Genomic DNA, 56,183 nt, shown 5'->3' on the forward strand with positions numbered 1-56,183 from the left:
CGAAGGAGGCCGACGCCACGTCGTTGTTCAGCTGGAGGTAACCAGCAGCAACGTTCAACGGACCGTAGTTATACGTTGCGCCGAAGCTGTACGCACGGTTGTTTGCGAACTGCGAGCTGTTCGAGAACGAGTACGTGCCGCCGAACTTGAAACCCGAGTAGTTGATGCTCGAGTACTTGATCGTGTTGTTGAAACGGATCGAGTTGTTCAGGTTGTCGTTGTCGAACGGGTGTGCAGCGATCGTGCCGCCGTATTGCGTGCCGGTGTTCGACAGCGGTGCCAGGTAGTCAACGACGCTGTCGTACTGACGGCCGAGGGTCACAGCGCCGAACTGGTCGCTTGCGAGACCGACGAATGCCTGACGGCCGAACATGCGGCTCGACTGGCCGGACGTGCCGTTAGCGATGTTGAAGCCGTTCTCCAACGTGAAGATCGCCTTCAGGCCGCCGCCGAGGTCTTCGGCACCGCGCAGGCCCCAACGGCTGCCATTGACAGTGCCGCTCTTTTCTTGCCAGGCGCTGTGGCCGCCCTGGTTGTTCGTGTACGTGATGCCGGCGTCGATCAGGCCGTACAGCGTCACGCTGCTTTGCGCGTGCGCAGCCGTTGCAAAAACGCCCGCAAGGGCAGCGACCAAGAGAGTCTTTTTCATCTTTGTAAACTCCGAGAACAGTATGGGTTTCGGGGAACCCAGGCTTGTGGAAACCGCCCACGCGAGTGGTATCGACAGCTGATACTGCGTGGGTATTAGTCCGCCGAAATCGGTTTCCGGACAGGCAAAGTGTAGAGAGGGGGCTTTGAAACGGGTGGTTTCGATTTACGCAATAAAATATTGCGCTATACGAAATTATCCGGCGGATCGTGGTGAGCCTTTACTGGCAAAGGCTTTGGGAACCATCGGTCCTGAGTGGGAGTAGGGTGTCAACCGCGTGGCGTTGTGTGATTGCTACACCAAATGATGCGGAAGAAAGACCGCAAACGAGCGTTGGGTTCGATTATTACAACCCATGTAACAGATGGTTGTGTTCCATATGCTTAGTACACAACGCAGGCAGTGCCTATACTGTGGACGCTGCTTTTCGAAGCAGACTTTTTCGTTGACGAAAAAGATCTCCAAACCTTTGTTGCGCGGCCCAAAGCCGCGCTCTTTTTTGGAGCGCGCGGCTCATCCGCTGCTTTCCAGTCTTCGCTGCTATTTGTACGGGATTCGGTGCAATGACTTACTTGGCGCTCGCTCCGGGCGGCTCCGGCTCGTCTTGTGCAGTCCAGTCTTCCATCACGTAATGGCGTGCGTCCATCGGGGAACACAGGAGGTTGTGCCAGTGGTCGCCGTGCCACGAACCGTAAGTGTCGAGTTCGCCTGGTACGCGAGGCGTAACGTCGTCGGTTTGCACTAGCCATTTCAACCAGCGATGCAGGCTCGTCAGCATGATGCTCTCCTGATACGCGCTAACTGTATTGATACTGGTTTGAATGTTTTGCTTTAACAACCGGGAAAAACACTTACGTTTGACACTAATTGTTACGCGCAGGGAATTTTTTCCGCTGAAGAATTATTTGAAGATGGGCCGGGTAAAAATGACGCAAATCCGCGCAGGTGTTCTTTGATGCGTATTTTTTGCATCAATATTGATGCGCGCTGGCTTTATTCGGGGATCGGAAGATCGTTTATAAAAAATTCGCTTGACTGCTGATTGCTCTTCAATTTATAACGGCAAGGCTGATTTTCCTGCTGTGCTCAATATCCTGGCGGCGCGCTGCGATTGCGGTGGGGTAGGGGTCGGTTGGCTTACGGCGTGAGGATTAATTCCTGCGTCATCAAAATTTCGAGGGAAACTGAAACATGGAAACCGGTATCGTCAAATGGTTCAATGATGCGAAGGGTTTTGGCTTTATCACGTCTGACGCCGGCGGCGACGATCTGTTCGCGCACTTTTCTGAGATTCGCGCCGACGGCTTCAAGTCGCTGAAGGAGAATCAACGCGTCACGTTCGACGTCAAGATTGGCCCGAAGGGCAAGCAGGCGGCAAACATCCAGCCGCTGTAATTGCCTGTGGCGTAAAGTCGCCTCGCGTCTGTAGTATGAAGAAAGCCCTGGTAAATCCAGGGCTTTTATTTTATCGATGTCCTGTTTTGGTGCGTTAAATATCATCGTAATAATCGGATGAGTAGTTTGCTTTTGCGCAATCGGGTAAACGCCGGACCTCAACGCGCGGATCGCCTTGCAAATGAATCCATGCCGCGCCTCGCAGGTAAACCAGGCAATCTGCGCATGAACAGGGCATACTTCGCCTGTTTCCTCTATTCAGTCTTGCCGTTTCACCATGTTCGACACTCATTTGAGCCCCGGCGCGGCGCAGGCCGATGTTCCCATCGTTTTCGTGGACCTCGAGACGACGGGCGGTTCTGCCAGCGAGCACCGGATCACCGAAGTGGGCATCGTCGAGGTGGCGGCAGGCCAGGTGGCTCGGTGGAGCACACTGGTCGATCCCCGGCAGACGATCCCACCATTTATTCAGCAGCTCACCGGCATCACCAACGAGATGGTGCGGGGCGCGCCCACCTTCGACGAAATCGCGCCTGCGCTTTTCCAGCGCCTCGCGGGCAAGCTGTTCATCGCGCACAACGCGGCATTCGATCGAGGTTTTCTGCGCGTGGAGTTCGAACGTGCCGGCTACTCGTTCAACCCCGATGTGCTGTGTACGGTGCGTCTTTCGCGGGCGCTCTTTCCTGGTGAAAAGCGGCATGGTCTCGATGCGCTCGTTGAGCGGCACGCGCTCGTGCCGTCGGACCGACACCGCGCGCTCGCCGATGCGGATCTGATCTGGCAATTCTGGCAACAACTCCCGACGCTCGTGCCCGTGGCGACGCTGGAAACGCAGATCGAGCGGCTGACGCGCCGTCATCGCCTCGCCGGCGACATCACCGACGAGCTGATCGATACCGCTCCGGCCGGCCACGGCGTCTACGTCTTTTATGGCGAAAACGATGCGCCGCTCTACGTGGGGCGCAGCGTGCGTGTGCGTCAGCGCGTCCGTGCGCATTTGTCCGGCGAGCGGCGCTCGTCGCGTGAGCAGCGTCTGGCACAGCAGGTTCGCCGGGTCGAGTGGCGCGCGACGGGCGGCGAGATTGGCGCACTGCTTGTCGAGGCCCAATGGGTCGCCGCGCTTCGGCCCGTCTTCAACCGTTTGCCACGGGTGGCGAAGCACGATCCGCAATCGGCGCCCTGGCCGTTCGAGGGAGCGGTGCTGGTGGAGGAGCGCGATGCGGCGGACGGTTCCGCCGTCTTGCATCTGATCGACCGGTGGTGCTATCTGGGCGCAGCGGCCAGTATTGGCGAGGCGGTCGCGCTCGCGCGCGCAGTGGGCGAGTCGCCGTTCGAAATCTCGACGTGGCGCATTTTGCAGAGTCGCCTCGAACGCGGTTTGCGTGTGCAACCGCTGGCGGCGTGTGGAACGGACGGCACCGCGACGGTTGCCTGACCGGTTCGTTTGTCGGGTGCGCGTGACGGCTATGCCGTTGCGCCCACGCCGCCCGCCGTGCAGACGTGTTCAAGCGCCTGACTCATCGCCTCCGTGCGGGCCGAGTCATAGCGCGTCAATTGCTTCCAGTTCGCGATCGATCGCGCCACGCGCGCCGGGCAGTCGGCCGATGCGCGCATCGGCTGCACGCGCGCAAGCGCACCGACCAGCTGTCCGGTGAGCCGGTCGAGCTGCGGGCGCGTCACGGTCGCGAGATCGGGCGCCTCACCGCTCGGGCCTTGCGACGTGCGCCACGTCTCGAACAAGTTCTTCTGCACCTGCGTACTGGCATCGATCTGATCGCGGAAGAACGTGCGCGCGAAAGCAGGATCGACGCCCGCCGCCGACGCGCGCTTCTGCACATCGTCGAGTAGCGCGGCTTCGCGCGGCGCGTCGGTGATCGGCTTGTGATGCTCCCACTTCCAGTGCGCGACGGGCTCCGCCAAAGACAGACGTTGCGACACGAGCGCAATCAGGTTGGTCAACGCGGTGTCGTCGCCGTCTGCGCGAGCGCTGGAAAGGGGGAGTGCAAACAGCAATGCGGCGGCGCAGCACGCGCTCGTGCGAACGATGACATTCATATTGGAGATAAAGCGGACAGTCCCGGAGCGCAAAAGCTAAGAATAGCCGGAATTGGAGCGGATGCGGCTAATCGCGCGATGGATCAGGGCGCAACGCGAAGATTGTGCGCCCGGTCAGGCGCGTACTGGCGGGTGGCTGCGTGAATCACGCACGGCGGGCGGCGCGAGCCTCGCGCCTCGTCGCCCCGACGACATGTGTGGGATCCCCGTTATTTCTGGTCGTGTGCCTTGCGTTGCTCGTCGAGAAACGCCCGCACGTGTGCGGGCAATTCATCGCCGAGGAACTCGACGGCCACCGGTTCCGGATCCGGGCTGCATACCTGGTCCGGGGCCGGGATTCTGGGCGGTTTGGCGTCCATGATCTTTCTCCTGTATGAGTCGATTATCTGACTCGGCACTTCAATCGCGCTAGCTGTCGTCACCGTAACAGTGCTTTTCGCGCACGCGTGTTGCTTTCACCGCACAACGACCCATTGGAATAAGAGTCCGGGAATATAATTGCCCGGTTCCGTTCCATTCCTGCAAACGCGCGGGAGCATTCCTTCGTCGTTCTGACGATCCCCTCGAGAACCGTCCATACGAGGGGCTCCGCACCGTTCGTCAACCGCTCCAGCCTGTCGCCTCACTGCCGCCTGCCGCGCCTCGACGTAAGGGCCGCGTTATATGCGTGGCGTCGATGCCCCGGTGCCGCGCTTGTCGGCTCAACGGATGATTATTCGTTGGCGTTGACGCTAAAAGCATTAATTCTGTCTTTAAAACCTTCGAAAAATCGTTGGCGCTCGCCAGGTTGATTAATTGGCGACGAAAAAGTCAACCTATACGATTTATTGTGCGGTGCGCAAAAGCGAGCGCGAGCGTGATGGCGAAGCGGATGGTTCGGACCGCTTGCTGATTTCTGTCGCCGTCTGCCGTTTACGTTTCGGCAGACCACGGCGCAGGTGCGTGCCGTGGCTCGGCATGGTTCGCCGGTTGTGTAGCTTGGATGTGTAGTCTGGTTGTGCGGCCTGGATGTGTAGTCTGCTTATGCCGCCAGAAAGCAAAAAGCCCAGTCGCGAGGACTGGGCTTTTGCCTGAAACCTGTTGGTGCCGGAAAGAGGAATCGAACCCCCGACCTTCGCATTACGAATGCGCTGCTCTACCGTCTGAGCTATTCCGGCATCAGAGAAGGAAGATTATAGGAAGAATTTCGCAGATGTGCAAGTATTCCTCCCATCTTTTCTATTCTTTTGCTTCGTGGTGATAGCGCGTCACGCGCTCGACTTCGTTCTTCGAGCCGAGAAACACCGCCACGCGCTCGTGCAGGCCCTTCGGCTTGATGTCGAGAATGCGTCCGTTGCCGTTGGTCGCCGCGCCGCCCGCCTGCTCGACGATGAACGCCATCGGGTTTGCTTCGTACATGAGACGCAGCTTGCCGGGCCGCGACGGATCGCGGCGGTCGGCCGGATACATGAAGATGCCGCCGCGGTTCAGGATACGGTGTACGTCGGCGACCATCGAGGCGATCCAGCGCATATTGAAGTTCTCGCCGCGCGGACCTTCCTTGCCTGCGTTCAGCTCGCCGATGTACTTCTGCACCGGCTCGTACCAGTGGCGCGCGTTCGACGCGTTGATGGCGTACTCGCGCGTTTCTTCGGGGATGCGCATGTTGCTCTGCGTGAGCACCCACGAACCCAGTTCGCGATCGAGCGTGAAGCAGTTCACGCCGTGGCCGGTCGTGAGCACGAATACGGTCTGCGGGCCGTACACGGCGTAGCCCGCGGCGACCTGCTGCACGCCGGGCTGCAGGAACGACTCTTCGCTTGCCTGCTGGCCGTCCGGGCAGCGCAGCACCGAGAAAATCGTGCCGATCGACACATTGACGTCGATGTTCGACGAGCCGTCGAGCGGGTCGAACACCAGCAGGTATTCGCCCTTCGGGTAGTTGGCCGGAATCGGGAAGAACGTTTCCATTTCCTCCGATGCCATCGCGGCAAGGTTGCCGCCCCATTCGTTGGCGTCGAGCAGGATTTCGTTCGACAGGATATCGAGGTTCTTCTGCACTTCGCCCTGGACGTTCTCGCTGTCGGCGGTGCCGAGCGCATCGCCGAGCGCGCCCTTGCTGACGTTGTAGCTGATCGCCTTGCATGCGCGCGCAACGACTTCGATCAACAGGCGCAGATCGGCAGGCAGGTTGTGATTTTCGCGCTGCTGCTCGATCAGGTACTTCGTGAGGGTGGTTCGACGTTGCAAAGCCATGGAGAGTCTCCGGGTACGCTAGGGAATAGCCCGATTCTACCCGCTAGCTCCCACCGGGCCTGACAGTGGCGGACGGAAAAATAAGGTTCAGCGCGGATTTCCGGGAAACGAGGCAACGGCGGGCCGGGGCGGATGCGCGGAGCGTCGACGTTCTGGTTCGCTGTCGGCGTGCACTTACAGCGCGACCTATACTTCAGGAAATGCTTCAGGAAATCGGTCCCTTTATTTTCCATCGTCCTGGGTATCGAGCAGTCATGTCGCCGTAGCCGCCGGTCATCACGATCTCGTGCAATTCGACTGTGCGTGCGGGCCGCGTGAGTCCGTTCGCGTCGATTCCGGCCACGCGGCGTCTTCCGCATCTGGCCAGTGATGAAATCGGACGCGACGGGTGCGGCTGAACGAGGCGGCGGATCTCCCTGGCGTAGACGCACGTATCCCTGCGATGCGCGTCGTCTTGGCGCGGATGAGCGCACTGGCCACGGTGACTGCTCAGTTCGTGGTCGAGCAGGCGGCGATCGGCTGCGTCGATATTTCAGCCCAATCAAGGAGATACGAGCTATGGACAAGGCAATCAGCACGTTAATCGCGGCCGCCGCAGCACTCGCACTGTCGGGCGGCGCTTACGCTCAGGCCAACAACACGCTGGCGACCCCGACCACCGTCTCGCCGGCCGCCGCCCATGCAACGAGCGGCTACGGCACGCCTGGCGCTACCAATACGGATAGCGGCATGGGCGGGTCGCCGAACTCGGTTTCGCAGACGGGCATGAGCAGTAGCTCGACGCCCGGCACGCCCGCTTACGGGGTCAACAACACGCTGGCGACCCCGACCACCGCGTCGCCCGCCGGTAAATAAGCGCGCTCGAGGACGACAACCAGGCGCGAGTCAATCCGGCCTGGTGCGTGTCGTCACGGACGAATATTTTTCCGCCCGTCGCAAGAAAGGCCGCTGTCCCTGGGGGGCAGCGGCCTTTCTCTTTGTTTCCGGCGAAAACAATCCGCTGAAAAAAAATCCGGCGAAAAAATCCCGACAAAAATGCCAACAATATCGGCAATAAAAAAGCTGGCCGTGCAGGCCAGCTTTCGGGGGAGGGCTTCAGCCGCGTCGCCGCGTCAGGCCAGCGCCTTCTCGACGATCTCGCGCACGTCGCGCGACTTCGCTTCTGCCGCGACTTTCTCCAGCGCTGCGCGCATCGGCTCGCGCAGCGCGGGCGTGAAGCGGCGCCACAGTTCGAGATTGCGCGCGAGACGCGCCGCGACCTGCGGGTTGAACGCGTCGAGCGCCAGCACCTGCTCGGCCCAGAACGCGTAGCCCGAGCCATCGGCGGCATGGAATTGCGCCGGGTTCGCCGCGCAGAAGCTGAAGATCAGCGAGCGCGCGCGGTTCGGGTTCTTCAGGTTGAACGCCGGATGCTTCATCAGCGCGCGCACGGTTTCGAGCACCGGATGCTGTGCGCTGCCGCGCTGCGCGGCCTGCAGGGCGAACCATTTGTCGATGACAAGCGGCTCGCGCTCGAAGCGCGCGTAGAAATCTTCCAGTGCGTGCCGTGCGACGTCGCGGCCCGTGCCCGCCGCTGCGTTCAGCAGCGCCTGGAGCGCCGCCGCTCGGTCGGTCATGTTGTTGGCCGCATCGTATTGCGCGGTGGCGAGGCGCACGGCATCGGCCGGTTCGTCCAGTTCCGCCAGATACGACAGCGCGAGATTCTTCAGCGCACGGCGGCTCGCGGCCTCGGGCGTCGGTTCGTAGGCGCCCGGCGTGAGGTGCTTGTCGTAGCTCGCGAGCCAGTCGGTCTTGAGCGCCGCGCCGAGGCGCTTGCGCACGAACAGGCGCGCGGCGTGCACGGCGGCCGGATTCGATTCGGCCATCTGCTCGGCGAGATAGGTTTCCGACGGCAGCATCAGCGCGAGTTCGCGAAACGACGGCGACAGCGTTTCGTCGTTGAGCACGCGGCGGAATGCGTCGACGAGCGCGTCGTCGACTTCGAGCGGCTCCGAGCGAGCCGCGCGCGCCGCGAGTGCGAGCAGCTCGCGTGTTGCGAGGCGCTGTCCCGCTTCCCAGCGGTTGAACGGATCGCTGTCGTGGGCGAGCAGGAACGCCAGTTCAGTGCTGCTGTAGTCGTACTCGACGATCACGGGCGCCGAGAAATTGCGCAGTAACGAAGGCAGCGGCTTCACGGGTACGTCGACGAACGTGAAGGTTTGCTGCGCCTCGGTGAATTCGAGCACGCGCGTCGTGCCGCTCACGGCGCTTTCGTCTTCGAGGCGCAGCGGCAGATCCGCGCCGTCCGGCCCGATCAGGCCGATCGCGAACGGAATCAGCAGCGGTCCCTTCTGCGTTTCGCGCGCCGCGGGCGAACTGTTGGCGTAGTCCTGCGCGAGCGTCACGCTGTAGCGCCGGTGCGCTTCGTCGTAGTGCGTCGTGACCGTCACGCGCGGCGTGCCCGCCTGGCTGTACCAGCGCTCGTATTGCGCGAGGTCGCGGCCGTTGGCGTCGGCCATGGCCGCGCGAAAGTCGTCGCAGGCGACGGCCTGGCCGTCGTGGCGCTGGAAGTACAGGTCCATGCCCTTGCGAAAGCCGTCGCGGCCAAACAGCGTCTGATACATCCGCACGACTTCCGAGCCTTTCTCGTAGACGGTCATCGTGTAGAAGTTGTTGATTTCGACGTAGCTCTCGGGGCGCACCGGATGCGCCATCGGGCCCGCATCCTCCGCGAACTGCACCTGGCGCAGCACGCGCACGTCTTCGATGCGCTTCGTCGCGCGCGCGGCGTCGTTTTCGTCGCCGCCCGACATCGCCGCCGAGAACTCCTGGTCGCGAAACACCGTGAGCCCTTCCTTGAGGCTCAGCTGGAACCAGTCGCGGCAGGTCACGCGGTTGCCGGTCCAGTTGTGGAAGTACTCATGGCCGACCACGGCTTCGATGTTGGCGAAGTCGGTATCGGTGGCCGTTTCGGGATTGGCCAGCACGTACTTCGTGTTGAAGATGTTGAGCCCTTTGTTCTCCATCGCGCCCATGTTGAAGTCGCTGACCGCGACGATCATGAAGCGGTCGAGATCGAGTTCCAGCCCGAAGCGCTTTTCGTCCCAGCGGATCGAGTGGATCAGCGAATCCATCGCGTGGTGCGTCTTGTCGAGGTCTTGCGGTTCTACCCAGACCTGCAGCAATTTTTCCTTGCCCGAGCCGCTTTCGATGCGCTCTTCGAGCGCGACGAGCTTGCCCGCGACCAGTGCGAACAGATAGCTCGGCTTGCGGAACGGGTCTTCCCACTTCGCATAGTGACGGCCATCGGGCAGCGTGCCTTCGGCGATCAGGTTGCCGTTCGAGAGCAGCACCGGATACGCAATCTTGTCGGCGCGCAGCGTGACCGTGTAGGTCGCCATCACGTCGGGGCGGTCGAGAAACCAGGTAATGCGGCGAAAGCCCTCGGCTTCGCACTGCGTGAAGAAGTTGCCGCTCGACACATAGAGACCCGACAGCGTCGTGTTGTCGGCGGGGGCACAGGCGCCCGTGAGCACGAGTTCGAATGCATCGGGCACATTCTCGAGCGTGAGTCCGTGCTCGTGGGCGCGCACGCGCGCGTACGGCTTCCCGTCGATCGCCGCGCTCACGAATTCCAGTTGCTCGCCCATCAGTTCGAGATCGGCGGTGCTCGCGGTGGTGTGTGCGGCGGCGGGATTGCGGCGCACGCGCATCGTGTTCTTGACGATCGTGCGGTCGGGGACGAGGTCGAACTCGAGATCGACGGTGTCGATCAGAAAGGCCGGAGGCGCGTAGTCGGCGCGGCGGATCACGTTGGGCGTGGCGGTATCGGACATGGTCTGGGTTGCGGTTTCGTCGAGTGGTGCGGCGCGCGTGGTCCCGCAGCGGGTTCCGGCCGGCAGGCGCCGCAGATCGCCCCATTGTACAAAGGCACGGACCGGTTGTCCGGTGCGGGGCTGCGGCGCGAACTTCTTCCCGATCGTGCGGGCAAGTCAGTATGATCGCACTGCTGCGCCTGCAGACCCAGCCTGCAAACGCGGCGAGGCTGTTTTGATCTGGCAGGAAACTGGAATGAGTGCAGTCGCGCAGTCGTGTCGAACTCACATCGAACGCGCATCGAACGTGGGGTGAACGCCGGGCAAACTGCGCGGCGGTGGCAGCGGCGACAGCACTCTGGACTTACGGGTACGAGAAAACGATGAAGCACCACCGATGGACGCGCCGCGCACTGATGCTGCTGGCGGCGCTCGCCGTGACGCTGTCCGGCTGCACGACTTACGTGACGAGCCAGGTGACGGCGCTCTCCGCGTGGGACGGCGGCACCGACGCCACGCGCACCTACGCCTTCACGCGCACTGCGAGTCAGAAGCAGACCATTGAGCAGGCGACTTATGAGGTGTTCGTCGCCGATGCCCTGGCCTCGCACGCGTTCCAGCAGGTGGCCGTTCCGCAGGCGCGCTATCTGGTGGCGCTCGCTTATGGCAGCCACATGGATCAGATGATCGTCGAGCAGCCGATGTTCTTCCAGCCGTGGCCGGGACCGTACCGGAGGCGGTTCGGTCCGTGGTCGCCGTGGGGCATGTTCCCGCCTGCGTATGTGGACCAGATGTATCCGGTGTATTCGCACATGCTCGGCATCCGCATCACCGACCGCGCGACGGGCGCGGAGCGCTATAACGTGACGGCGCGCACCGAGGGCGACGAGCCTTCGCTCATGCGCGCGATGCCGTATCTGGTGCGCAGCGCGCTCGCGGATTTTCCGATGGCGAATGGTTCGGTGCGCGATGTCAGGCTGCCGGTCGACAAGCGCGCCGGGATGCCGAACGAAGTGAGCCCGGTGCGTGCGCCGGACCCGGCTTCGGCTGCCGCCGCTACGGCGAAGTAGCGGGCGCACGCGAGCGGCTGCAGCCAGGGGCAAGCCGGTAAAAACTGGCAAAAACCGCGCTTGCCTGGCTTTAAATGCCTACCCCCATCAGCGCGAGCACGCCCAGCACGACGAAGAGAACCGCGGCGATGCCGTGCACGAGTCCGGTCGGCAGCTTGTGGGCAAAGCGGTCGCCGAGCAGGATCGCGGGCACGTTGGCGATCATCATGCCGAGCGTCGTACCGGCCACCACACCGAAGAAATCGTGAAAGCGCGCCGCGAGCGCGACGGTGGCGATCTGCGTCTTGTCGCCCATCTCGGCGAGGAAAAAGGTCACGACAGTCGCGCCGAACACGCCGAGTTGCGTGCGGTTGACGTCGGTGTCGCCTTCGCTGAGCTTGTCGGGCACGAGTATCCACAGACCCATCGCGACGAATGAGGCGGCGAGCGCCCAGCGCATCACCGAAGGGGTGACGAGCGCGCCGAGCCACGCGCCGAGCGCTCCGGCGCCCGCATGGTTGATGAGCGTGGCGGCCAGCACGCCGAGGATGATCGGCACCGGCTTGCGGTAGCGTGCGGCGAGGACGAGCGAAAGCAACTGGGTCTTGTCGCCGATTTCAGCGAGCGCAACGGCGCCTGCGGAGACGAGAAATGCCTGGTTCACGTTTTGATGGATCCTCGGGCCGGATGTGTGCGAGCGACGACCCGCGACGCGCCGGGCCCTGTTAGCGGCGCGCGTGGGTCATCGGTCTCGCCAGGCCAGAGGCTGCACCTGCCATGGCCGTTTCGGCCAAGTCTGTTGACAGGTGCCCCCGCGGATCGTGCGCGGATCGCGTCAAACCTGATTACAGGCTCGTGGCGCGGCACGATGCGGGGCGGCTACTCCCCAATGAGCGGCGGATTATAGCACGCAGTGCGGCGCCAACTCGTCATGAACGGCGCCAAATTGCGCCGAACCGCACCGCTTTGTGCCGCTACGAGTCCGCCAGAGGGTGTTGGCTCGATGACGGCCCGACAAACTACCCCTCATATAAAAAATCAGGGTATTGCGTGTTCGCGCAATACCCTGAGGAACGAAAGACGTTTGAAACGTACGTCTAAATAAAATTATTACGAAAGCCTCTTGACTGCCTCGTCGGTCGTCCACACGGCATTCGCCATGAAGCGGAAGTTCGTTATTGCGGCCTGGTAGCCATCGCCGTCCGGAAGAATGGCCGCAGCCGTCGCGTCGCGGACGACCGCCACCTCGAATCCCTGCTCCAGCAATTCGCGCAGATGCGATTCGACACACAGGTTCGCGGACATGCCCGCCAGAATCACCTGATCGACACGGTGTTTTCTTAGCTGCAGGATGAGATCGTTCTGCTGCGGCCCGTAGACCTTGTGAGGCGAGGCGATGATGGTTTTATTGTCGAGGATGTACGGCTTGTACTCAGGCATGAAATCGGCTCCGGAATTCTCGAAGCCATCCACGGAATAAGGACTCGGCCGTTTGAACATGCCCACTTTATGCATGAGCTTTTCAAGCGCGCCTTCGAATTTCCAGTTGTTATCCCACGGGTAGTAGTAGTGCGGTGAGATCGCCACAACGATATTGGCTTTCTTCGCGGCGGCAAACAACTTGCCGAGATTCTCAACAGTATTCAGTTCCGTGACGCTCTCACCAACTGCGCCCCAGACGACACCGTTCGGGCTCAGAAAGTCGATTTGGGGGTCAATGACAACGAGAGCGGTTCGCGGCAGAACAAGAGCCATGTCCGACGGCGGAAGCATTGATGAGGCAGGGGCGGCGTATTTGTCCATTTCTGACGTTCTCCAGAGACCAGGGTTGGGCGGTTGGCAACTTCATCAAGCGCGACCTTACCACCAGAAAAAAGTATCTGTTCTGAAGCAGTCCTATGAAGCGCAGCGCATAGTTTCCGTCTTGAATCAGGGGGTAAAAACCTCTGGAGAGCGTCTACGCGGCGGGGATAATTTCTGACAAAAAATGCGGGATTGGTATGGATGAACCGTCAGTCAGCGGCCGAGGCTAAACGTTCCTTCGCTTCGTGCGCTCGCCGCGCCGATGCACGCGCTTTCCCGCCGCATAGGTTGCGTACACGGCGCGGTCGTCGCCGAGCATGGCGAACGCGAAGAGCAGTTCTTCGAGCGATTGCGCGCGCGCCGTGCGCCGTGCGAGCAGCGGCGTCGCTTGCGGATCGAGCACGACGAAGTCCGCTTCGCTTTGCGGCGCGAGCGTGCCGATCATGCCGCCGAGATCGAGCGCCTCGGCCGCGCCCGCCGTGGCGAGCCAGAACATGCGCGTCGCGCTCAGGTGATGACCGCCCATGCGCGCGACCTTGTGCGCTTCGTTCATCGTCTGCAGCATCGAGAACGACGTGCCGCCGCCAACGTCCGTCGCGAGCGTCACGAGCATGGCCGATTCGCTGGCGCGATCGAAATCGAACAGGCCGCTGCCGAGGAACAGGTTCGATGTCGGGCAGTGCGCGGCGACCGCGCGCGTTTGCGTCATGCGGCGGCGGTCCTCGTCGTCGAGCCAGATGCAGTGGCCATACACGGCACGCGGCCGCAGCAGCCCGTAGTGATCGTAGACGTCGATGTAGCTGCGGCGGTGGGCAAAGAGCGTGCTCACCCAGTTGACCTCCTCGCGACTCTCGGCGGCGTGGCTCTGGATAAAAATGTCCGGATGCGCCTTCGCGAGCGCCGCGCAGGCTTCGAGCTGCGCCTCGGTCGAGGTGGGCGCGAAGCGCGGCGTGAGCGCGTAAAGCTGGCGGCCGCGCTTGTGCCAGCGGCCGATCAGTTCGGCGCTGTCGTCGTAGCCCGATTGCGGCGTATCGCGCAGGAACGCGGGGCAGTGACGGTCCATGAGCACCTTGCCCGCGATCATGCGCAGGTTCTTCGCCTCGCTCGCACTGAAGAGCGCATCGGCGGACTGCTTGTGCACCGTGCAATAGACGAGCGCCGTGGTCGTGCCGTTCGCCAGCAGTTCCTCGACGAAAAAGCGCGCCGTATCGTGCGCGACGGCTTCGTCTTCGAAGCGGCGCTCGGTGGGGAACGTCCAGGTTTCGAGCCACGGAAGCAGGCCCGGCGCGGGCGACGCAATCATGTCGGTCTGCGGATAGTGGATATGCGTGTCGATGAAGCCCGGCACGATCAGCTTGTCGCGCAGGTCATGGACGCTCGCATCGCCCGAGACGAGCCCGGCGAGCGCCGTCCACGCACCCGCTGCCGCCACATGGCCGTCTTCGACGATCACGACGCCGTCTTCGTGAAAGACCGCGGCGTCGGGCGATTGCGCAGGATCGCCCGTGAACGTCAGAAGCTTCGCCCGGTAAGACGATTGAGTCATGGGAACAGCGTCTCCGATCGATGTGGGTATCGCGTGCGGCTGGGCGTTCGTCGACGCGGGCCGTCCGTGAAGCCACGGCGCGCGTCGGCGTTATCCGGCCGCGGTTGCCTGCGCGCTTGCGTGCCTACGCGCTCGCGCCGTGCCAGTAAGCGTCGAGCTTCGCGATCAGCGCGTCGCGTTCCTGCGGTGTCACGAACGACGCCTCGAAGCCATTGCGCAGGATCGCGTACACCTCGCTCTCATCGAGCTTGAGCGCGTCGATGATGGCCGTGTAGTTCTCGTTCACGTAGCCGCCGAAGTAGGCCGGATCGTCGGAGTTGACGGTTACCGCCACGCCGCGGTCGAGCAGATCCTTCAGTGTGTGCTTCGTCATGTCGTCGAATACGCACAGCTTGATGTTCGACAGCGGGCAGACCGTGAGCGCCACGCGCGAGTCGGCAAGACGCGTGACCAGTGCTGCATCTTCGATGCTGCGCACGCCGTGATCGACGCGGTCCACCTTGAGCAGATCGAGGGCTTCGTAGATGTACGACGGCGGGCCTTCCTCGCCTGCGTGCGCAACGAGTTTCAGGCCCTTGGCACGCGCCCGTTCGAATACGCGCTCGAATTTCGAGGGCGGATGTCCGCGTTCGGACGAATCGAGCCCCACGCCAATGAGGCGCGCGTAGCGGTCGAACAGCGGTAGCGCTGCGTCGAAGGTTGCGAGCGCATCGGCCTCGCTCAGGTGGCGCAGGAAACACAGGATCAGCCTGCTCGTGAGCCCGCGCTTTTCGGCATCGGCCAGCGCGCGGTCGATGCCCGCAACCACCGTTTCGATGGCCACGCCGCGTTCGGTGTGCGTCTGCGGGTCGAAGAAAATCTCGGCATGCACGACGTTGTCCGCGAGCGCGCGCTCGCAGTAGGCCATTGTCATGTCGTAGAAGTCGTTTTCCGTGAGCAGCACGCTCGCACCCGCGTAGTAGATGTCGAGGAAGGACTGCAGATCGGTGAACGCATACGCCTCGCGCAACGACTCGATCGAGTCGTACGCGAGCTTGACGCCGTTGCGCTGCGCAAGCTTGAAGATCAGCTCGGGTTCGAGCGAGCCTTCGATGTGGATGTGCAACTCGGACTTCGGCGCGCGAGCGGCCCTTTCTGTGAGGGAGATTGCCTGGTTTGTGTTTGCCATGATCTGGTCGGTGGGTAAAAAGGTGATGTCACGCGCAATGACTGCCCGCGCGTGCCCCGATAACTTGCAAGAGTTGTGCGGCGGTCGAGATCGCGATAGCTTCGGGCGATTTGTCGGCAATGCCTTCGACGCCGAGCGGACACTTCATCCGCGCGATCTGCAAGGGATCGATGCCGCGCGCCGCGAGCCGGTGCTCGAACTGCTTGCGCTTCGTGTGCGAGCCGATCATGCCGAAGAACGCGTAATCGCCGCGCCGCAGGATGCGTTCGGCGAGCGCGAGATCGCGCGAATGATCGTACGTCATCACGATGAAGCTCGTGTCGGGCGCGGCGGTGTCGACGGCTTCGTCGGGGGCGTCGTTCGCGTCGATCTCGACGTTGGGCGCTCCGAGCGCCGCGAGCGCCTCGGGTGGCGGGAACACGGCGTCGCGCTCGTCCACCCAGCGCACCCGGCACGGCAGCGTGCCGAGCACGCGTACCAGCGCCGCGCCGACATGTCCCGCGCCGAACACGACGACGGGGAAGTCGTTGGGCGCGATGGTTTCGGTGAGAAGCGCGTCGCCCGCGTGCTCGCCCGACTCCCAGAGCAGGCAGTCGGGCGCTTCCACGCCCGGCTCCGGCTGCGAGAGCATCACGGCATCGGCTGCTGCCGCGACGCTGCCGTGGGCTTCCTGGTTCGCGCTCGGGCTGCCGTTGCGCGCGGTGCGGAACGAGACGCTGCGCACGGTCGACTCGCCCGCCGCAACGCGGCGCGCAAGCGACGCGAGCCAGCCGAGGTCGCTCACATCGAGCCGCTCGAACGCGAGCACGACGGCGCCGCCGCAGCACTGGCCGAGGCTCGGTCCGAGCGCGAGGCGTTCGAGCCGCCGCATGTGCTGCGCGCGCATACCGTTGCGCAGCACCTGGCGTGCGATCTCGATGGCTTTCCATTCGAGATGGCCGCCGCCGATGGTGTGGCGCGCGGCGTCGCGCGTCACTATCATCTTCGTGCCGGCGTCGCGCGGTGCCGATCCCTCGACGCGCGCGACCGTCACGAGCACGGCGGCGTCGCCGCGCGCGAGCAGGTGTTGCAGATCGGTGAGCCAGGCGTGCATCTGGCGCTTCTCCCTCGTCGGGCGGCGCGCAAGGCGCGCCGCCGGTTGGTACCGCTTGATACCGCTCGATACCGGTTAATCTTCGTGGCCAGGCGCTGGGCGGCGCGTGCCTGTTTCGCCTCTCGCGCCGCGCCCGTTCGTCGCCCGTTCGTCGCCTCTCCGTTCGAGCGCGCGAGCCGTCAACTGGTTCGCGCTATCCGTCCATCTTCACGTTGCGCGCCGCTGCGGGCACGGCGGCATGGCCGGACGCCGCGTTTCCGGCCGCGGGGGCAAGCGTTGGCGACTGCGCACTCGCCGCTGCGCTGGCGCGCAGCGCATCGAGCGCATCGAGAATCGCCTCGGGCGTCGCGGGCGCACGAAGCGGCGCGGCTTCGCGCGCCTCGGGCACCGCCGCGCCGATCGCGTCGCGAATCGCGAGAAACACCGAGAACGGCAGCAACAGCGGCGGCTCGCCGACGGCCTTCGAGCCGAAGATGGTCGGCTCGGCGTTTTCGTTGCGATAGAGCTGCACGTTGAATACGGCGGGCGTATCGCTGACCGCCGGAATCTTGTACGTGGACGGCGAGTGCGTCATCAGACGGCCATTGCCGTCCCACCAGAGTTCTTCGGTCGTGAGCCAGCCCATGCCCTGGATAAACGCGCCTTCCACCTGGCCCATGTCGATGGCCGGATTGATCGAACGGCCGGCGTCGTGCAGCACGTCGGCGCGCACGAGCTTCCATTCGCCGGTGAGCGTATCGACAACCACTTCCGATACCGCCGCGCCATATGCGAAGTAGTAGAACGGATGGCCGGTCAGCGTGCGGGCGTCCCAGTGGACCTTCGGCGTCGCGTAGAAGCCGTCCGACCAGAGCTGCACGCGCTTCATGTACGCGAGTTCGACGAACTGCGCGAACGTGATCGACACGCCGTTCGCCCGCACCGCGCCGTCCTCGAATGTGACGGCGTCGGGCGTGCCGCCGTATTCGGCGGCGGCGAGCGTGGCGAGGCGGGCGCGGATCGTGAGCGCGGCGTCTTCGGCGGCCTTGCCGTTGAGGTCGCTGCCCGTCGAAGCGGCGGTGGCCGACGTGTTCGCCACTTTCGCGGTATCGGCGGCGCTCACGCGCACGCGTGCGAGCGGCAGGCCGAACGTGCCTGCCACCACCTGCGCGACCTTGGTGTTGAGCCCCTGGCCCATTTCGGTGCCGCCGTGGTTCACGAGCACCGAGCCGTCACGGTAGACGTGCACGAGCGCACCCGCCTGGTTCAGGTGCGGCACGTTGAACGAAATGCCGAACTTGACCGGCGTGATCGCGATGCCGCGCTTGAGCACCGCGCTCGTGCGGTTATACGCGGCGAGCGAGTCGCGTCGTTCGGCGTAGCGGCTCGACGCGAGCAGGTCGCCCGTGAGCGGGGCGAGCACGTTGTCCCCGACGCGCTGTCCATAAGGCGTGATGTCGCGCTCGCCGATGCCGTAGTAGTTCGCGAGCCGCACGTCGAGCGGATCGCGGTTGAGCTGCTTCGCGATGGCGTCGAGCATGACTTCCATCACGAGCGCGCCCTGCGGTCCGCCGAAGCCGCGAAACGCGGTGTTCGACTGCGTGTTCGTCTTGCAGCACAGCGCGACGATCTCGACATCGGAGAGGTAATACGCGTTGTCGAAGTGGCACACCGCGCGGGTGGCCACGGCGCCGGACAGATCGGCGGAATAGCCCGCGCGCAGCGCGATTTCCACGCGCGTGCCGAGCAGGCGGCCCGCATCGTCGAAACCTGCTTCGTAGGTGTACAGCGCGTCGTGGCGCTTGCCGGTGATCATGAAGTCGTCGTCGCGGTCGGCGCGCAGCTTCACGGGGCGGCCCGTCTTGTGCGCCGCGAGCGCCGCGACGCACGCGAACAGCGCCGACTGCGATTCCTTGCCGCCGAAGCCGCCGCCCATGCGGCGGCACTCGCACGCGACGCGGTGCGCGGGCCAGCCGAGCAGGTGCGCGACGACCTGCTGCATTTCGGATGGATGCTGCGTCGAACTGTAGACGAGCATGCCGTCCTGTTCCTCCGGTAGCGCATAGGCGACCTGGCCTTCGAGGTAGAACTGTTCCTGGCCGCCTGCTTCGAAGGTGCCCGCGATGCGATGCGGCGCCGCGACGATGCGCGCGGCAGGCTCGCCGCGCGACAGGCGCAGCGGCGGCAGCACATAGTGCTGCAGCGCTTTCGCCTGCGCGATCGAGAGCACCGCTTCGAGCGGTTCGTAACGCACGACGTCGTCGCTGGCGGCGAGCGCGGCGGCGCGGCGCGCGAGGTCGTGGCTCGTCGCGATCACCGCGAACACCGGCTGCCCGAGGTACTGCACTTCGCCGCTGGCGAGCACCGGGTCGTCGTGCACCACCGGGCCGCAGTTGTTCTCGCCGGGGATGTCGGCGGCGCTGAGCACCGCAACCACGCCCGGCGCTTCACGCACGCGGCGCAGATCGAGCGACACGATGCGCGCATGCGCATGGCGCGAGAGGCCGAGCGCCGCGTGCAGCGTGCCGTGCAGTTCGGGGATGTCGTCGGTGTAGCGCGCTTCGCCGCTCACGTGCAGTTCGGCGGATTCATGCGGCAACGGCGCGCCCGCCGCCGAGCGGGCCGTGTGCGCCGCGTGCGTTGTGTGTGCAACCACCGGATCGGACTGATGGTTCATCGCGTGTCTCCTGCGAGTGCCACGCTGTCATTGCCCGCGTCCTCGTCTTCGAAGGCGAACGCGTTTACCTCGCGCGGCGCAAGCGGAGCGTCGTCGCGCGTTTCCAGCCAGCAGCGCCACAACAGGTTGCGCGCGACCTTCATGCGATACGCGGCGCTCGCGCGCAGATCCGTGAGCGGTGTGTAGTCGGCCGCGAGCGCGTCCATCGCGCGCAGCACGGCCGCTTCGTCCCAGCGTGCGCCGCTCAGCGCGGCTTCGGCGTGCGCGGCGCGCAGCGGCGTGGCGGCCATGCCGCCGAACGCGATGCGTGCGAGCGCGATCACGCCATCGTCGCCGATCTCGAGTGCGAACGCCGCACAGACCGCGGAGATGTCCTGGTCGTAGCGCTTCGAGATCTTGTAGGTGCGAAAGCGCAGCGTGGGCGAGCGGCGCGGCACGCGAATCGCCTCGATGAACTCACCCGTCGCGAGCGCATTCTTTTGATAGCCGGTGTAGAACGCGGCGAGTGGCAGCGTGCGCACGTCATCGGCGCGGCGCAGCACGAGTTGCGTGTCGAGCGCGAGTAGCGCGGGCATCGAATCGCCGATCGGCGAGCCGTTCGCGATGTTGCCGCCGAGCGTCCCCGCATTGCGGATCGGCGGCGATGCGAAGCGCGCCCACAGTTCCGCGAGTTCGGGATAGTCGACGGCCAGCGCGGCGTAGGCCTCTTCGAGCGGCACGGCGGCGCCGATCGTGATTGCGTGCGCGTCGTGCGTGAGCGCGCGCAGTTCGGCGACGTTGCCGGTGTAGATCAAGTCGCCCAGATCGCGAAACTGCTTTGTGCCCCACAGGCCGATGTCGGTGCTGCCGGCGAGCACGCGCGCTTCGGGCCGTGCGGCGCGCAGCGCAGCGAACTCGGCGAGCGTGCGCGGCGCGAAGAAGGTGGCTTCGCCGTACCCGGCACCGCGCGCATCGGGGCCGCGGTATTCGAACGTGGCGGGGCGCTGGAGCTTGTGCAGGGCGTCTTCGATGGCCGTGCGATCGAGCGCGGCGCGGGCGTGGCGCGTGTAGTCGAACATGCTGCGGGCAGCGTCGACGATGGGACGGTAGCCGGTGCAGCGGCACAGGTTGCCCGAAAGCGTCCGGTTGATTTCGTCGCGCGAGGGCACGCCCGCATCGACGCTCTGGCGTTCGTAGAGCGCCCACAGCGACATCGTGAAGCCCGGCGTGCAGAAGCCGCACTGCGAGCCATGACAGTCGACGAGTGCTTGCTGGACCGGATGCAGTGCGCCATCGGGCGTGCGCAGGTCTTCGACGGTGAAGAGGGCGCGGCCGTCGAGCGTGGGCAGGAACTGGATGCAGGCGTTGACGGCTTTGAGGACGAGGCGCCCGTTGGCGTCGAGTTCGCCGACGGCCACCGTGCACGCGCCGCAATCGCCTTCTGCGCAGCCTTCCTTGGTGCCGCAGGCATGCAGATCTTCACGCAGGTATTGCAGTACCGTGCGCGTGACCGGAACGTCGCTGACTTCGTGCACGGCGCCCCGGCGCAAGAATCGGATGGTTTGCTTTGTCATGATGGATCTGGAAGACATTGCGGATCGGGCGCGCGTTACGCAGGGGGGCTTGCCGGAGCCGGCCTCGCGCACGTAGATCGCCATCCTTTTTGCAAGATAGCACTGCTCGGGCGAGGAAAGTATTCCCCGCCGAGGATGGGGGTTATCGGGCGGCCGTCATGACGGCGCGCGGGCGCGATCCCGCCCTTTGTTGGCGGCGGGCGCCATGGGAGGACGGCGCGGCGGTGGCGCCGCGATGGGCGCCACGGGTGCCGGATTTGCCGCATGCGCCACGGGCGCAGCCGGTGCAAGCGGTGCGGCGGGTGCGGCGGGTGCAACGCGTGCGATGGGCCGCCTGGCTGCCTGGCGGTGGATTAGCGGCGGATGCCGGGCCACGACACCTGGCGGCGACGGTTGCGCCACAGGCTCGACAGCACGGTCACGAACATGCAGACGAACGCGATCAGCGACCATGCGGGCATCGACACGCCGAGGATCGGCGGATAGATCGTCTCGCACAGGCCCTGGACCTTGAACACGCCCGGGAGCCACTTCGCGGGCGGCAGGCCGTCGACGACGGGCTGCAGGACGTCGAAGCCGCAGCTCATGTTCGGGACCGCCTGCACCCAGACGAGCCGCGCCGCGGCGATGATGCCGCCCAACGACGACAGCACGATCAGGGCTTCGAGCACGCGCACGCCACGCCAGCTCGACAGGCGCGCGCCGAGGAACGCGAACACCGCGACCAGCAGGAAGAAGTAGCGCAGGATGATGCACAGCGGACAGGGATCTTCGCTCCTGTAGTGCTGCATGTAGAGGGCGCCGCCCAGTAGCGCGAGGGAAATCAGAGCGAGGAGGACCAGGAGGCCGCGCTCGCGGCGCAACAGCGCGTTATCGTCGTTCATGTGTGTCGGATGGCGATTTGAATGGCGCAGCGTGTGCGGGCTGCGACGGCGTGTCCGCGATTCTAGCGCGAAGGATGCGCCGGGCGCGCTCGGCGGACTTGATCGTGTGCAGGGTTTGCGAACAGCGCGGCCCGCGCGAGGCGGGCCGCATCCCCGGGTTTCAGCGCCATTCGGCGCCATTCAGTGCACTTCACAGGGCACTTCAAGCGTGTATCGGCGCAAGTCAGCACACCTCAGCGCAACGGCGCGAGCACGGCTTCGACGCCGCGCCCGATGGCGAGCAGCGCATCGTCGGCGTAAGGCGCACCGACGAGCATGAGCCCGACCGGCGCCGCGCCGTGGTGGTGGCATGGCAGCGAGAGCGCGCACGCATCGAGGAAATTGAACGCGCTCGGGTTGCGCAACACGAGTGCGTTGGTCTGTGCGAATACGTCGTTGTCGGCGGCGAGTGGCGCAAGCGGCGGCGGCACGATCGGCACGGTGGGCGCGATCACGGCGTCGAAGCGCGACCAGAGCGTCGCCTGTGTCTCTTCGAGCACGGCCGCGCGCGCGGCGATCAGGTCGAGGTAGTCGCAGGCGCGGGCCGGCTCGCCCTTCAGGATGCGGACCAGCACGCGCGGATCGTATTCGTCGCGGTGCTGCGCGATCAGCTCGCGATGCCACGCGTAGGCTTCGATCGGCGAGAAGCCGTAGCGGTTGATCTCCGGCAGCCGGTCGAGCGCGGCGAAGCGCACTTCGGAGACGATCGCCCCCGCCGCGTCGAGGTGCCTGAGCGCGGTGTCGATTGCGTCGGCAACTTCCGGCTCGACGCCGTCGTTCACGTAGTTGGTCAGCACGCCGAGCCGCACGCCTTCGAGATGGCGCGCGACCGGCACGTGCGGCGCGAGCCCGGCGAGGATGCGGTCGACGAGCGCGCAGCATGCGACGCTGTTGCCGATCGGACCGAACGAGTCGAGCGTCGGCGAAAGCGGGACGGCGCCGGTTTTCGGGACGCGCGCGGCAGTCGGCTTGAAGCCCGTGAGGCCGCAGAACGCTGCCGGAATGCGGATCGAGCCGCCCGTATCGGTGGCGAGCGCGACGGCGGCCATGCCGTCGGCCACGGAGGCCGCTGCCCCGGACGACGAGCCGCCCGCCACGCGCTCATCACCCGCCTTGCCCGCGCCGCCGCGCCGGTACGGCGAGAGCGGGGTGCCGTAGTGCGGATTCAGCCCGAGCCCCGAGAACGCGAACTCGCTCATGTTGGTCCGTCCGATCAGCACGGCGCCCGCGTGGCGCAGTCGCGCGACGGCGGCGGCGTCGGCCTGCGCGGGCGGCGCGTCGCGCAGCGCGGTGGAGCCCGCCCGCGTGACTTCGCCTTCGATGTCGAACAGATCCTTCACCGAGACAGGAATGCCCGCGAGCGGCGAGAGCACGGTGCCCGAGGCGCGCAGGCGGTCGTGCGCGTCGGCGACGGCGCGTGCGCGCGCGGCGTCGACGTGCGTGAAGACGGTGGAGCCCTGGCCCGCCGGGTCGGCGATGCGCGCAAGCGCGGTTTCGACGAGCGCGCGGCTCGTCGTGCGGCCGGCGTCGAGATCGGCGGCAAGCCGGGCGAGCGGGGCAAACGGGGTGAATTCGGTCGTCATGGCGTCATGAAAATGTGAACTGCCCGGCCCGGCAGCGGTGTGCGGACTGCTGCCGGGGGCTCGTTATTGTAGGGCCGTATTTTCACCGTAGCGTAGTTGGGATTGGCGCGTCCATCGGTTAAGATTTCGTTCTTCGTCAGCAATTTGTAAGGTCTATCCCGCATGCATCAGGAAATCGGCTTCATTCAGGATCTGGCTGTCGTGATGGCGCTGGCCGGCGTCGTCACGGTGCTGTTTCATCGCCTGAAGCAGCCGGTGGTGCTCGGCTATATCGCCGCGGGCGTCATCATCGGACCTTATACGCCGCCATTTCCGCTCATTCATGGCGAGCAGACCATCCAGACGATGGGCGAGCTCGGCGTCGTGTTCCTGATGTTTTCGCTCGGGCTCGAATTCAGCCTGAAGAAGCTCTTCCAGGTCGGCGTGACCGCGATCATCGCGGCAGTCTCCGAAATCGCGCTGATGATGTGGATCGGTTACGAGATCGGCCGCGCGTTCGGCTGGAGCGCCATGGATGCGCTCTTTCTCGGTGCGATTCTCGCCATCTCCTCGACCACGATCATCGTCAAGGCGCTCTCCGACCTCGGCCTCAAGCGCGAGAAGTTCGCGCAGCTCGTGTTCGGCATCCTGATCGTCGAGGACATCCTCGGTATTGCGATGCTCGTGCTGCTCGGCGGCCTCGCGCAGACCGGCGAACTTTCGCCCGGCATCGCGTTCATCACGCTCAGCAAGCTGCTGCTCTTCATGGTGGTGTCGCTGCTCGCGGGCATCATGGTCGTGCCGCGACTGCTCGGCTACGTCGCGCGCGTGGGGAGCGACGAGATGCTGCTCATTTCGGTGCTGGGCTTTTGCTTCGGGTTCTGCCTGCTGGTCGTGAAGCTCGATTATTCGATCGCGCTCGGCGCGTTCCTCATCGGCGCGATCATGGCCGAGTCGCGGCATCTGCATCGCATCGAGCACCTGATCGCGCCGTTGCGCGACGCTTTTTCCGCGATCTTTTTCGTGACGGTCGGGCTCATGCTCAATCCGCACGTGATGGTGGAATACGCGTGGCCGATCGCCGTGATTTCGCTGGCGGTGGTGCTCGGCAAGCTCGTCTCGTGCGGGCTCGGCACGTTCCTCGCGGGCAGCGACGGACGCACGTCGATGCGCGTGGGCATGACCGTCTCGCAGATCGGCGAGTTCTCGTTCATCATCGCGTCGCTGGGCCTCACGCTCAAGGTGACGAGCGGCTTCCTCTACCCGATTGCCGTCGCGGTCTCGGCCATCACGACGCTCACAACGCCGTACCTGATCCGCTTCGCCGATCCGCTTTCGCAAAAACTCGCGCGCGCCATGCCGTCCGCCGTCTCGAACGTGTTCGCGCTTTACGGCCAGTGGCTGAGCAGCCTCATGCCGCGCTCGTCGGGGCCGACCTTCTTCACGCTCGTGCGGCGCATCGTGGTGCAGGTGGCCTTGAATCTCGCGCTCGTGTCGGCGATTTTCATCGGCGTGTCCTATGGCGCGTACTACGCGGCACCGGCGTTGTCGGCGTGGCTGCCCGATGCGCACATTCAGCGCGTCGTGCTGTGGGGTGGGGCGCTGCTGATCGCGATGCCGTTTCTCGTGGCCGTGTGGCGCAAGATGCAGTCGCTCGCGCTGCTGCTGGCCGAGGTGAGCGTGAATCCCGAGCATGCGGGGCGCTTGACGCGCGCGCTGCGTCATACGATCGCCGAAATCGTGCCGGTGCTCGCGATGGTGGGCGTTTTCCTTCTCGTAGCCGGGCTTTCGCGGACGATCCTGCCGCCGACCGGCTATCTGATCGGCCTGCTGGCGGGCGCGGCGGGGCTCACGATGCTGCTGTGGCGCTGGTGCGTGAAGATCCACGCGTCGATGCAGATCGCGTTGCGCGAGACTTTCGACGAGCGGCCCGATGCGTGAACGCCCTGGAACGCCCGCGCGCCGGGGGGGCCGCGCGAGTGACCGCTGGTCGCAATTGTGCACGGGACTGGCGGCTCCTGGCGGGGCGACGCATAATCGTCCCGTGTTAATCGTTCGCGCGCCGCGCGCCTGACCCCACGTCATGAGCGACAACAACTCCGACCACTCCGAGATTCCCGACGGCGCTGGCCGTCCCCCCGATGCCGGATCGCCCGGCACCGCCCAATCCACCGCCTCAGCCGGCTCGTCCGGCGCTTCTTCCGGTTCACCACCTGCTCCCGCTTCCACATCGCCCGCAGCCCCAGTCGATGCGCCCGTGAGCGCGCCGATTACAGGATCGACCGCAGGGCCGACGACAGGGCAGGGCGGAACAGTACGTGAGCCCGCGCTCGCGCAGCAAGAGGCGGCAGCGCAAGTGCCTGAGATTCCCCTCCCGCAGAGGACGGACGCGGGCAAGACCGCACCCGCCCCAGTGGAGACGCCGCGCCCGGGCGCCGCGCCTGCGGGCTTTGGCCAGGCGCCGGACTTCGGCAAGCAGAATCCGCCGCCGCCCGGCGCGCTGCCGCCCAATCCGCCGCGCTATCTGCAGCCGAACGATTCGGCGTGGTCCGTGTTTGGCCGCATCGTCGCCGCACGCGCGCGGCAGTTGTTCGACCGCGCGGGGCAGCGCATCACGCAGCGCACGCTGCGCATCGGCGTATCGGCACGGATCTTCCATCCGGAGCCGGGCGCGCGGGGCCTGCGCGGCAAGACGCTGCAATATCTCGAAGAGTCGATTGCGCACTGGGTCATGTCGCGCGACGTGATCGTGTTCATGATCCCGACGGTCGGCCACCAGGGCATGCTGCATCCGAGCAATATCCGTCTGCGCGATTACGCGAAGCATCTCGACGGCCTGCTGCTTCAGGGCGGCGCCGACGTCTCGCCGCAGACCTACGCGGAAGCGGCGGCGCGGCCCGAATGGCCGGGCGACCGCGTGCGCGACATGTACGAACTGGAGCTGCTGCACGAGTTCGTGGAATCGGGCAAGCCGGTGCTGGGCGTTTGCCGCGGCTGCCAGCTGATCAACGTGGCATTCGGCGGGACGCTCTACCAGGATATCGCCACCGACGTGCCGACCGCGGGCGTGCACGTGAGCGAGCACTACGACCAGCACCGTCATGCGGTTACGTTCCCCGAGGGCTCCACGCTTTCCAGCATGTTTCCGGGGCGGCGCGAGGCGATCGTCAACTCGATCCACCATCAGGCGGTGAAAACGCTGGGGCGCGATCTGACGGTCGAGGCGGTGTCTGCCGGTGACGGTCTGATCGAAGCGGTGCGCTATCGCCGTGCGCCGTTCGTGCTCGGCGTGCAGTGGCACCCGGAATTCCATCGCGCGGGCGGGCCGGAACTGCTCGACTGCACACCGCTGCTCGATACCTTTCTGCGCTCGGCGCGCGAGACGCGTTTTTAGTCCGTTTCCAGCGCGTATCGGGTTCGATTGGCCGCGAGGCGGCTTCCCACGGTGGCGGGTCCCGGGGCCCGCCGCTTCGCGAAGCGTGGCCCGTGAATGAAACACGGCGTTGCGGCGTTGCGGCGGCATGGGCGCAAGATGGCGGTGAGCTGGCGCCGCTCGCCGGGAAGGATTCGATTGATTGGGACTGCGTGCCAGTCGTGCCGGACACCGAGCCCGGTTTTACGCCGCGTCGAGCGGATATACGTAGCGCAATGCGGTGATGTCGACGCCGCCCATGCGATCCGGTTCGGCGCCCGAGAATTGCCAGCCTTGCCGCTCATAGAATGCAATCGCGGGCGTATTGCCTTCCAGCACATACAGATAGAGTTGCGCTTCGCCGCGCGCACGGGCCCAGTCCTGTGCGGCGCACATCAGCCGCTTGCCCACGCCGATGCCCTGCCAGGCGGGCAGCGTATGCAGGTTGTCGAGCAGCACACCCCACGGCGAGTCGGCCTGGCGTTCGACGCACACGAAGCCGGCGGGCGTCGTTTCGTCGAGTTCGGCGATCAGCACGAGGCGCCGCTCGCCGCCGGGCGCTTCCATGCGTGCGCGCCACCAGGCTGCGCGTTCGGCGTCGACTTCATCGTCGAGGAAAGCCGCGGGCAGCAGGTGGCGGTAAGTGGCCTGCCAGCTGGCGGCGTGCATGGCGGCGATCAGCGGGGCGTCGGCGGCGGTGGCCGGACGCAGTGTCAACGAGGCGATGGACATGCGGTGACTGGGAGCGTCGAAACGAGTGATGCGCAAGGCTGCGCGTGTGCGTCACATTGTGCATGATAAGCACGCCCACAAAAGACAACCCACGACGACCCACGACAACCCTTGGCAACCCGCCCGCGTAGCGAGCGAGCGTCGATACGGCAAGAAAACGAATCGAAATAGACTGACGAAATCCGTATTGAAGTGAATTGCGCTTCGCCCTCGGGGGAAACCCGGATATCTGGCAGTGCGACCGGGCAGGATGATGATTTCCCGCCCGGGGGGCGTCCGCGTGCGCCGCATTCCCCGGAGAAGTCCATGTTCCGCAGTCTGTCTGGCCGGTCACGGCGCAGCAGACCGCCTCAAGCCTCCACAAAGAACAGAGAACAGAGAGCAGAGAACACTATGGCTATCGCGTCCCCCGTCGCTCCCCAGGAATCCAGAGTCCGGACTGTTTTCCGCGTCACGAGCGGCAACTTTCTGGAAATGTATGACTTCATGGTTTATGGCTATTTCGCCTCGGCGATTGCCAAGACCTTCTTCCCAAGTGACAGTGCTTTCGCTTCGCTGATGCTGTCGCTTTCGGTGTTCGGCGCGGGCTTTCTCGTGCGGCCGCTCGGCGCCATCGTCCTCGGCGCGTACATCGACCATCACGGCCGTCGCAAAGGCCTGATCCTCACGCTCAGCCTCATGGCGCTCGGCACGCTCGCCGTCGCGGTGGTGCCCGGCTACGCGACGATCGGCCTCGTCGCGCCGCTCCTCATCCTGCTCGGACGTCTTCTGCAAGGTTTCTCCGCGGGCGTCGAACTCGGTGGCGTTTCGGTCTATCTGTCCGAAATGGCGACCAAGGGCAACAAGGGGTTCTATGTCTCATGGCAGTCGGGCAGCCAGCAGGTGGCCGTCGTGTTCGCGGCGCTGCTCGGCGTGGTGCTGCACCGTATCCTGCCCGTCGAACAGATGACCGCGTGGGGCTGGCGCGTGCCGTTCATCATCGGCTGCCTGATCGTGCCGTTCCTCTTCATCATCCGCCGCTCGCTGCAGGAAACCGAGGAGTTCGCGAAGAAGAAGCATCGTCCGTCGACCGGCGAGATCATGTCCTCCATGCTGCAGAACTGGGGCATCGTGCTCGGCGGCATGGGCATGGTCATCATGACGACCGTGTCGTTCTACATGATCACGGCCTACACGCCGACGTTCGGCAGGGAAGTGCTCAAGCTGAGCGATATCGATACGCTCATCGTGACGGTCTGCATCGGCCTGTCGAACCTGTTCTGGCTGCCGGTGTCCGGCGCCGTGTCGGATCGCATCGGGCGTCGTCCGGTGCTGATCGCCTTCACCGTCCTCACGATCCTCACGGCGTACCCGGCCGTGCAGTGGCTCGTCGCCGAGCCGTCGTTCGGCCGTCTGCTGAGCGTCGAGCTGTGGCTGTCGTTCCTCTACGGCTGCTACAACGGTGCGATGGTCGTGGCGCTCACCGAGGTCATGCCCGCCGACGTGCGCACGGCAGGCTTCTCGCTTGCCTACAGCCTCGCGACGACGATCGGCGGTTTCACACCCGCCATTTCGACGTTCCTGATTCACGTGAGCGGCAACAAGGCGGCGCCGGGCGCGTGGATGGGCGTTGCCGCTACCTGCGGCCTGATTGCGACGCTCGTGCTCTATCGCACCGAAGCTGCGCGCAATCAGTACAAGACGGCTTGATGCGCTTCGCGCGCAATCGCGCGCGCTGCTGCCGCTGCAATACGAAAAGCCTCGCAGGGTACGTACCCCGCGAGGCTTTTTTTCGTGCGTGGAATATGCGCTTAGGGGTTCGTTGCGCTCACAAATAGCGTAAATCGTTCGCGACGGCAACGACTACTTCCGCCCACGCGCCCGGCCGTGGCTGGCGCACGAGCCGCGCACGCGGATACCACGGGCTTTCGTCGGTGCCGGTGAACCAGCGCCAGTCGGCCGCGAACGGCAGCATGAGCCAGAGCTTCGCGCCGAGTGCGCCCGCGAGGTGCGCAATCGACGTATCGACCGACACCACCGCATCGAGGCGTTCGATCACGGCGGCCGTATCGGCGAAATCGGCGATCTTGCCATCGAGCCGGTGAATCGAGCGCGCGTACGGATGCGCGTCGAGCGCGGTGCGTTCCGCGTCGCTCAGTTGCGGCTGAAGCACGATCCAGTCGATGCCTTCGAGCGCGAAAAGCGGTTCGAGCGCGTGGAGCGGCAATGAACGATTTTCATGCTTCTGGATCCGCCCCGCCCACGCAATGCCGATCTTGCGCTTCTCCTGGCCGCCAAGCGATCCGCGCCATTTGCGCAGGTACGGCGCAGGCGCCGACAGGTAGGGCGTGCGCGCAGGCAAGTCGTCGAAGGTCGTGCCGAGCGCGAGCGGCAGCGAGAGCAGCGGGCAGTGCAGGTCGGCGGCCGGTCGCTGCGCGCCCTGGGCGATCAGCGTGATCTGCGCGGCTTTGGCGGCTGGCGCGATGAGCGGGACCAGTTGCGGCTGCACTTCCAGCACGACGCGCCCACCGCGCGCGGCGACGAGCGGCACGAAGCGCACGAACTGCAGCGTATCGCCGAAGCCCTGTTCGGCTTCGACGAAGAGCGTGCGGCCGTCGAGCGGTTCGCCGCGCCAGCGCGGCAACGCCATGGGCGGCGCAACGTGTGCCGGGGGCGCATCGAATTGTGCCGGTTCGCACGCGGACGGATCGAGACGCCATTCGTATTCGGGCAAGCCGCGCCGGAAGTCGCCGGTCGTGAGCCACGCAATCGCGCGGTTCAGATGCGCCGCCGCGAGTTCGGGGCGCACCCGCAGGGCTTCGTCGAAGGCGCGCACGGCGGCTTCATGGTTGCCGAGCGCGTGGTGCGCCGTGCCGAGCGCGAGCCACGCGAGCGCGAATTTCGGATCGATGCCGACTGTGCGTTCGAGCGGCACGACCGCTTCGTCGTGCCGGCCCAGCGCGGCCAGCGCATTGCCGAGGCCAAACAGCGCGGGCGCGAAACGCGGCTGCAGCGCGAGCGCGGCCTCGAACGAGGCGACCGCCTCATGGTGCTGGCCGGTGGCGTCGAGCGTATTCGCGAGGTTGAAATGTGCGGCGACGAAACGCGGCTGTGCCGCGAGGGCCGCGCGGAACTGCACGAGCGCGTCGGCCGTGTCGCCGAGCGCGTTCAGCGACATCCCGAGGTTGTTGTGCGCGCCAGCGTGCCCGGGACGGATCTTCAGCGCGCGACGGAACGAGTCGATCGCTTCGTCGTAGCGGCCGAGCGCGTGAAATGCGTTGCCGAGGTTGTTGTGCGCGGACGCATCGCCCGGCTGAAGGCGCACCGCGTGGCCGAACGAGAACATCGCGTCCTCGTGACGGCCGAGCGAGGCGTAGGCATTGCCGAGGTTGTAGTGCGCGAGCGGGAAGGTGGGCGCGAGCGTGAGGGCATTGCGAAAACGTTCGATCGCGCCCTCGATTTCGCCGAGCGCCTTCAGTGCATTGCCGAGGTTCAGCTGGAGTGCGGCGTCGTCCGGGCGCAGATCGACCGCACGCCGGACGAGATCCGCGGCTTCCGCGTGCTGTCCCCGCTGGTGCCGCAGCACGCCGAGCAGGTGCAGCGCATCGACGTGCACGGGATCGGCGGCGAGCGTCGCGCGATAGCCGCGCTCGGCGTCGTCCAGTCGGCCGTCGCGATGCGCGGCGTACGCGCGGACAAAATCCTGTTCCATGGCCGAAAAGGCAAAACCCGAAAAGCTCCAAAGGGCGCATTTTCCCATACTCGGGAGAGCGCCCCGACGCTTGACGGTAAAATCGCGTTGATATAACGTGTGAACACATATTCACACGTTTAGGCGGAATGCATGACCCCGTTTTACGACGATGAACGCGTGGCGCCGCTTGCGGACCTCTTTCGTCTGCTTGGCGACCCCACGCGTTTGCGCATCGTGCTCGCGTGCGCGCACGACCGGCTCGCGGTAGGCGCGATTGCGGAAGCCCTCGGGCTTTCGCCGTCGCTCGTGAGCCATCACTTGCGACTGCTGCGCGCGGCCCGCATTGTCCGGGCCGAACGCGAGGGCAAGCAGGTGTTTTACGCCGCCGCCGATGCGCACATCAGCGCGATGCTCGCGGGCATGCTCGAACACGTTGCGGAGCCGGTCGCGGACTGGCAGGAGCACGCGTGATGAACGGGGAGCGCAAGCAGCAGGGCGTGGCCGAGGAGCGCGAGGACGAACACGCGCCCGTGTGGTTCGACCACGACAAGGCGGGTGAGGGCGCACATCTCGCCCATCAGCATGGGCACGCGGATGAGGGTGAGCACGCGCATGAGGGGGAGCACGCACATGACGCGGGCCACCTGCATGACCACGGTCACGACCAGCACCACGATCACGATGAGGATCACGACGGCGATCACGACGGCGGCCACGGGCACGACCACGCGCACGGCCACGGCCATCACCACCACCACACGCCCGCGGTAGGCCACGGCCGCGCCTTCGCGCTGGCCGTCGTGCTGAACGTCGTGATCGTCGTCGTGCAGGCGATTTACGGCGTCATCGCCCATTCGACCGCGCTTCTCGCCGACGCCGGCCACAATCTCTCCGATGTCCTCGGCCTGCTGCTCGCCTGGGGCGCCGCGTGGCTCGCCACGCGCCGTCCATCGGCACGCTACACGTTCGGCTTCGGCAGCTCGTCGATACTCGCTTCGCTCGCGAACGCCGCGCTCCTGCTGGTCGCGTGCGGCGCGATCATCATGGAGGCCGTCGACCGCCTCATCTCGCCCGCACCCGTGGCGGGCTTCGACGTGTTCGTCGTCGCGACCATCGGCATGGTCGTCAACGGCTTCTCCGCCTGGCTCTTCATGCGCGGCCAGAAGGAGGATCTGAACATCCGCGGCGCGTTCCTGCACATGGCCGCCGATGCGGGCGTGTCGGCGGCCGTTGCCGTCAGCGGGCTCGTGATCCTCGCCACCGGCATGACCTGGATCGACCCGGTCATGAGCATCCTGGTCGTGCTCGTGATCCTCTACGGCACGTGGGGCCTTTTGCGCGAGTCGGTCCGGCTCGCGCTCGCGGCGGTGCCTCAGGGCGTCGACATGGCGCGCATCCATGCCTTCCTCGCGGCGCAGGACGGCGTGACGGACGTCCACGATCTGCACGTCTGGGCACTCTCGACCACGGGCAACGCGCTGAGCGCGCACCTCGTGATGCCCGCGGGCCATCCGGGCGACGACGTGCTCGACGGCATCGTCCATGCGCTCGGCAAGCACTACCGCATGAAGCACGTGACGCTGCAGGTCGATATGGGCACGTCCGGACACCGCTGCGCGCTCGACCACCCGCCGCATCCGCATTGATCCGCACTGACCCGGACTATCCCGCCCATTGATGCGCCGCAAGCATGGGCGCGCGGATGGCGGGCGTACACTACGGTTCATGTCGACCGCATGGAGGTCTGCATGACCGTGGCTTCTTCCTTGCCGCCCGTGCTCATCGTCGGCGCGGGGCCTACGGGTCTCGCCGCTGCGATGAGTCTCGCCCGCGCACGCATTCCGGTCCGCCTGATCGATCGCGCGCCCGAGCCCGGACGTCACTCTCGCGCCATCGGCATTCAGGCGCGCACACTCGAACTCTTCGAACAGCACCGCATCGTCGAGCCGTTTCTCGAACTCGGTCATCGCGCCCACGTCGCGAACCTCTATTCGAACGGCTTGCGGCGCGCGCGGCTCGATTTCGATCCGCTCCTCACGCGTTATCCGTACTTGCTGTTTCTGGACCAGGCCGTCACCGAGCGCATTCTCACCGATCATCTCGCGACACTCGGCGTCGAGGTCGAGCGTGGCAGCGAATTGCTGACGTTCACGCAGGGTTCGGCGGGCGTGAATGCCGAAGTGCGGCGTGCGAACGGGCGCAGCGAGTCGATACGCAGTGCCTATCTGATTGCAGCGGACGGCGCGCACAGCACGATACGGCACAAGCTCGCGATGAAGTTCGACGGCGAGACGCTTGCGCAGTCGTTCCTGCTTGCCGACGTCGCCGCAGAGACGCCCTGGCCCGACGACGAATTCCATGTGTTCGCATCCGGTGACGGCCTGGCCGCGCTGTTCCCGTTCGGCAAAGGCCGCTGGCGTCTGATCGCCGATTGCAAGGCCGCGGTGCCCACCGCACCCGAAGGCGCGATTCCGGTGCCGACGCTCGAAGAATGCCGCGCGATCGTCGAGCGGCGCGTGCATCATCCCGTCTCGCTCGCGGACATGAACTGGGCGTCGTATTTCAGCGTGAACAGCCGCATGGTGCGCGAGCTGCGCATGGAGCGCGTGTTCTTCGCGGGCGATGCGGCGCACGTGCACAGCCCGGCTGGCGCGCAGGGCATGAATACGGGCATTCAGGAAGCGTTCAATCTCGGCTGGAAGCTTGCGCGCGTGCTCGCGGGCGGCGCGCCCGAGCGCCTGCTCGACACCTATCACGCCGAACGCTATCCGATCGAGCGCATCGTGTTGCAGCAGACGAGCTTCATGACGCAACTCGCGGAAGCGGACCATGGTCCGATGAAGCTGCTGCGCGAGCGCGTGATGCCGGCGCTCGTCGCGCTCGGCCCGCTGCGCGACGCTGCGCGCCAGGCCGTGAGCGAACTGTCGATCCAGTACCGGCGCAGCCCGCTCACGCTCGAGCACATGGTGGACGGCGGCCCGCGCGCGGGCGAACGCGCGCCCGATGCGCTCGCGCGCGTGATCGACGGACCGCTCGGGAAGGCGCCCGGCAAAGGGCGCATTTTCGACCTGCACGACCCGGCGAGCTTCTCGCTGTTCCTGCTTGTGGACGACGCGGGGACGAACGGTGCCGCGCAGAACGGCAGCGCTGCGCGCGCGACCGAGGCGCTGAAGAACTTCGTGGAGGCCATCGAGCGGATCTTGCCGCAGGCGCTGCGCGTATGGTGGCTCTGCGACGCGCCGAACGGCGACACGACGCCCGAAGGCGAGGGTGCGCCGTCGCTCGCCGAGTCGTACGGGCGCACGCGCCCGGCGTTCTATCTCGTGCGCCCGGACGGATATCTGTGCGCGCGCGGGCGCCCGTCGTCCGATACCAATGGCGTGCTGCGCCTGTGCGAGACCTGGTTCGCGGCGAAGAACGGCATCCAGCCCGCAAGCGTCGACCGGGAGTGAGTGCCTTGGCGCAACGCCAATAGCAAGCGGCGCGCACGGCAAACTGCCCGTGCGCGCCGCTCGTCGTCATGCCTTCGGCGGTTCAGCCCCGCGTGTCTTCAGCCCGCGCTTTAGTCCACTCATTAACCCACTGCGGCGGGCGTCAGCGACTCGCGATACTTCGTCAACGCGACGAACACGATCTCCGTGAGCCTGGCTGCCTCGGCGCCGCCGTCGAGTTCGGCGAGCAGCACCCGGCGCATGCGCGGTTCCCAGAAGCGGCGGATGTGCTCCGCAATGCCTTTGAGCGCCTCCTCGCGATCGGGCAGCGAGTCGAAGAACGTGCCGATCTGGTTGGCCATATCAACAAGAAGGTCTGCTTTCATCGCATCATTTTCCAGAGGTCATAACAGTATTGCTTTCGCGCGAGCGGTGCAGTTCGAGCTGCTCGGCGTTGAAGCGCGCATACGCACGCTGCCACTCCGACGGCTGATGCACGTGGCTCACCTGCACCGCGGTCACCTTGTACTCGGGGCAGTTGGTGGCCCAGTCGGACGACTCGGTCGTGATGACGTTCGCGCCCGATTCGGGGAAGTGGAACGTCGTGTAGACCACGCCCGGCTGCATGCGCGTACTGACCTTCGCACGCTGCACGGTGTGCCCCGCGCGCGATTCGATGCCGACCCAGTCGCCGTCGCGAATGCCGCGATCTTCGGCGTCGACCGGATGGATTTCGAGCCGGTCCTCTTCGTGCCAGCGCGAGTTATCGGTGCGCCGTGTCTGCGCGCCCACGTTGTACTGCGAAAGGATGCGACCCGTGGTGAGCAGCAGCGGATAGCGCCGCGTGACCTTCTCCGGCGTCGCGATGAACTTCGTGATCACGAACTTGCCCTTGCCGCGCACGAATTCGTCGACATGCATGATCGGCGTGCCGTCGGGCGCGGCTTCGTTGCACGGCCACTGGATGCTGCCGAGTTCCTCGAGCCGCGCGTACGAGACGCCGTGGAACGTCGGTGTGAGGCGCGCGATCTCGTCCATGATCTGCGACGGATGCGTGTAGTTCATCTCGTAGCCGAGCGCGCGCGAGAGCAGGATCGTGACTTCCCAGTCGGCGTAACCGCCGAGCGGCGGCATCACCTTGCGCACGCGCGAGATGCGGCGCTCCGCGTTGGTGAACGTGCCGTCCTTTTCGAGGAACGACGAACCGGGCAGCAGGACGTGCGCGTACTTGGCCGTCTCGTTCAGGAAGATGTCCTGCACGACGATGCATTCCATCGACGACAGCGCGGCCGAGACATGCTGCGTATTCGGATCCGACTGGACGATGTCCTCGCCCTGGCAGTACAGGCCCATGAAGGTGCCGTCGAGCGCCGCTTCGAACATGTTCGGGATGCGCAGCCCCGGCTCGGCCTGCAGCGCGACGTTCCATGCGTCCTCGAACTGGCTGCGCGTGGCGACGTCGCCCACGTGGCGATAGCCCGGCAGTTCGTGCGGGAACGAACCCATGTCGCACGAGCCCTGCACGTTGTTCTGGCCGCGCAGCGGATTCACGCCCACGCCTTCGCGACCGATGTTGCCGGTCACCATCGCGAGGTTCGCGATGCCCATCACCATCGTCGAGCCTTGCGCGTGCTCCGTGACGCCGAGGCCGTAATAGATCGCGGCGTTGCCGCCTTTTGCGTAAAGACGCGCGGCTTCGCGCACGCTTTTCGCGGGCACGCCGGTCAGCGCTTCGGTCGCCTCGGGCGCGTTTTCAGGCAGCGCGACGAAATCGCGCCATTGCTCGAACGCAGGCGTTTCGCAACGCTCGGCGACAAACGCTTCGTTGACGAGCCCCTCGGTGACGATCACGTGCGCGAGTGCGTTGACGATGGCGACGTTCGTGCCAGGGCGCAGTTGCAGATGATGCGTGGCCTTGACGTGCGGGGTATCGACGATGTCGATGCGGCGCGGATCCACCACGATCAGTTTCGCGCCCTCGCGCACGCGGCGCTTCAGGCGCGAGCCGAATACCGGATGGCCGTCGGTGGGGTTCGCGCCGATCACCACGATGACATCGGAGTGGTCGATGGATGCGAACGTCTGCGTGCCGGCCGATTCGCCGATCGTCGTCTTCAGGCCATAGCCGGTCGGCGAGTGGCACACGCGCGCGCAGGTATCGACGTTGTTGTTGCCGAACGCGGCGCGCACGAGCTTCTGCACGAGATAGGTTTCCTCGTTCGTGCAGCGCGACGACGTAATGCCGCCGATCGAGTCGCGGCCGTACTTGTCCTGAATGCGGCGGAACTCGCTCGCGGCGTACTGGATCGCTTCGTCCCAGCTCACTTCGCGCCACGGATCGGTGATCTTCGCGCGAATCATCGGCTTCTTGATGCGGTCCTTGTGCGTCGCGTAGCCCCACGCGAAGCGGCCCTTCACGCACGCATGCCCCTCGTTCGCCTGGCCGTTCCTGTGCGGCACCATGCGCACGACCTGGTTGCCCTTCATCTCGGCCTTGAACGCGCAGCCTACGCCGCAATAGGCGCAGGTCGTGATGACCGAGTGCTCGGGCTGACCGAGCATCACGACGGTCTTTTCCTGCAGCGTCGCGGTCGGGCAGGCGGCCACGCACGCGCCGCACGACACGCATTCCGAATCCATGAACGGCTCGCTCATGCCCGCCGCGACGCGCGAATCGAACCCGCGGCCCGAGATGGTCAGCGCGAACGTGCCCTGCGTTTCCTCGCATGCGCGCACGCAGCGGTTGCAGACGATGCACTTCGACGGATCGTAGGTGAAGTACGGATTCGACTCGTCCTTCTTGTCCTTGAGGTGGTTGACGCCGTTAAAGCCGTAGCGCACTTCGCGCAGGCCCGTCACGCCGGCCATGTCCTGCAGTTCGCAGTCGCCGTTGGCGGGGCAGGTGAGACAGTCGAGCGGGTGATCGGAGATATACAGCTCCATCACATTGCGGCGCAGCACCTGGAGGCGATCGCTTTGCGTGTGCACTTTCATGCCCGCTTCGACGGGCGTCGTGCACGAAGCCGGATAGCCGCGCCGTCCCTCGATCTCGACGAGACACAGACGGCACGAGCCGAAGGGTTCGAGCGTATCGGTGGCGCAGAGCTTCGGCACGTTCACGCCTGCCTCGATGGCGGCGCGCATGACGGACGTGCCCGCGGGCACCGTCACGCACTGGCCGTCGATTTCGAGCGTCACGTCGACGTCGGAATGGCGTTCGGGCGTGCCGTAATCGGTGTCGTCGAACGGCGGGCGTCGTTTCATCGCCTGGGCCGCCTGGGATTTGCAACTGCAATTGCCGGAGCCGCAGCCGGCGTTGGAGGTGAGCGCGTCGGACATGGGGTGGCTCCTCGTTCAGGCAGTCGCCGCGCTGGCGGACGGCTGGACAGGTTCGAGACCGAAATCTTCGGGAAAGTGGTTCAGTGCCGAGAGCACCGGGTAAGGCGTCATGCCGCCCATCGCGCAGAGCGAGCCGCAGACCATCGTGTCGCACAGATCGCGCAGCAGCGTGACCTGCTTTTCGGACGTGTCGCCGTTGCGGATCTTCGCGATCACTTCGACGCCGCGCGTCGAGCCGATGCGGCACGGCGTGCACTTGCCGCACGATTCGATCGCGCAGAACTCCATCGCGTATTGCGCGAGTTCGGCGAGACTGGAGGTGTCGTCGTGAACGACGAGCCCGCCGTGGCCCACCACGGCACCGACTGCGGCATACGCTTCGTAGTCGAGCGGAATGTCCCACTGGCTTTCGGGCAGATAGGTGCCGAGCGGGCCGCCCACCTGGACGGCGCGCGCGGGGCGACCGCTCGCGGTGCCGCCGCCGTAGTCGTACATGAGTTCGCGCAGCGTCACGCCGAACGCGAGCTCGACGAGCCCGCCGCGCGCGATGTTGCCCGCGAGCTGGAACGGCAGCGTGCCGCGCGAGCGGCCCATGCCGAAGTCCTTGTAGTACGCGGCGCCCTTCGCGAAGATGATCGGCACCGTGGCGAGGGTGATGACATTGTTGATGACGGTCGGCTTGCCGTAGAGACCGGCGAGCGCGGGCAACGGCGGCTTCGCGCGCACGATGCCGCGCTTGCCTTCGAGCGATTCGAGCAGCGCCGTTTCCTCGCCGCACACGTACGCGCCCGCGCCCTTCGCGACGAAGAGATCGAACTGCCTGCCGCTGCCGAGCACATCGTCGCCGAGCCAGCCCGCCGCGCGCGCGCGGCGGATCGCTGCTTCGAGCGCCGCAATCGAATGCGGGTACTCGCTGCGCACATAGATATAGCCGACGGTTGCGCCGACCGCGATGCCCGCGATCGTCATGCCCTCGATCAGCACGTACGGATCGCTTTCCATGATGAGGCGGTCAGAGAACGTGCCCGAGTCGCCTTCGTCGGCGTTGCAGACGATGTACTTCTGGTCGGCTTGCGCGTTCGCGACGGTGCGCCACTTGATGCCGGCGGGGAACGCCGCGCCGCCGCGGCCGCGCAGGCCGGAGTGGATCAGCGCCTCGCAGGCTGCGGCACCGGTCATCGCGAGTGCGTTGCGCAATCCGTCGAGGCCGCCGTGCGCGAGGTAATCGGCGGTGGAAAGCGGGTCGGTGATGCCGATGCGCGCGAAGGTGAGGCGCTGCTGCTTGCGCAGATACGGGATCTGTTCGACGAGCCCGGCGCTGCGCGCGTGCGGCGCGCCTTCCACGAAACCTGCGTCGAAGAGACTGGCGATGTCTTCGGGTTCGACGTTGGCATAACCGACGCGGCCTTCGGCTGTTTCCACTTCGACGAGCGGTTCGAGATAGAGCAGCCCGCGCGAGCCGTTGCGTACGACTTCGATGTCGATGCTGCGCGCGGCGGCTTCGCTGGTGATGGCGCGCGCGATGGCGTCGGCGCCGAGCGAGAGCGCCGACGAGTCGCGGGGAACGTAGATGCGCGTCATGCGGCCTCCTCGGTGCTGTCGGTGCTCGCCACGGCGGCCATGGCGGTGGAGAGCAGTGCGTCGAACTTCTGCGGCGTCACTTTCGCGTGCAGCGTGCCGTTGATCGTCATGGCAGGCGAGAGAGCGCACTGGCCGAGGCAATAGACCGATTCCAGCGCGAGCGGCCCGGATGCTTTCTCAGCGTGCTCGTGCTCGTGATCGTGGCCATGCTGTTGTGAGAAACAGCAGCCCGTGTGCGATTCGATGTGCTGCGCGAGCGCCTCGCTGCCCATGCTGCGGCACGACTCGGCGCGACAGAGCTGGACGGTCACGGCCGCCGGCGGCGTGGTGCGGAAGTGGTGGTAGTAGCTGAGCACGCCGTGCACTTCCGCGCGCGAGAGATTTAGCGCCTTCGCAAGCGGCACAACGGTTGCGGGCGGCACGAAGCCGGTTTCGTCTTGAATCGCGTGCAGGATCGCGAGCAGCGTGCGTCCTGGTTGCGCGTGCCGGCGCACGAGATCATCCGGTGCGTTCACTGTCGAGTTGTCCAAAGCGGGGATCCTCCTGGGGCATATATGCACTTGTTATTCATAAACTGTGCATCTATCCTGCGGTTGCTTCGCAATTTTGGTGAACGATAGGCCGGTGTGATGCGATTCGCAATAGGAAGAGAGATTTCATAATGATCAAAGTCGAGTGCCAGGCGCAGTTGCTCGTGCGGGACGCGGATGGCCGCGAGGCAAGCCTGACGGACGTTGTGCCCCTGCTTACGCTGGTCGCCGAGGAGGGCAGCATTGCGCAGGCCGCGCTGCGTAGGGGTTTGTCCTATCGGCATGCATGGGGGTTGCTGCGCGAAGTCGAGGCTCGGCTAGGGGGTGCGCTGATCGCCAAATCGCGCGGACGCGGCTCCGTGCTCTCGGAACTCGGCGAAGCCGTGTTGCGCTCGCAACGACTTTGCGGCGAGCGCTTGCAGGGCAATCTCCAGGCGCTTGCGAGCGAGGTGGCGAGCGATCTCAACCGCTGGCTCGCGCCGAACGCGCAGAATCTGCGCATTCATGCGTCGCATGGCTATGCGGTGGCGTCGATGGTCACGGCGCTCGTCGCGGATCAGGTGCCGGTGGAGATCAAGTACCGCGACAGTGTCGACGCCATCACGGCGCTCACACGCGGCGAATGCGATCTGGCGGGCTTTCATCTGCCGCTCGGCGAATTCCGGTCGGCATGCGCCGATGCATACCGAAGCTCGCTGGATCCGCAGCGCCATGTGTTCATTCACCTGACGCGCCGCAAGCAGGGCCTGTTCGTCGGACGCGGCAACCCGAAGCGGATATCGGGGCTTGCGGACCTCGCGCGCCCCGATATCCGCTTTGTGAACCGGCAGCCGGGCTCGGGCACGCGGCTGTTGATCGACTTGCTGCTCACGCGAATCGGTGTCGATCCCGAACGCGTGAATGGCTATGCCTCCGCCGAACTGACGCACTCGGCGATTGCGGCATTCGTCGCGAGCGGGATGGCTGACGTCGGTTTTGGCGTTGAGCCAGCGGCGCACCATTTCGGACTCGATTTCGTGCCGATCGCCGACGAAGATTATTATTTCGCCTGCGATCGCGCGCAGCTCGAACGGGAGCCGCTGGTTTCCGTGCTGAACCGGCTGCGCGGCGACGCGTTCAAAGAAGGCGTTGCGCGTCTCGCTGGCTACGATCCGGCTGAATGCGGCGAGGTCGTGGAGCTTGCCGACGGGTGGGCGGGCCAGCATCTGGCGCTGTAATACGATGCAATCTGTTTGCGCTGCTGTGAGCGGCGCATTTTGTGATACCTTCGAGCGAGTCTTGCTTTCCGTTTCAGACGCGCGTTCACCGCGCCAATCGACCATGAAATTCGTACTTAATGTCTGTGCCGCAGCAGCAACTGCGGGTGCCCTGTTTGCCACCGTTTCGATCGCTTTCGCCCAGAATTCGCCGGGCGTGCCAGGCGGTATCCTCAACGACGAGTTCAAACTCCAGGCACATCCTCAACTGCAGTTTGCGGCTTCGGCGCCGGACAACAAATACCAGCATGGGAAGCCCACGGCCCGGCGCCGCAAGGGTGATATGGGCGATCCGAACGGCTGTAATCTGCAATGCCCGCAGGACGAATGATGCGTTGAGCGCTTGCGTACCGGGAACGAGGTGGTTCCCGGCGTGCAGAACGAAAAGCTCGCGAAGCCCGAAAGGGCTGTCGCGAGCTTTTTGTTTGGGGATGCGGATTCCGGCTGCGGCGGGGTGATGGCCGAGGGAATTTGCAAAAGGGGCTTGAGCGGAAGTAGCAGTGGGGATGCTCCCGCGACAACTGCCGCAAGTCTTTTGGATCTATGACTTGCGGTGCAAATTGGGCCGGCGTCAATCAAATTCCACCGTCTCTGCCCTGTGTAGAAGGCATTCCGTGATTCCGCTTCTTCGAGATACCACCAAAAATACCACCAGAAGCGGCGTGCTGACCTACTTATCCATGGGGTTCCGACGTATTCCCGAATGTTCTGGCACTGTATAAAATCCCCCTGAATGATCCACGGCCGCGCCCGATCGACAGATCGCAAACCGGGTTCCCTCGCCCGACTGGCGCGCCTCCTTTCGCGAGGGTCTTGCCTGAGGGCGTGAATGGGGCTTTTGGGGAAACTGCTTTCAAAGCAGGACGCCGAGTTTATCAGCCTGGACGAGTTGCTTGACCAGATGACCAGCGAGGCAGGCGGGAGTCGAGTAGAGGCCGCAACGTTTTTGGCGCGCTTGCTTACTGAGTGCGACGGATTTGATGTCGAGGGCAACGCTACGTATCGGGGGCCGGCGTGGTACCGGATGGACAAAGAATTCGGCTGGGAATTAACCCCGTCACGATATTTTGACGCGCCCAGAAAAAAACTAATGACCATTGTAAAACCGCGTGGATAAGTGCGATGAGCGAACCCGTTATTGATAATCTGGATTTTCCAGACCCGCCGCAATGGGGGTTCAAGCGTGCCGAAATTTACAATTTTTTGGCGAAGCACGGACTTTCATTGAATCGTGGAACGGCCGGAAGCGTGGACGACATTGGTTCCACGCGGGAAATCGAGACTCGTCAGTCAGGCGGCGGTCCATTGACCGCCGAGCTTTCCGGCATGACCCGGGATTGCGATAGCTTGCCGGAGCAGGTATCCGCACTGACCGCGAAGCTGGTCGAACTATCGGATTTGCTTGACGCCGCCAATGCGCGAATTCAGGAGCTTTCTAGCGACCAGGCGCAGGGCAAGTCCAAGACGACAATGCTTCAGGTAATCGCTGCGATGGCGAAGGATGCATACCGCGTTGATATTCATGCGGCGCGGATGAGCGGTTTCGGGGAAATGCTCGCGGGCGTACAGGCGGCGGGAGCGGACGTGAAAGAGGACGCGTTGCGCGGCTATGTGAAGGCGGGCGCTACCCACCTGAGTAAGGCTTGACCCGGTAACCAAACCCGATATCGGGTTTGACCATTCCCGATATCGGGCTTTCTCCGTCCGTTTATCCTTAGCCTTGGCTCCATGTTCCGGGATTGTCCCGGAACGCTTCTAGGGAGCCAAACATGGCAGAGCAAGTCAAATCCGCCCTTACGATCCTGCGTCGCCGTCAAGTTGAGGCCGCAACGGGTCTGTCGCGCAGCACGATCTATTCGCGCATCAAAGCGAAGACCTTTCCGCCCGCCGTTCATCTCGGCTTGCGCTCCGTTGGTTGGCGCGCGGGCGACATTGACGCCTTTCTGGCCGATCCGGCGAACTATCGCGCGGAGGTCAACTAATGAGCGCCCTGCATTTGCATCTCGAAACGGTCATCGATGAACCGGATTTCATGGTCCTTCGCACAACTACCGAACCTGGTATTTACCCTGTAGTGATGGTGGTCCGCGCGGATGAACTGCGTGACGCTGTACTCACTATGCTGGATGCGCTCCCAGCCGAAGACGAACAAGCCTGCACTAAGTGCAATTACTGTGGCAAATAGGGAGGGCGCAACCATGAAAAACAAAAACGCCCAACCCGGCGAAGCCGAATCGAGCGCGAAGGAACATCGCGAGTTTACCGAAATCAAGAATCCGCGTCAGCTGCGCGTCCTTCACGCGTTGGTGCTCGGCCCGCGCCCCCGCGAGGAACTGGACCGCATCGCCGGTTGCCCGAACTCGCCCACTCAAGTCGCGGCGCTGCGTCGCAAGGGCTTTTTGATTCCCTGCGCGCTTGTGCCCATGCACGACCGCGACGGCTTGCTCGTCAAGCGCGGCGTCTACTATTTCGCGCTGTCAGACCGCCGCACTCTCAACCGCTTGCTCAAGGCGAAGGAGGCTTAATGGACAACCTCCATACCCTCAAGGCGCGCATCAACCAAATGATCGATCTCGAACTTGATCGCTGCCGCCGCAAGATGGGCAATTTCGCATGGACGGAGCACGAGGCATGGATCACGGAAAACATCGTCGCTTCGGCTAAAGCGTGGATCGTCGTGGAGTTGAAGGAGGGCCGCTTCTAATGGACACCGACTACATTGGCGACGCACTGACCGAAGAATCGCTTCAACGCTCGCGCGAGCAAGCTGTTAAAGATGCGCGCACCGCTTTTTTCCAGAAGCAACCCACGCCGCCCGCCGTACAGGCGATCCAATTTCGCCTGTACTCGGCGCACGACCTGCTGAACATGCCGCCGGAACGTTGGCTTGTTCGCAACGTCATTCCGGCCGAAGGCGCTATCGCGTTGTACGGCGCCAGTGCGTCGGGCAAATCGTTTCTTGCGCTCGATCTCAGCGCCGCGATCGCAAGCGGCAAAGACTGGTTTGGCTACCGCGTTGCGGCGGCGCCAGTCTTGTTCGTCGCACTCGAAGGAGCGGTCGGCATGCGCAAACGTGTTGCGGCGTGGGAGCATCACAACCGTCGCCCGCTGCCGGATTGCCTGCACTTCGTGCTTGACGCCCCCGACGTCCGCAAGTTGACCGACGTGTCCCAAATCATCGAAACCGCCCAAAAGGCGGGCGGCGTGGGACTGCTTGTTATCGACACGCTTAGCCGTGCCGCGCCTGGCGCCGAAGAAAATAGCTCAAAGGATATGGGCGAAATTATCGCGAACCTGAAGATCCTGCAAGACAGCTTGGGTTGCGCCGTTCTCGTGGTTCATCACACCGGCAAAGACGCGACCAAGGGCCTGCGCGGTCACTCGTCGCTGTTCGCAGCCCTCGACGCGGCTATTGAAGTGAAACGTGATGGCTGCTGTCGCTCCTGGGCGCTCGCAAAGAGCAAGGATGATGCGGACGGTGCGCAACACCCGTTTGCGCTCAAGGATGTCGATCTCGGCGAAGACGCGGACGGCGAGTCGGTAACGTCGTGCGTTGTCGTATGCGACGAGGGTAAGGCGGGAGTTGCAAGCGTGAAATTTCCCCGTGGCTCAAATCAACGCATCGCTAAGGAAGCCCTCGCGCAACCATTTCGCGATTCGCGCGACTTCAACAAAGGCGATGCGCCGTTTGGCCGTCCCTGCCTCAATGTGACGACCGCAATCGAGATCGTGGCCCGTTGCCTGGTTTGCGACCAGAAACGCCGCAAAGAGCGTGCGGCATACGCGATCAACGGCCTCGTGGCCAACGGCATCTATGGCTCAAAGGACGATTGGATCTGGTGCAAGTAAGCGGTTCCCGCAACTTCCCGCAGTCCTTCCCGCACCGTCCCCCCCTATAGGGGGAACGGGAAAAGCGGGAAAGGTGGACCTCCCGGAATTTCCCGATCCGGGAAAAACGGGAAATTCAGGAAACCATGAATTATGACCTGCAGGTCTCGCGATAACTAACCACGAAAAGGAGGGCAAATAGAGCGGTATTCGTAGCTAGCTGTGCTTGTAAGTCGATTGAACGTGGACGCAATGCGCTAGTCGCTTGCGATTAGCCGAATCGCTAGCGGCCCCTTGTTGGGCGTGTGCCTCGCCGTGGTGGCGACTGGCATGCACATAGCGTTGGCGCTGGGTCGCAGGTCTCGAAACATTCATAAAGAAAGCCCAATCAATTTCACTCACTAAATAAGGACTACATATGAAACACGAAAATAAAATCAGCATCCCTGTCGCGCTTCTCCGCCATCTCTATTGGGACGCACGCCGCAACGCTTATACCTACCTGATGCCTACCCAACGTCGCCAATCGCCGCTCGACGTGACGACGCGCTATGTATCGCGCCCCGTCGAGTTTCGCCCCGAGGGATTTTTCGTGGTGCTTGTTGCTTAACCTTCAACTGGAGAACTTCAATATGAAATGCTTTATGCAACCGCTTCCGGTACGCCTGGCCGCCCTCGAATCGCTCGTTAGTGAGACCGGTTTGGCAGACGAATTGCATGCACGCAAACGCGCGGACACGGACAAGCGTCGCGCCGACATTGCGGTTCAATTAAATGGTTTGCCGAACCCCGAACGCGAACTCGCGGCCCTCGCGAAGAGCGCAACTCAGGCGCGCGCCGCTCACGAAAAGGCTGCGTTGGAGCTGTTGGACGCGGAGCGCCGCGACAACGAGGCGCGCACGCGTTACGTCATGGCGTCGTTTCAAGCCGAGGGCAAGCGTAATGCGCTTCTGCTCCAACTCGAACTGAGCGCGCCGCCGGAGCTTGCCGACGCACTCGACGACCTTTCGTTTGCGGGTCAACTGTTGCGCGGTGCGGTACATACCGACGTTACCGCGTCGCGCACGTGGACCGGTGCCGTAGCGACCAAGGTAACTACCAACTTGGACGCCATTGCGGCAGCCCGCGACCAGCTCACCGAAGCAACGCGCAAAATCCGCGCACTCGCGCACGATGGTACGTTGCCGAGCGAAGTGTTGGCCGACCGCTGCGCCGAGATTATGAATGCAGCGCTCGAACCGGCGTTTGCATTCATTCCGCGCGACAAGTGGGATTTGCGCTATGAGCGTCCCGCGTCTGACCTGGTCGTCGAAGTCGCTAACAATAACGGTTAGTCATAGTGCTCGCGCACCGGGCGTAGTTTGACTCCGGTGCGCGCTTAATCTACCCCGCTTCCGACGCCAGTGCCCCGATTCATCCACTCCCTGTCTAAGGCAACCCTATTCGAGCAAGGTAAGATGCAAATCTTTGCGATACGTCTTCGCGAAATAGATCGGCCAACCTACAAACAAAATTCGTTTTCCTTAGTGACTCCAAGTAAGATACGTGAACTGAAAAATAGTGTTTAAAATCGGCAACAGAAGGAACAAGAGGAACGTTGTCCGGGAAATCTAGATAGTGGTATCGGGGTCGCTCGTTCTGCATGAGCGTCGCCCCCGGCGACCTGTTCTTATTTATCTTTTCCATTGCCAAGCTGAGGTCCGATAGATGCGATCCGTCAAAGACATGCTCAGCGTTGTATAAGGGTGCAACCAACACTGAAAGTAGTCGAGTGTTTTGAGTCGCTTTCCCCCTGTTCCCGGAGTCCTGTTCTAGATCGCAATCTTGGGTAAGAACGATCACCAACGGGAATACAATCTTACTGACTTCAATTACACCGTCCTTTTCGGCCACGTATTCAATACATTCGATGTCGCGAAAAATGTCACCTTGCGATATTCGCTTCCGACGCGCGCGATTGACCAGGATCTTACTCACGCGAGATCCTCCCTCTGATTACAACTCGCCTCGGCTTCCCAAGGCCATATCGCTGTTCTTCGCTAGACATAACCGACGTTTGGTCGACAGATGTCGTGGTCGCTCTCTCAACAGGGGCCGTACTAGCTTGGGACACAGCTGCTCTCGGGGATGCCGCCGTCACCGCGGTACTCGATCCGCCGCTGTAGTCACTGCTGAACGGGTCGCGCATCCATTTTCTCCCGCAGTCTTTCAGTAATACTCCGCTCGAAAAGTTCTTGTATGTGACCGTGAGCGGCATCCATGTTCGCAAGAACATCACGCAGAGAGTGAGCCTGGCTTACATACGCATCGAAATCGAGCACATAAAATGGACGCTTAATACTTGCGGGGAAGTCTGGATTGGGTAAACCGTGCTGAAACCGGACAGCCACATCGTCGTAGTTGAGCTCCGCGATATTAATCAGCCGGGCAATCGGCTCGTCTTTGCGAAAAAAAGCTCGGGCGGCAAGGATGCTATCTGAGAAGTAACCAGCCCAATCCGTAGCATCAGGGAGGTCAACCTCGATTTGATTGATGTACCGTAGTCCAAAACGCGCCACAATCGTATCGGGAAAACACTTCTCCAAGGCTTCCACCGCCGCACCGAAGTGCTGCTTGGTTTCTTCATACGACGAGTACGCCGAATAGTTGACGAACATCGCGGCGGGAGACAGCGTCAATTGCCGTCCTCGGTCTTTCGAAAAAAAAGTCCACTGCTCGACGGTCGCCTGCTTCGTCTGCACTGACCCCTCGTTGATGATCACTTGATGGCTTTGAAGTTGCTGCGGAGGTTCAACAATACTGAAATGCTCCACAATTGAATTTACGAGCTTAGGCGGAACCGCCTTCCCAATCGGTAACGGTGACGCAAAGTCGATCTTCGCGATTACCTGTGCTAGAAAGGATTTTCGGTAGCAGGTATCTTCGTACATACGTATCTCGTAGGTTCCGTTAAGTGTTTTCGCTCAAGCACCGTAGGCTGCTTGAATACATCCGTAATACAAGCAAAGGAATCGCGGTGGTAAGGCGCCCCAAAGACGCGTTACTGCACACTAGACCTCCATCGTAATTGCCTCACGGCTTGGCGCGAGGACACGCCCCAAGGCCACATTTGTTTGGCAGCCTGGCACATAAATCAATCAGGGTATTCTAGCTGACCCTAGAGCATCTCAAGGTGCCGCGTATGCTACCTCCATATTGAACAGCTCAAGCCTGGCAACGGTTTCCGGTCCGGTGGGCCATGTTGAAGCGGTATGAGTCTTCGGGTTGAGCAGGGTCGAAGAATCGCGCCCCTAACGGCGGTGCGCCGGGACCGGCGCGTGGGCGATCTTTCTGTGTTGGTCCTGTCGCGAGGTGCTGCCCCTCCGGGTGGGGGGCGAATCGCTAGGGCAAACCCGCGAGTGATCGCCGGGTTGACCAGATTTTTACCGCCGCGAAATTGGGGAGCCGGTATCTAGCCCGGCAATAAAGCAACAGACCTGTCCGCGACGCCCGCGCAAGGCACTATTGTGCCGACGCAATCGGGATAACCTGCGCGCCTGCCTTGAGTTGATCGAGGTAGTCCGCCCAGCGCTGCATCATGTCCCGGCGTTGGGGCAGGTAGGCGGTGCGGATATATGCGCGCCCGAGCGGGTCTTTCACTGCGTGCGCGAGTTGGGCTTCAATGATAGCCGCTGGTATGCCTAGCACCTCATCGAGAATCGTCCGGGCCATCGCCCGGAAGCCGTGGCCGGTCATCGTGGCCCCATCGTACCCGAGTCGCCGTAGCGCGCCGTTGACCGTATTGTCCGACATGGGCCTGTCTTTCGTGCGGACGCTCGGGAACAAGAACTGACCGGAGCCGGTGAGCGCTTGTAATTCGCGCAGAATGATGACGGTCTGAGACGAAAGCGGGACGATGTGCGCACCGCCGGCCGCCTTACCTTGCTTGGTGCGCTTCATGCGCTCGCCCGGAATCTCCCACGTGCCCGTGTCTAGATCAAACTCGGCCCATTCGGCGGCGCGCAACTCCCCAGGGCGCTGGAAGAGCAGCGGGGCGAGGCGTAGCGCGCACGATACAGGGAACGTTCCCTGATAGCCATCGATCGCGCGTAGCAATTCAGCAACCTGCTTCGGGTCGGTGATAGCCGCCATGTGTTCCGTTTGCACCGGCGGGAGCGCGCCGCGAAGGTCGGTGGTAACGTCGCGCTGGGCGCGGCCGGTGGCTACGGCATAGCGGCACGCTTGGCCGATATTGGCATGGAGTCGGTGGGCGGTTTCGATCGCGCCGCGTTTCTCGACCCGGCGCAATACATCGAGAACGTCAGGCGGGGCAAGATCGGAGATAGGTTTGCCGCCAATCCAAGGGAACGCGTCGACTTCGAGCCGACGCAGGATACGATCTTTGTGGCCGTCCGACCAAGAGGGCGTGTACTTGGCGTGCCATTCGCGGGCGATGGCTTCGAACGAATTCTCGGCATTGAGGCGCTGTGTACGTTTTTGCGCCTTCTTTGCTTCTCCGGGATCGACGCCCGCCGCCAGCTTTTCGCGCGCCTCGTCGCGCTTCTTGCGTGCCGCCGCCAGCGACACATCGGGATACACGCCGAGCGCGAGCGTTTTGTCTTTCCCGTTAAAGCGGTAGTTCATTCGCCAGTATTTCGCCCCTGACTGGGCGATTTGGAGGTACATGCGCCCGCCGTCCGACAGGCGGTTCCCTGTGCCGTCCGGGTTGTACCGGGCATTCCTGATTTGGGTGTCGGTAAGCGGCATGGTGGTATCGGTCGCGGTGGCGCAGTGTGATGCCACCAAAAATACCACCTGATACCACCGGCTGTCCACGGATCAACCCGGATCGCCAAGGAAAGAAAAAACCCGCGAAGCCTTGAGCTATCGCGGGTTTCTGTGCTTCCGGGGAACATCTCGGAAGGGTATCTGGTGGAGCCGGCGGGAATCGAACCCGCGTCCAAAGGCAGTCCACACCCAGTTCTACATGCGTAGTTCTGTCATTTGATTTAACCGCAGCGACGCGGACGAACACGCTGCACTACGGCGATTCACTAGATTTTCGACTTTGGCGTCGTGACGCCGACAAAGCTTAACTGACGTAAATGACCTCTGGCGGTATTGCTACCGGTCTTGCGACGCTGACCCGTCAGTGAGCCAGGCAGAGGACGGCGGCCTTAGGCTGCCAGTGCGAACGTATCGTCGTTTGCAGTTACGTTTTTCCCATTGATTAACGAGGTGACGGGTCCTCGGCATGCCCTGACTGCTTCATAACCCCTGTCGAAACCAGGTCGGCCCCAGAGAGGAAGTAACAATTATCCCACACAACGCCAGATGAGGCGAACCACGCCCGTTTCAAGGGCGCGTGGCGTGTCGTCGATGGCAATTACGCCGCTGGCGGCCCCTTGCGGACGTTGCCAAGCAGCGCGAGCAGCGTTGTCGTTGTGTCCGCCACGAAGTGCGCGTTCCACTGTGACGGCGGTATGTCGTTGCCGCAGTAGCCGTAGGCGGCTGCGATCGTCGCCATGCCGGCGGCGTCGCCCGCCTGAACGTCGCGCAAGTCGTCACCCACGTACACCGCGCGCTGCGGATGGACGCCAAGCACCTGCGCCGCATGGAGCAGCGGCGCGGGATGCGGCTTCGAGTAGGGCGTGGTGTCGCCGCTGACGACGCAGGCTGCACGCGTGTCGAGGTGCATGAGCGCGACGAGCGGATCGGTGAGCCGCGCGACCTTGTTCGTCACGATGCCCCAGCGCACGCCGCGTGCGTCGAGGTCGTCGAGGACGGCGTCGATGCCGGGAAAGAGCGCCGTCTCGATACGCAGGTTGGCGGCGTAATTGGCGAGAAACTCCTCGCGCAGCGCAGCGAATTCGGCATGATCGGGACCGATCCCGAACGCGCCGCCGATCAGTCCCCGCGCACCTGCCGAGGCGAGCGGACGCAGCCGCTCAATCGGCGCGGGCGCAAGACCGCGCGCGTGACGCATCTGGTTCACGGCGGCGGCGAGGTCGGGCGCCGTGTCGGCAAGCGTGCCGTCAAAATCGAACAGCACGGCTTCGCATGCGCCGAGCGCTGCGCCGTCATCGGCCGCAGCCGGGACTTTCGTGGATGAATTCATGTCGGACGTGAAGTCGCTGAAGTCGTGCAACATGCGCCTCAGGCTTCGCGCTGGCAGGCGACCATGTAATTGACGCTGGAATCGTTTGAGAGCGCATAGCGCCGCGTGAGCGGGTTGTACGTGACGCCCCTGATCTCGGCGAGGCTCAGCCCGGCCTGGCGAACGAACCCGGCCAGCTCGGACGGGCGGATGAAGCGCGCGTAATCGTGCGTGCCCTTGGGCAGCATCTGCGCGACGTATTCGGCGGCGATCACCGCGAGCATATAGGACTTCACGTTGCGGTTGAGCGTCGAGAAGAACACCCAGCCGCCCGGCTTGACGAGCGTGGCGCACGCAGCGACGACACCGGCCGGATCTGGCACGTGTTCGAGCATTTCCATGCAGGTCACGACGTCGAACGACGCCGGTTCGCGTGCGGCGAGCGGTTCGGCGGAAATCTCCTCGTAGTCGACGGTCACGCCGCTTTCGAGGCTATGCAGATCAGCGACGCCGAGCGCCTCGGGCGACAGGTCGATACCTTTGACGTTCGCGCCGAGTCCGGCCATCGACTCGGACAGGATGCCGCCGCCGCAGCCCACGTCGAGCACGCGCTTGCCAGCGAGATGCGCGTAGCTGTCGATCCAGTTCAGGCGTGTCGGGTTCAGTTCGTGAAGCGGCTTGAATTCTGCGTTCGGATCCCACCAGCGATGAGCGAGATCGCTGAATTTTTGCAGTTCATGGGGATCGGCGTTCGTCATGTTGTAAGACCTGAGGCGCGGTTGCGGGTGGAGGAAAGCTTCAGTATATAGGGGCCGGGCAGGCTCGCAAAATGGCGCCCTTTGCCGCCGCTCCCCCGGCTGCTTCTTGATGCCCCGGCGCAGGAGGAAAAAGCAGGGCGAAAAAAAACCCCGCCGAAGCGGGGCTTTGATACTTTCAGTCGCGGCTCGCGAATTACTGCTTCTGGGTGCCGACGACTTCGACTTCCACGCGGCGATCCGGTGCGAGGCAGGAGATGAGAGCCTTGCGGTTCTTCTGGTTGCAGCCCGTCGTAACCGGCTGGCGCTTGCCCTTGCCTTCCGTGTAGATACGGTCGGCCGGAACGCCCTTGCTGACCAGGTATGCCTTCACGGCTTGTGCGCGACGCAGCGACAGACGGTCGTTGTAGGCGGTCGAGCCGATACGGTCGGTGTGGCCCGTTGCGACGACGACTTCGAGGTTCAGTGCCTGGATCTTGCCTGCCAGTTCGTCCAGCTTTTCCTTGCCGGCCGGCTTCAGGATGGCCTTGTCGAAATCGAACAGGGCGTCAGCTTGATACGTGATCTTCTGGCTGGTGATGGCCGGTGCCGGTGCCGGTGCGACCGGCGGTTGCGGTGCCTGGGCGACCAGTGCGCCATCGCACTTGGCGTTGGCGGTGGCCGGCGTCCAGAATGCACCGCGCCAGCAAAGCTCGTTCGTGCCGTTCATCCACACGTATTCGCCGGTACCATTCACCCAGTTGTCGTTGACGGCTTGTCGCGACGCCGGCACCGATTGTGCCGAGGCGGATGCAGCCATAACTGCGGTAGCTGCAATGAACGCGAGCTTTGAAAGTTTATTCATATTTCTCCTCTCGAATTTGAGATTACCGCAGGTTTACTGCGAGCCATGTGACGAAGACAAGTCATACATTGCTCGAAGTATAACATCGGCGCGTTATCGGTTACGTGTTGTGTAGACTTCGAGCCGTGTCTAACACTGACTTTGCGTTCGCATTTTGCCATATCGTTCCCGTCCGACGATAAAAAAAATCTGCCCCTTTCTTCGGGGTGAGTCGAATGTGGTACACCCGCAACAAAAAGTTCCCGCGGCATACCCTGGGCACGACGGCGGTCACAGTTTCCTGCAATAGACGGTGTGCTGTTGCCCGCTTGTTCACTCTGCGGTCGCTCTGTTGCGCTGCTATTCCCCTTCTGCGTTCATTCAGCGCGTTTTTGAGCGGTTCCTTGCGGTGCCTGCTAATAGGTATACGTAGGGCGCGGCCGGGGGTGCCGCGCATGGTAGAATCGCGTGATGCGCTGCGTCCGCGGCGTCCATGCGACAGCATGGGCGCGCCGCGGTGCCAGTCGGGATTTCCCGACTGCACCGGGCGTGCCTGTATACGACATCGATAATGGATCAATTCGCCAAAGAGACTCTGCCTATCTCTCTCGAGGAGGAAATGCGCCGCTCGTATCTCGATTACGCGATGAGCGTGATCGTCGGGCGGGCGCTTCCGGATGTTCGCGACGGCTTGAAGCCCGTGCACCGGCGCGTGCTCTACGCGATGCACGAGCTGAACAACGACTGGAACCGTGCCTACAAGAAGTCGGCGCGTATCGTCGGCGACGTCATCGGTAAATACCACCCCCACGGCGACACCGCTGTCTACGACACGATCGTCCGCATGGCGCAGGATTTCTCGCTGCGCTACATGCTGGTGGACGGGCAGGGCAACTTCGGCTCGATCGACGGCGACAACGCCGCGGCCATGCGATACACCGAAATCCGCATGGCGAAGATCGGCCACGAGCTGCTTGCCGATATCGACAAGGAAACCGTCGACTTCGGGCCGAACTACGACGGCAGCGAAAACGAGCCCCAAATCCTGCCGGCGCGCATCCCGAACCTGCTGATCAACGGCTCGTCGGGCATCGCGGTCGGCATGGCCACGAACATCCCGCCCCACAACCTCGGTGAAGTCGTCGATGCCTGCCAGCATCTGCTCAAGAACCCGCACGCTTCCATCGACGAGCTGATCGAGATCATTCCGGCCCCGGATTTCCCCACCGCCGGCATCATCTACGGCGTCGCTGGCGTGCGCGACGGCTACCGCACCGGCCGCGGCCGTGTCGTGATGCGCGCGGCCACGCACTTCGAAGAGATCGACCGTGGCCAGCGCATGGCGATCATCGTCGACGAGCTGCCGTATCAGGTGAACAAGCGTTCGCTGCTCGAGCGCATCGCCGAACTGGTCAACGAGAAGAAGCTCGAAGGCATTTCGGACATCCGCGACGAATCCGACAAGAGCGGCATGCGCGTCGTGATCGAACTCAAGCGCGGCGAAGTGCCCGAGGTCATCCTCAACAATCTGTACAAGGCGACGCAGCTGCAGGACACGTTCGGCATGAACATGGTCGCGCTGGTGGACAACCAGCCGAAGCTGCTGAACCTGAAGGAAATGCTCGACCATTTCCTGTCGCATCGCCGCGAAGTGCTCACGCGGCGCACCGTGTACGAACTGCGCAAGGCGCGCGAACGCGGGCATGTGCTCGAAGGTCTCGCGGTTGCGCTCGCGAACATCGACGAGTTCATCGCGATCATCAAGGCCGCGCCCACGCCGCCGATCGCGAAGCAGGAGTTGATGAACCACGCGTGGGATTCGTCGCTCGTACGCGAGATGCTCGCGCGCGCCGAAGCCGAGAACGCGGCTGCCGGCGGGCGCGAAGCCTATCGTCCGGAAGGCCTCAATCCGCTCTTCGGCATGCAGGGCGACGGCCTCTACCGTCTGTCCGACACCCAGGCACAGGAAATCCTGCAGATGCGTCTGCAGCGCCTGACCGGTCTGGAGCAGGACAAGATCATCGGCGAGTACCGCGACGTGATGGCGCAGATTGCCGACCTGCTGGACATCCTTGCGCGCCCCGAGCGCGTAACGGAGATGATCTCCGGCGAACTCACCGCGATCAAGAGCGAATTCGGCGATGAGCGCCGCTCGAAGATCGAGCTGAACGCGACCGAACTGAACACCGAGGACCTGATCACGCCGCAGGACATGGTCGTCACCATGTCGCACTCGGGTTACGTGAAATCGCAGCCGTTGTCCGAATATCGCGCCCAGAAGCGCGGAGGTCGCGGCAAACAGGCGACGTCGATGAAGGAGGACGACTGGATCGACACGCTCTTCATCGCCAATACCCACGACCATATCCTGTGCTTCTCGAACCGCGGGCGCGTGTACTGGGTGAAGGTGTATGAGGTGCCGCAAGGTTCACGCAACTCGCGCGGCCGTCCGATCGTCAATATGTTCCCGCTGCAGGACGGCGAAAAGATCACGGTTGTGCTGCCGGTGAAGGAATTCTCGGCGGACAAGTTCGTCTTCATGGCGACCGCGCTCGGAACGGTCAAAAAGACGCCGCTTGAAGCCTTCAGCCGCCCGATGCGCAAGGGTATTATCGCGGTCGGTCTCGACGACGGCGATTACCTGATTGGCGCGGCCATCACCGACGGCCAGCACGACGTCATGCTGTTCTCCGATGCGGGCAAGGCCGTGCGCTTCGACGAAAACGATGTGCGTCCGATGGGCCGCGAGGCACGCGGCGTGCGCGGCATGCAACTCGACGATGCGCAGCAGGTCATAGCGCTGCTCGTTGCAGGCGATGAGCAGCAGTCGGTGCTCACCGCAACCGAGAACGGATACGGCAAGCGCACGCCGATCACCGAGTACACGCGTCATGGGCGCGGTACGAAGGGGATGATCGCGATCCAGACGTCCGAGCGTAACGGCAAGGTTGTCGCGGCGACGCTCGTCGACTCCGAAGCCCAGATCATGCTGATTACGACAACGGGTGTGCTGATCCGCACGCGCGTGTCGGAAATCCGCGAAATGGGACGTGCGACACAAGGTGTTACACTCATCAGCCTTGACGAGGGCACGAAGCTTTCCGGTCTGCAACAGGTCGCGGAGGCCGACGCGGAAGGCGAGGCGGGCGACGTCGAACCGGGTGAGGGCGAGGGCGAGAATCAGCTGTAATTCGTCAGCAGTAAATCGCCAGCAGTCAATCATACGGGCGGTCCGCGCGAGCGGGCCAGCCAGTGCAGGAAAGTCC

General features: G+C 63.9%; 48 protein-coding genes, 1 tRNA gene, 1 other RNA gene and 1 riboswitch (1 of these 51 only partly in view). Of the genes, 22 read left to right on the forward strand and 28 right to left on the reverse strand.

All coding sequences use genetic code 11. The features are described 5' to 3' along the window. Window positions 1-649 carry the 5' portion of a porin gene (locus ACFPTO_RS06430; protein ID WP_377710233.1) on the reverse strand. It extends 542 nt beyond the left edge of the window, so 649 of the gene's 1,191 nt are visible here — the first part of the coding sequence; the start codon lies at window positions 647-649; its stop codon lies beyond the left edge, outside the window. Window positions 650-1,217: 568 nt separating this feature from the next. Further along, window positions 1,218-1,427, reverse strand: a complete 210-nt coding sequence (locus ACFPTO_RS06435; protein ID WP_377710235.1) for a hypothetical protein — start codon at window positions 1,425-1,427, stop codon at window positions 1,218-1,220. A gap of 413 nt (window positions 1,428-1,840) precedes the next feature. Here ACFPTO_RS06435 and ACFPTO_RS06440 point away from each other — a divergent pair, with 413 nt between their 5' ends. Both ACFPTO_RS06440 and ACFPTO_RS06445 read left to right on the forward strand, forming a co-directional pair. Next, the gene (locus tag ACFPTO_RS06440; protein WP_293041260.1) at window positions 1,841-2,044 is read left to right on the forward strand and encodes a cold-shock protein; all 204 of its coding nucleotides are present in this window, start codon (window positions 1,841-1,843) and stop codon (window positions 2,042-2,044) included. Between the two features lie 277 nt (window positions 2,045-2,321). After that, on the forward strand, window positions 2,322-3,479 hold the full coding sequence (locus ACFPTO_RS06445) for an exonuclease domain-containing protein (protein ID WP_377710236.1): 1,158 nt from the start codon (window positions 2,322-2,324) through the stop codon (window positions 3,477-3,479). Between the two features lie 29 nt (window positions 3,480-3,508). Here ACFPTO_RS06445 and ACFPTO_RS06450 read toward each other — a convergent pair whose 3' ends face one another. From ACFPTO_RS06450 to ACFPTO_RS06465, 4 genes are all read right to left on the reverse strand, one after another. Next, a complete protein-coding gene (locus ACFPTO_RS06450; protein WP_377710238.1) occupies window positions 3,509-4,099 on the reverse strand; it encodes a chorismate mutase in 591 nt (196 codons plus the stop codon). Window positions 4,100-4,308: 209 nt separating this feature from the next. Next, window positions 4,309-4,458 (reverse strand): hypothetical protein, encoded by a 150-nt coding sequence (locus ACFPTO_RS06455; protein ID WP_377710239.1) that lies wholly within the window; start codon window positions 4,456-4,458, stop codon window positions 4,309-4,311. A 722-nt stretch (window positions 4,459-5,180) separates the two neighbouring features. Further along, a tRNA-Thr gene (locus tag ACFPTO_RS06460) sits at window positions 5,181-5,256 on the reverse strand. A gap of 61 nt (window positions 5,257-5,317) precedes the next feature. Next, window positions 5,318-6,334 carry a class 1 fructose-bisphosphatase gene (locus ACFPTO_RS06465; RefSeq protein ID WP_377710240.1) on the reverse strand — a complete coding sequence of 339 codons (1,017 nt, stop codon included), beginning with the start codon at window positions 6,332-6,334 and terminating at the stop codon, window positions 5,318-5,320. A 558-nt stretch (window positions 6,335-6,892) separates the two neighbouring features. On the opposite strand from ACFPTO_RS06465, the gene ACFPTO_RS06470 reads away from it, so the two are divergent. Then, window positions 6,893-7,189 carry a hypothetical protein gene (locus ACFPTO_RS06470; RefSeq protein WP_377710242.1) on the forward strand — a complete coding sequence of 99 codons (297 nt, stop codon included), beginning with the start codon at window positions 6,893-6,895 and terminating at the stop codon, window positions 7,187-7,189. A 257-nt stretch (window positions 7,190-7,446) separates the two neighbouring features. Here ACFPTO_RS06470 and pepN read toward each other — a convergent pair whose 3' ends face one another. Then, complete coding sequence (gene pepN / locus ACFPTO_RS06475; RefSeq protein ID WP_377710244.1) at window positions 7,447-10,149, reverse strand: aminopeptidase N; 2,703 nt, start codon at window positions 10,147-10,149, stop codon at window positions 7,447-7,449. Window positions 10,150-10,511: 362 nt separating this feature from the next. On the opposite strand from pepN, the gene ACFPTO_RS06480 reads away from it, so the two are divergent. Next, entirely contained in the window at window positions 10,512-11,198 is a 687-nt protein-coding gene (locus tag ACFPTO_RS06480) for a DUF4136 domain-containing protein (protein ID WP_377710245.1), read from the forward strand. Window positions 11,199-11,268: 70 nt separating this feature from the next. Here the strand turns inward: ACFPTO_RS06480 and ACFPTO_RS06485 are convergent, their stop codons facing one another. The 9 genes from ACFPTO_RS06485 to ACFPTO_RS06525 all read right to left on the reverse strand — a co-directional run bounded on the left by ACFPTO_RS06485 (window position 11,269) and on the right by ACFPTO_RS06525 (window position 23,502). Next, complete coding sequence (locus ACFPTO_RS06485) at window positions 11,269-11,841, reverse strand: TMEM165/GDT1 family protein (RefSeq protein ID WP_377710246.1); 573 nt, start codon at window positions 11,839-11,841, stop codon at window positions 11,269-11,271. Between the two features lie 55 nt (window positions 11,842-11,896). Then, window positions 11,897-12,077, reverse strand: a riboswitch (yybP-ykoY riboswitch). Between the two features lie 210 nt (window positions 12,078-12,287). After that, window positions 12,288-12,980, reverse strand: coding sequence for a cysteine hydrolase family protein (locus ACFPTO_RS06490; protein ID WP_377710247.1), 693 nt, complete (start codon window positions 12,978-12,980; stop codon window positions 12,288-12,290). A gap of 226 nt (window positions 12,981-13,206) precedes the next feature. Further along, the gene (guaD, locus tag ACFPTO_RS06495; protein WP_377710248.1) at window positions 13,207-14,526 is read right to left on the reverse strand and encodes a guanine deaminase; all 1,320 of its coding nucleotides are present in this window, start codon (window positions 14,524-14,526) and stop codon (window positions 13,207-13,209) included. Window positions 14,527-14,650: 124 nt separating this feature from the next. Further along, complete coding sequence (locus ACFPTO_RS06500; RefSeq protein ID WP_377710250.1) at window positions 14,651-15,694, reverse strand: adenosine deaminase; 1,044 nt, start codon at window positions 15,692-15,694, stop codon at window positions 14,651-14,653. A 28-nt stretch (window positions 15,695-15,722) separates the two neighbouring features. Beyond that, window positions 15,723-16,787, reverse strand: coding sequence for a xanthine dehydrogenase accessory protein XdhC (xdhC, locus tag ACFPTO_RS06505; RefSeq protein WP_377710251.1), 1,065 nt, complete (start codon window positions 16,785-16,787; stop codon window positions 15,723-15,725). 193 nt (window positions 16,788-16,980) lie between these two features. After that, window positions 16,981-19,443 carry a xanthine dehydrogenase molybdopterin binding subunit gene (xdhB, locus tag ACFPTO_RS06510; protein WP_377710253.1) on the reverse strand — a complete coding sequence of 821 codons (2,463 nt, stop codon included), beginning with the start codon at window positions 19,441-19,443 and terminating at the stop codon, window positions 16,981-16,983. After that, complete coding sequence (gene xdhA, locus ACFPTO_RS06515; protein WP_377710255.1) at window positions 19,440-20,996, reverse strand: xanthine dehydrogenase small subunit; 1,557 nt, start codon at window positions 20,994-20,996, stop codon at window positions 19,440-19,442. Before xdhA ends, xdhB begins: the two co-directional genes overlap by 4 nt. 353 nt (window positions 20,997-21,349) lie before the next feature. Then, a complete protein-coding gene (locus tag ACFPTO_RS06520; protein ID WP_377710257.1) occupies window positions 21,350-21,880 on the reverse strand; it encodes a disulfide bond formation protein B in 531 nt (176 codons plus the stop codon). 233 nt (window positions 21,881-22,113) lie between these two features. After that, window positions 22,114-23,502 carry an amidase gene (locus ACFPTO_RS06525; RefSeq protein ID WP_377710259.1) on the reverse strand — a complete coding sequence of 463 codons (1,389 nt, stop codon included), beginning with the start codon at window positions 23,500-23,502 and terminating at the stop codon, window positions 22,114-22,116. A gap of 162 nt (window positions 23,503-23,664) precedes the next feature. On the opposite strand from ACFPTO_RS06525, the gene ACFPTO_RS06530 reads away from it, so the two are divergent. Both ACFPTO_RS06530 and ACFPTO_RS06535 read left to right on the forward strand, forming a co-directional pair. Beyond that, window positions 23,665-25,422, forward strand: a complete 1,758-nt coding sequence (locus ACFPTO_RS06530) for a cation:proton antiporter (RefSeq protein ID WP_377710260.1) — start codon at window positions 23,665-23,667, stop codon at window positions 25,420-25,422. Window positions 25,423-25,564: 142 nt separating this feature from the next. Next, on the forward strand, window positions 25,565-26,875 hold the full coding sequence (locus tag ACFPTO_RS06535) for a gamma-glutamyl-gamma-aminobutyrate hydrolase family protein (protein WP_377710262.1): 1,311 nt from the start codon (window positions 25,565-25,567) through the stop codon (window positions 26,873-26,875). 222 nt (window positions 26,876-27,097) lie between these two features. Here ACFPTO_RS06535 and ACFPTO_RS06540 read toward each other — a convergent pair whose 3' ends face one another. Beyond that, on the reverse strand, window positions 27,098-27,625 hold the full coding sequence (locus ACFPTO_RS06540) for a GNAT family N-acetyltransferase (protein ID WP_377710263.1): 528 nt from the start codon (window positions 27,623-27,625) through the stop codon (window positions 27,098-27,100). Window positions 27,626-28,018: 393 nt separating this feature from the next. Between ACFPTO_RS06540 and tcuC the strand changes: the two genes are divergently transcribed. Then, window positions 28,019-29,314 (forward strand): MFS transporter, encoded by a 1,296-nt coding sequence (gene tcuC / locus ACFPTO_RS06545; RefSeq protein ID WP_377710265.1) that lies wholly within the window; start codon window positions 28,019-28,021, stop codon window positions 29,312-29,314. 118 nt (window positions 29,315-29,432) lie between these two features. Here tcuC and ACFPTO_RS06550 read toward each other — a convergent pair whose 3' ends face one another. Next, the gene (locus ACFPTO_RS06550; RefSeq protein ID WP_377710266.1) at window positions 29,433-31,316 is read right to left on the reverse strand and encodes a tetratricopeptide repeat protein; all 1,884 of its coding nucleotides are present in this window, start codon (window positions 31,314-31,316) and stop codon (window positions 29,433-29,435) included. A gap of 132 nt (window positions 31,317-31,448) precedes the next feature. On the opposite strand from ACFPTO_RS06550, the gene ACFPTO_RS06555 reads away from it, so the two are divergent. The 3 genes from ACFPTO_RS06555 to ACFPTO_RS06565 all read left to right on the forward strand — a co-directional run bounded on the left by ACFPTO_RS06555 (window position 31,449) and on the right by ACFPTO_RS06565 (window position 34,750). Beyond that, complete coding sequence (locus ACFPTO_RS06555; RefSeq protein WP_296652502.1) at window positions 31,449-31,769, forward strand: ArsR/SmtB family transcription factor; 321 nt, start codon at window positions 31,449-31,451, stop codon at window positions 31,767-31,769. Further along, window positions 31,769-32,944, forward strand: a complete 1,176-nt coding sequence (locus ACFPTO_RS06560; protein WP_377710268.1) for a cation diffusion facilitator family transporter — start codon at window positions 31,769-31,771, stop codon at window positions 32,942-32,944. The genes ACFPTO_RS06555 and ACFPTO_RS06560 overlap by 1 nt, the downstream gene beginning before the upstream one ends. Before the next feature lie 102 nt (window positions 32,945-33,046). After that, a complete protein-coding gene (locus ACFPTO_RS06565) occupies window positions 33,047-34,750 on the forward strand; it encodes an FAD-dependent monooxygenase (RefSeq protein WP_377710270.1) in 1,704 nt (567 codons plus the stop codon). A 122-nt stretch (window positions 34,751-34,872) separates the two neighbouring features. Here ACFPTO_RS06565 and ACFPTO_RS06570 read toward each other — a convergent pair whose 3' ends face one another. The 4 genes from ACFPTO_RS06570 to ACFPTO_RS06585 are packed head-to-tail and all read right to left on the reverse strand — an operon-like array spanning window position 34,873 to window position 40,179. After that, window positions 34,873-35,115 carry a formate dehydrogenase subunit delta gene (locus tag ACFPTO_RS06570; protein WP_377710272.1) on the reverse strand — a complete coding sequence of 81 codons (243 nt, stop codon included), beginning with the start codon at window positions 35,113-35,115 and terminating at the stop codon, window positions 34,873-34,875. Window positions 35,116-35,119: 4 nt separating this feature from the next. Then, complete coding sequence (gene fdhF / locus ACFPTO_RS06575) at window positions 35,120-38,068, reverse strand: formate dehydrogenase subunit alpha (protein ID WP_377710273.1); 2,949 nt, start codon at window positions 38,066-38,068, stop codon at window positions 35,120-35,122. Between the two features lie 15 nt (window positions 38,069-38,083). Next, window positions 38,084-39,649, reverse strand: coding sequence for a formate dehydrogenase beta subunit (locus tag ACFPTO_RS06580; protein WP_377710275.1), 1,566 nt, complete (start codon window positions 39,647-39,649; stop codon window positions 38,084-38,086). Beyond that, window positions 39,646-40,179 (reverse strand): NAD(P)H-dependent oxidoreductase subunit E, encoded by a 534-nt coding sequence (locus tag ACFPTO_RS06585; RefSeq protein WP_377710276.1) that lies wholly within the window; start codon window positions 40,177-40,179, stop codon window positions 39,646-39,648. Before ACFPTO_RS06585 ends, ACFPTO_RS06580 begins: the two co-directional genes overlap by 4 nt. Window positions 40,180-40,310: 131 nt before the next feature. Here ACFPTO_RS06585 and ACFPTO_RS06590 point away from each other — a divergent pair, with 131 nt between their 5' ends. From ACFPTO_RS06590 to ACFPTO_RS06640, 11 genes are all read left to right on the forward strand, one after another. Next, window positions 40,311-41,396 (forward strand): substrate-binding domain-containing protein, encoded by a 1,086-nt coding sequence (locus ACFPTO_RS06590; protein ID WP_377710278.1) that lies wholly within the window; start codon window positions 40,311-40,313, stop codon window positions 41,394-41,396. 103 nt (window positions 41,397-41,499) lie between these two features. Next, a complete protein-coding gene (locus tag ACFPTO_RS06595; protein ID WP_377710280.1) occupies window positions 41,500-41,766 on the forward strand; it encodes a hypothetical protein in 267 nt (88 codons plus the stop codon). A 498-nt stretch (window positions 41,767-42,264) separates the two neighbouring features. Further along, window positions 42,265-42,552, forward strand: coding sequence for a hypothetical protein (locus ACFPTO_RS06600; RefSeq protein WP_377710281.1), 288 nt, complete (start codon window positions 42,265-42,267; stop codon window positions 42,550-42,552). A 5-nt stretch (window positions 42,553-42,557) separates the two neighbouring features. Continuing rightward, the gene (locus ACFPTO_RS06605; protein ID WP_377710283.1) at window positions 42,558-43,082 is read left to right on the forward strand and encodes a hypothetical protein; all 525 of its coding nucleotides are present in this window, start codon (window positions 42,558-42,560) and stop codon (window positions 43,080-43,082) included. Window positions 43,083-43,204: 122 nt separating this feature from the next. Continuing rightward, window positions 43,205-43,417, forward strand: a complete 213-nt coding sequence (locus tag ACFPTO_RS06610; protein WP_377710285.1) for a helix-turn-helix transcriptional regulator — start codon at window positions 43,205-43,207, stop codon at window positions 43,415-43,417. Beyond that, window positions 43,417-43,620, forward strand: a complete 204-nt coding sequence (locus ACFPTO_RS06615) for a hypothetical protein (RefSeq protein WP_377710287.1) — start codon at window positions 43,417-43,419, stop codon at window positions 43,618-43,620. The genes ACFPTO_RS06610 and ACFPTO_RS06615 overlap by 1 nt, the downstream gene beginning before the upstream one ends. 13 nt (window positions 43,621-43,633) lie before the next feature. Further along, on the forward strand, window positions 43,634-43,960 hold the full coding sequence (locus ACFPTO_RS06620) for a hypothetical protein (RefSeq protein WP_377710288.1): 327 nt from the start codon (window positions 43,634-43,636) through the stop codon (window positions 43,958-43,960). Continuing rightward, a complete protein-coding gene (locus ACFPTO_RS06625; protein ID WP_377710290.1) occupies window positions 43,960-44,139 on the forward strand; it encodes a hypothetical protein in 180 nt (59 codons plus the stop codon). Before ACFPTO_RS06620 ends, ACFPTO_RS06625 begins: the two co-directional genes overlap by 1 nt. Further along, window positions 44,139-45,284 (forward strand): helicase RepA family protein, encoded by a 1,146-nt coding sequence (locus ACFPTO_RS06630; protein WP_377710291.1) that lies wholly within the window; start codon window positions 44,139-44,141, stop codon window positions 45,282-45,284. Before ACFPTO_RS06625 ends, ACFPTO_RS06630 begins: the two co-directional genes overlap by 1 nt. Window positions 45,285-45,681: 397 nt before the next feature. Next, entirely contained in the window at window positions 45,682-45,873 is a 192-nt protein-coding gene (locus ACFPTO_RS06635) for a hypothetical protein (RefSeq protein ID WP_377710293.1), read from the forward strand. Further along, window positions 45,815-46,597, forward strand: a complete 783-nt coding sequence (locus tag ACFPTO_RS06640) for a hypothetical protein (RefSeq protein ID WP_377710294.1) — start codon at window positions 45,815-45,817, stop codon at window positions 46,595-46,597. The genes ACFPTO_RS06635 and ACFPTO_RS06640 overlap by 59 nt, the downstream gene beginning before the upstream one ends. Window positions 46,598-47,428: 831 nt before the next feature. On the opposite strand, the gene ACFPTO_RS06645 is transcribed toward ACFPTO_RS06640, so the two are convergent. The 6 genes from ACFPTO_RS06645 to ompA form a co-directional block, all read right to left on the reverse strand. Then, window positions 47,429-48,193 carry a TIGR04255 family protein gene (locus ACFPTO_RS06645; protein ID WP_377710296.1) on the reverse strand — a complete coding sequence of 255 codons (765 nt, stop codon included), beginning with the start codon at window positions 48,191-48,193 and terminating at the stop codon, window positions 47,429-47,431. 571 nt (window positions 48,194-48,764) lie between these two features. Next, on the reverse strand, window positions 48,765-50,009 hold the full coding sequence (locus ACFPTO_RS06650; RefSeq protein WP_377710297.1) for a tyrosine-type recombinase/integrase: 1,245 nt from the start codon (window positions 50,007-50,009) through the stop codon (window positions 48,765-48,767). A 163-nt stretch (window positions 50,010-50,172) separates the two neighbouring features. Next, window positions 50,173-50,541, reverse strand: a transfer-messenger RNA (tmRNA) gene (ssrA, locus tag ACFPTO_RS06655). An 87-nt stretch (window positions 50,542-50,628) separates the two neighbouring features. Continuing rightward, window positions 50,629-51,360 (reverse strand): phosphoglycolate phosphatase, encoded by a 732-nt coding sequence (gene gph / locus ACFPTO_RS06660; protein WP_377710552.1) that lies wholly within the window; start codon window positions 51,358-51,360, stop codon window positions 50,629-50,631. A 38-nt stretch (window positions 51,361-51,398) separates the two neighbouring features. Then, entirely contained in the window at window positions 51,399-52,097 is a 699-nt protein-coding gene (ubiG, locus tag ACFPTO_RS06665; protein ID WP_377710299.1) for a bifunctional 2-polyprenyl-6-hydroxyphenol methylase/3-demethylubiquinol 3-O-methyltransferase UbiG, read from the reverse strand. Window positions 52,098-52,290: 193 nt separating this feature from the next. After that, window positions 52,291-52,938, reverse strand: a complete 648-nt coding sequence (ompA, locus tag ACFPTO_RS06670) for an outer membrane protein OmpA (RefSeq protein ID WP_377710301.1) — start codon at window positions 52,936-52,938, stop codon at window positions 52,291-52,293. Between the two features lie 550 nt (window positions 52,939-53,488). On the opposite strand from ompA, the gene gyrA reads away from it, so the two are divergent. After that, entirely contained in the window at window positions 53,489-56,107 is a 2,619-nt protein-coding gene (gene gyrA, locus ACFPTO_RS06675; protein WP_377710303.1) for a DNA gyrase subunit A, read from the forward strand. Window positions 56,108-56,183 lie beyond the last annotated feature (76 nt).

Origin of the sequence: Paraburkholderia denitrificans, from assembly GCF_042655705.1 — a bacterium.
GTDB lineage: Bacteria > Pseudomonadota > Gammaproteobacteria > Burkholderiales > Burkholderiaceae > Paraburkholderia > Paraburkholderia denitrificans.

What these genes read in the sequence shown, in the direction of transcription:
- ACFPTO_RS06470 (WP_377710242.1), top strand. Translation starts at nt 6,893, where the DNA reads ATGGACAAGGCAATCAGCACGTTAATCGCGGCCGCCGCAGCACTCGCA.
- ACFPTO_RS06435 (WP_377710235.1), bottom strand. Translation starts at nt 1,427, where the DNA reads ATGCTGACGAGCCTGCATCGCTGGTTGAAATGGCTAGTGCAAACCGAC.
- ACFPTO_RS06465 (WP_377710240.1), bottom strand. Translation starts at nt 6,334, where the DNA reads ATGGCTTTGCAACGTCGAACCACCCTCACGAAGTACCTGATCGAGCAG.
- ACFPTO_RS06600 (WP_377710281.1), top strand. Translation starts at nt 42,265, where the DNA reads ATGGGGCTTTTGGGGAAACTGCTTTCAAAGCAGGACGCCGAGTTTATC.
- ACFPTO_RS06490 (WP_377710247.1), bottom strand. Translation starts at nt 12,980, where the DNA reads ATGGACAAATACGCCGCCCCTGCCTCATCAATGCTTCCGCCGTCGGAC.
- ACFPTO_RS06535 (WP_377710262.1), top strand. Translation starts at nt 25,565, where the DNA reads ATGAGCGACAACAACTCCGACCACTCCGAGATTCCCGACGGCGCTGGC.
- ACFPTO_RS06565 (WP_377710270.1), top strand. Translation starts at nt 33,047, where the DNA reads ATGACCGTGGCTTCTTCCTTGCCGCCCGTGCTCATCGTCGGCGCGGGG.
- ACFPTO_RS06480 (WP_377710245.1), top strand. Translation starts at nt 10,512, where the DNA reads ATGAAGCACCACCGATGGACGCGCCGCGCACTGATGCTGCTGGCGGCG.
- ACFPTO_RS06635 (WP_377710293.1), top strand. Translation starts at nt 45,682, where the DNA reads ATGAAACACGAAAATAAAATCAGCATCCCTGTCGCGCTTCTCCGCCAT.
- ACFPTO_RS06445 (WP_377710236.1), top strand. Translation starts at nt 2,322, where the DNA reads ATGTTCGACACTCATTTGAGCCCCGGCGCGGCGCAGGCCGATGTTCCC.
- gph (WP_377710552.1), bottom strand. Translation starts at nt 51,360, where the DNA reads ATGAATTCATCCACGAAAGTCCCGGCTGCGGCCGATGACGGCGCAGCG.
- ACFPTO_RS06610 (WP_377710285.1), top strand. Translation starts at nt 43,205, where the DNA reads ATGGCAGAGCAAGTCAAATCCGCCCTTACGATCCTGCGTCGCCGTCAA.
- ompA (WP_377710301.1), bottom strand. Translation starts at nt 52,938, where the DNA reads ATGAATAAACTTTCAAAGCTCGCGTTCATTGCAGCTACCGCAGTTATG.
- ACFPTO_RS06650 (WP_377710297.1), bottom strand. Translation starts at nt 50,009, where the DNA reads ATGCCGCTTACCGACACCCAAATCAGGAATGCCCGGTACAACCCGGAC.
- xdhA (WP_377710255.1), bottom strand. Translation starts at nt 20,996, where the DNA reads ATGACAAAGCAAACCATCCGATTCTTGCGCCGGGGCGCCGTGCACGAA.
- ACFPTO_RS06500 (WP_377710250.1), bottom strand. Translation starts at nt 15,694, where the DNA reads ATGGCAAACACAAACCAGGCAATCTCCCTCACAGAAAGGGCCGCTCGC.
- ACFPTO_RS06625 (WP_377710290.1), top strand. Translation starts at nt 43,960, where the DNA reads ATGGACAACCTCCATACCCTCAAGGCGCGCATCAACCAAATGATCGAT.
- ACFPTO_RS06550 (WP_377710266.1), bottom strand. Translation starts at nt 31,316, where the DNA reads ATGGAACAGGATTTTGTCCGCGCGTACGCCGCGCATCGCGACGGCCGA.
- ACFPTO_RS06630 (WP_377710291.1), top strand. Translation starts at nt 44,139, where the DNA reads ATGGACACCGACTACATTGGCGACGCACTGACCGAAGAATCGCTTCAA.
- gyrA (WP_377710303.1), top strand. Translation starts at nt 53,489, where the DNA reads ATGGATCAATTCGCCAAAGAGACTCTGCCTATCTCTCTCGAGGAGGAA.
- ACFPTO_RS06440 (WP_293041260.1), top strand. Translation starts at nt 1,841, where the DNA reads ATGGAAACCGGTATCGTCAAATGGTTCAATGATGCGAAGGGTTTTGGC.
- ACFPTO_RS06525 (WP_377710259.1), bottom strand. Translation starts at nt 23,502, where the DNA reads ATGACGACCGAATTCACCCCGTTTGCCCCGCTCGCCCGGCTTGCCGCC.
- ACFPTO_RS06540 (WP_377710263.1), bottom strand. Translation starts at nt 27,625, where the DNA reads ATGTCCATCGCCTCGTTGACACTGCGTCCGGCCACCGCCGCCGACGCC.
- ACFPTO_RS06615 (WP_377710287.1), top strand. Translation starts at nt 43,417, where the DNA reads ATGAGCGCCCTGCATTTGCATCTCGAAACGGTCATCGATGAACCGGAT.
- ACFPTO_RS06605 (WP_377710283.1), top strand. Translation starts at nt 42,558, where the DNA reads ATGAGCGAACCCGTTATTGATAATCTGGATTTTCCAGACCCGCCGCAA.
- ACFPTO_RS06580 (WP_377710275.1), bottom strand. Translation starts at nt 39,649, where the DNA reads ATGACGCGCATCTACGTTCCCCGCGACTCGTCGGCGCTCTCGCTCGGC.
- ACFPTO_RS06455 (WP_377710239.1), bottom strand. Translation starts at nt 4,458, where the DNA reads ATGGACGCCAAACCGCCCAGAATCCCGGCCCCGGACCAGGTATGCAGC.
- ACFPTO_RS06555 (WP_296652502.1), top strand. Translation starts at nt 31,449, where the DNA reads ATGACCCCGTTTTACGACGATGAACGCGTGGCGCCGCTTGCGGACCTC.
- ACFPTO_RS06640 (WP_377710294.1), top strand. Translation starts at nt 45,815, where the DNA reads ATGTATCGCGCCCCGTCGAGTTTCGCCCCGAGGGATTTTTCGTGGTGC.
- tcuC (WP_377710265.1), top strand. Translation starts at nt 28,019, where the DNA reads ATGGCTATCGCGTCCCCCGTCGCTCCCCAGGAATCCAGAGTCCGGACT.
- xdhB (WP_377710253.1), bottom strand. Translation starts at nt 19,443, where the DNA reads ATGAACCATCAGTCCGATCCGGTGGTTGCACACACAACGCACGCGGCG.
- ACFPTO_RS06645 (WP_377710296.1), bottom strand. Translation starts at nt 48,193, where the DNA reads ATGTACGAAGATACCTGCTACCGAAAATCCTTTCTAGCACAGGTAATC.
- ubiG (WP_377710299.1), bottom strand. Translation starts at nt 52,097, where the DNA reads ATGACGAACGCCGATCCCCATGAACTGCAAAAATTCAGCGATCTCGCT.
- ACFPTO_RS06620 (WP_377710288.1), top strand. Translation starts at nt 43,634, where the DNA reads ATGAAAAACAAAAACGCCCAACCCGGCGAAGCCGAATCGAGCGCGAAG.
- xdhC (WP_377710251.1), bottom strand. Translation starts at nt 16,787, where the DNA reads ATGCACGCCTGGCTCACCGATCTGCAACACCTGCTCGCGCGCGGCGAC.
- ACFPTO_RS06590 (WP_377710278.1), top strand. Translation starts at nt 40,311, where the DNA reads ATGATCAAAGTCGAGTGCCAGGCGCAGTTGCTCGTGCGGGACGCGGAT.
- ACFPTO_RS06560 (WP_377710268.1), top strand. Translation starts at nt 31,769, where the DNA reads ATGAACGGGGAGCGCAAGCAGCAGGGCGTGGCCGAGGAGCGCGAGGAC.
- ACFPTO_RS06520 (WP_377710257.1), bottom strand. Translation starts at nt 21,880, where the DNA reads ATGAACGACGATAACGCGCTGTTGCGCCGCGAGCGCGGCCTCCTGGTC.
- pepN (WP_377710244.1), bottom strand. Translation starts at nt 10,149, where the DNA reads ATGTCCGATACCGCCACGCCCAACGTGATCCGCCGCGCCGACTACGCG.
- ACFPTO_RS06450 (WP_377710238.1), bottom strand. Translation starts at nt 4,099, where the DNA reads ATGAATGTCATCGTTCGCACGAGCGCGTGCTGCGCCGCCGCATTGCTG.
- ACFPTO_RS06570 (WP_377710272.1), bottom strand. Translation starts at nt 35,115, where the DNA reads ATGAAAGCAGACCTTCTTGTTGATATGGCCAACCAGATCGGCACGTTC.
- guaD (WP_377710248.1), bottom strand. Translation starts at nt 14,526, where the DNA reads ATGACTCAATCGTCTTACCGGGCGAAGCTTCTGACGTTCACGGGCGAT.
- ACFPTO_RS06595 (WP_377710280.1), top strand. Translation starts at nt 41,500, where the DNA reads ATGAAATTCGTACTTAATGTCTGTGCCGCAGCAGCAACTGCGGGTGCC.
- fdhF (WP_377710273.1), bottom strand. Translation starts at nt 38,068, where the DNA reads ATGTCCGACGCGCTCACCTCCAACGCCGGCTGCGGCTCCGGCAATTGC.
- ACFPTO_RS06530 (WP_377710260.1), top strand. Translation starts at nt 23,665, where the DNA reads ATGCATCAGGAAATCGGCTTCATTCAGGATCTGGCTGTCGTGATGGCG.